This is a genomic window from Dokdonia ponticola, from assembly GCF_042653865.1.
In the GTDB taxonomy this organism is placed as follows: Bacteria; Bacteroidota; Bacteroidia; order Flavobacteriales; family Flavobacteriaceae; genus Dokdonia; species Dokdonia ponticola.
This window is the reverse complement of record NZ_JBHSFV010000012.1, coordinates 115,344-173,014: the sequence shown is the minus strand read 5'-3', so window position 1 is coordinate 173,014 and position 57,671 is coordinate 115,344. Positions and strand designations below refer to the sequence as shown.

The 57,671-nt window shown below is 36.6% G+C and carries 50 protein-coding genes (2 of these 50 cut by a window edge); 31 read left to right on the top strand and 19 right to left on the bottom strand.

What is annotated here, in order from left to right; all coding sequences use genetic code 11:
* The 6 genes from ACFO3O_RS18090 to ACFO3O_RS18065 form a co-directional block, all read left to right on the top strand.
* Window positions 1–404, top strand: the 3' end of a protein-coding gene (locus tag ACFO3O_RS18090) for a helix-turn-helix domain-containing protein (protein ID WP_379981430.1). The gene continues 1,279 nt to the left of window position 1, outside the view; the window shows 404 of its 1,683 coding nt (coding positions 1,280–1,683); its start codon lies beyond the left edge, outside the window; its stop codon occupies window positions 402–404.
* A 106-nt stretch (window positions 405–510) separates the two neighbouring features.
* Window positions 511–714 (top strand): class I lanthipeptide, encoded by a 204-nt coding sequence (locus ACFO3O_RS18085; protein WP_379981428.1) that lies wholly within the window; start codon window positions 511–513, stop codon window positions 712–714.
* Window positions 715–913: 199 nt separating this feature from the next.
* A complete protein-coding gene (locus ACFO3O_RS18080) occupies window positions 914–3,085 on the top strand; it encodes an endonuclease MutS2 (protein WP_379981426.1) in 2,172 nt (723 codons plus the stop codon).
* A gap of 245 nt (window positions 3,086–3,330) precedes the next feature.
* Window positions 3,331–3,741 carry a thiol-disulfide oxidoreductase DCC family protein gene (locus ACFO3O_RS18075; protein WP_379981424.1) on the top strand — a complete coding sequence of 137 codons (411 nt, stop codon included), beginning with the start codon at window positions 3,331–3,333 and terminating at the stop codon, window positions 3,739–3,741.
* Between the two features lie 137 nt (window positions 3,742–3,878).
* On the top strand, window positions 3,879–5,888 hold the full coding sequence (locus tag ACFO3O_RS18070) for a mucoidy inhibitor MuiA family protein (RefSeq protein WP_379981422.1): 2,010 nt from the start codon (window positions 3,879–3,881) through the stop codon (window positions 5,886–5,888).
* Between the two features lie 122 nt (window positions 5,889–6,010).
* On the top strand, window positions 6,011–6,565 hold the full coding sequence (locus tag ACFO3O_RS18065; RefSeq protein ID WP_379981420.1) for a hypothetical protein: 555 nt from the start codon (window positions 6,011–6,013) through the stop codon (window positions 6,563–6,565).
* 44 nt (window positions 6,566–6,609) lie between these two features.
* Here ACFO3O_RS18065 and ACFO3O_RS18060 read toward each other — a convergent pair whose 3' ends face one another.
* From ACFO3O_RS18060 to ACFO3O_RS18040, 5 genes are all read right to left on the bottom strand, one after another.
* The gene (locus ACFO3O_RS18060; protein WP_379981418.1) at window positions 6,610–8,100 is read right to left on the bottom strand and encodes a lipopolysaccharide biosynthesis protein; all 1,491 of its coding nucleotides are present in this window, start codon (window positions 8,098–8,100) and stop codon (window positions 6,610–6,612) included.
* Between the two features lie 3 nt (window positions 8,101–8,103).
* Window positions 8,104–9,429 carry a glycosyltransferase family 4 protein gene (locus ACFO3O_RS18055; RefSeq protein WP_379981416.1) on the bottom strand — a complete coding sequence of 442 codons (1,326 nt, stop codon included), beginning with the start codon at window positions 9,427–9,429 and terminating at the stop codon, window positions 8,104–8,106.
* A gap of 6 nt (window positions 9,430–9,435) precedes the next feature.
* A complete protein-coding gene (locus ACFO3O_RS18050; RefSeq protein ID WP_379981414.1) occupies window positions 9,436–11,868 on the bottom strand; it encodes a YfhO family protein in 2,433 nt (810 codons plus the stop codon).
* 71 nt (window positions 11,869–11,939) lie between these two features.
* A complete protein-coding gene (locus ACFO3O_RS18045; protein WP_379981412.1) occupies window positions 11,940–12,071 on the bottom strand; it encodes a hypothetical protein in 132 nt (43 codons plus the stop codon).
* Window positions 12,055–12,315 (bottom strand): DUF4834 domain-containing protein, encoded by a 261-nt coding sequence (locus tag ACFO3O_RS18040; protein WP_379981410.1) that lies wholly within the window; start codon window positions 12,313–12,315, stop codon window positions 12,055–12,057. The genes ACFO3O_RS18045 and ACFO3O_RS18040 overlap by 17 nt, the downstream gene beginning before the upstream one ends.
* Before the next feature lie 204 nt (window positions 12,316–12,519).
* On the opposite strand from ACFO3O_RS18040, the gene ACFO3O_RS18035 reads away from it, so the two are divergent.
* The 4 genes from ACFO3O_RS18035 to trhA all read left to right on the top strand — a co-directional run bounded on the left by ACFO3O_RS18035 (window position 12,520) and on the right by trhA (window position 16,159).
* Window positions 12,520–13,545 (top strand): transporter, encoded by a 1,026-nt coding sequence (locus tag ACFO3O_RS18035; protein WP_379981408.1) that lies wholly within the window; start codon window positions 12,520–12,522, stop codon window positions 13,543–13,545.
* Between the two features lie 18 nt (window positions 13,546–13,563).
* Window positions 13,564–14,688, top strand: coding sequence for a GTP cyclohydrolase (locus ACFO3O_RS18030; RefSeq protein WP_379981406.1), 1,125 nt, complete (start codon window positions 13,564–13,566; stop codon window positions 14,686–14,688).
* A gap of 74 nt (window positions 14,689–14,762) precedes the next feature.
* A complete protein-coding gene (locus ACFO3O_RS18025; RefSeq protein WP_379981404.1) occupies window positions 14,763–15,500 on the top strand; it encodes a TlpA family protein disulfide reductase in 738 nt (245 codons plus the stop codon).
* Complete coding sequence (gene trhA / locus ACFO3O_RS18020; protein WP_379981402.1) at window positions 15,497–16,159, top strand: PAQR family membrane homeostasis protein TrhA; 663 nt, start codon at window positions 15,497–15,499, stop codon at window positions 16,157–16,159. The genes ACFO3O_RS18025 and trhA overlap by 4 nt, the downstream gene beginning before the upstream one ends.
* Window positions 16,160–16,221: 62 nt before the next feature.
* Here trhA and ACFO3O_RS18015 read toward each other — a convergent pair whose 3' ends face one another.
* On the bottom strand, window positions 16,222–18,198 hold the full coding sequence (locus tag ACFO3O_RS18015) for a T9SS type A sorting domain-containing protein (protein WP_379981400.1): 1,977 nt from the start codon (window positions 18,196–18,198) through the stop codon (window positions 16,222–16,224).
* Between the two features lie 118 nt (window positions 18,199–18,316).
* Between ACFO3O_RS18015 and ACFO3O_RS18010 the strand changes: the two genes are divergently transcribed.
* Entirely contained in the window at window positions 18,317–19,627 is a 1,311-nt protein-coding gene (locus ACFO3O_RS18010; protein ID WP_379981398.1) for a DEAD/DEAH box helicase, read from the top strand.
* Between the two features lie 350 nt (window positions 19,628–19,977).
* Here the strand turns inward: ACFO3O_RS18010 and ACFO3O_RS18005 are convergent, their stop codons facing one another.
* Complete coding sequence (locus ACFO3O_RS18005) at window positions 19,978–20,232, bottom strand: DUF1456 family protein (RefSeq protein WP_379981495.1); 255 nt, start codon at window positions 20,230–20,232, stop codon at window positions 19,978–19,980.
* Between the two features lie 135 nt (window positions 20,233–20,367).
* Here ACFO3O_RS18005 and rluF point away from each other — a divergent pair, with 135 nt between their 5' ends.
* Together rluF and ACFO3O_RS17995 are read left to right on the top strand one after the other, a co-directional pair.
* A complete protein-coding gene (gene rluF, locus ACFO3O_RS18000; protein ID WP_379981396.1) occupies window positions 20,368–21,102 on the top strand; it encodes a 23S rRNA pseudouridine(2604) synthase RluF in 735 nt (244 codons plus the stop codon).
* Between the two features lie 108 nt (window positions 21,103–21,210).
* Window positions 21,211–21,816, top strand: a complete 606-nt coding sequence (locus ACFO3O_RS17995) for a hypothetical protein (RefSeq protein ID WP_379981394.1) — start codon at window positions 21,211–21,213, stop codon at window positions 21,814–21,816.
* Between the two features lie 282 nt (window positions 21,817–22,098).
* Here ACFO3O_RS17995 and ACFO3O_RS17990 read toward each other — a convergent pair whose 3' ends face one another.
* Together ACFO3O_RS17990 and ACFO3O_RS17985 are read right to left on the bottom strand one after the other, a co-directional pair.
* On the bottom strand, window positions 22,099–22,782 hold the full coding sequence (locus ACFO3O_RS17990) for an SIMPL domain-containing protein (RefSeq protein ID WP_379981392.1): 684 nt from the start codon (window positions 22,780–22,782) through the stop codon (window positions 22,099–22,101).
* Window positions 22,783–22,796: 14 nt separating this feature from the next.
* Window positions 22,797–23,444 carry a rhomboid family intramembrane serine protease gene (locus tag ACFO3O_RS17985; RefSeq protein ID WP_379981390.1) on the bottom strand — a complete coding sequence of 216 codons (648 nt, stop codon included), beginning with the start codon at window positions 23,442–23,444 and terminating at the stop codon, window positions 22,797–22,799.
* 65 nt (window positions 23,445–23,509) lie between these two features.
* Between ACFO3O_RS17985 and ACFO3O_RS17980 the strand changes: the two genes are divergently transcribed.
* Window positions 23,510–24,415, top strand: a complete 906-nt coding sequence (locus ACFO3O_RS17980; RefSeq protein WP_379981388.1) for a lysophospholipid acyltransferase family protein — start codon at window positions 23,510–23,512, stop codon at window positions 24,413–24,415.
* Here the strand turns inward: ACFO3O_RS17980 and ACFO3O_RS17975 are convergent.
* Both ACFO3O_RS17975 and glmM read right to left on the bottom strand, forming a co-directional pair.
* Window positions 24,412–24,777, bottom strand: coding sequence for a GldM family protein (locus ACFO3O_RS17975; RefSeq protein WP_379981386.1), 366 nt, complete (start codon window positions 24,775–24,777; stop codon window positions 24,412–24,414). The genes ACFO3O_RS17980 and ACFO3O_RS17975 overlap by 4 nt on opposite strands.
* A 129-nt stretch (window positions 24,778–24,906) precedes the next feature.
* Entirely contained in the window at window positions 24,907–26,295 is a 1,389-nt protein-coding gene (glmM, locus tag ACFO3O_RS17970) for a phosphoglucosamine mutase (protein WP_379981384.1), read from the bottom strand.
* A 317-nt stretch (window positions 26,296–26,612) separates the two neighbouring features.
* On the opposite strand from glmM, the gene ACFO3O_RS17965 reads away from it, so the two are divergent.
* The 7 genes from ACFO3O_RS17965 to ACFO3O_RS17935 all read left to right on the top strand — a co-directional run bounded on the left by ACFO3O_RS17965 (window position 26,613) and on the right by ACFO3O_RS17935 (window position 34,356).
* Window positions 26,613–27,197: an acyl carrier protein phosphodiesterase gene (locus ACFO3O_RS17965; protein ID WP_379981382.1), complete on the top strand. Its 585-nt coding sequence runs from the start codon at window positions 26,613–26,615 to the stop codon at window positions 27,195–27,197.
* 1 nt (window position 27,198) lies between these two features.
* A complete protein-coding gene (locus ACFO3O_RS17960; RefSeq protein ID WP_379981380.1) occupies window positions 27,199–27,735 on the top strand; it encodes a metal-dependent hydrolase in 537 nt (178 codons plus the stop codon).
* A 215-nt stretch (window positions 27,736–27,950) separates the two neighbouring features.
* The gene (locus ACFO3O_RS17955; protein ID WP_379981378.1) at window positions 27,951–29,417 is read left to right on the top strand and encodes a vWA domain-containing protein; all 1,467 of its coding nucleotides are present in this window, start codon (window positions 27,951–27,953) and stop codon (window positions 29,415–29,417) included.
* Window positions 29,418–29,729: 312 nt separating this feature from the next.
* On the top strand, window positions 29,730–29,933 hold the full coding sequence (locus ACFO3O_RS17950) for a hypothetical protein (RefSeq protein WP_379981376.1): 204 nt from the start codon (window positions 29,730–29,732) through the stop codon (window positions 29,931–29,933).
* A gap of 265 nt (window positions 29,934–30,198) precedes the next feature.
* On the top strand, window positions 30,199–31,905 hold the full coding sequence (gene ggt / locus ACFO3O_RS17945) for a gamma-glutamyltransferase (protein ID WP_379981493.1): 1,707 nt from the start codon (window positions 30,199–30,201) through the stop codon (window positions 31,903–31,905).
* Between the two features lie 674 nt (window positions 31,906–32,579).
* Window positions 32,580–33,446, top strand: a complete 867-nt coding sequence (locus ACFO3O_RS17940) for a hypothetical protein (protein WP_379981374.1) — start codon at window positions 32,580–32,582, stop codon at window positions 33,444–33,446.
* 217 nt (window positions 33,447–33,663) lie between these two features.
* Window positions 33,664–34,356, top strand: a complete 693-nt coding sequence (locus ACFO3O_RS17935) for a hypothetical protein (protein ID WP_379981372.1) — start codon at window positions 33,664–33,666, stop codon at window positions 34,354–34,356.
* A 102-nt stretch (window positions 34,357–34,458) separates the two neighbouring features.
* Here the strand turns inward: ACFO3O_RS17935 and ACFO3O_RS17930 are convergent, their stop codons facing one another.
* The gene (locus ACFO3O_RS17930) at window positions 34,459–36,021 is read right to left on the bottom strand and encodes an IS1182 family transposase (protein WP_379981370.1); all 1,563 of its coding nucleotides are present in this window, start codon (window positions 36,019–36,021) and stop codon (window positions 34,459–34,461) included.
* A gap of 289 nt (window positions 36,022–36,310) precedes the next feature.
* Here ACFO3O_RS17930 and ACFO3O_RS17925 point away from each other — a divergent pair, with 289 nt between their 5' ends.
* From ACFO3O_RS17925 to ACFO3O_RS17910, 4 genes are all read left to right on the top strand, one after another.
* Window positions 36,311–36,727, top strand: a complete 417-nt coding sequence (locus ACFO3O_RS17925; protein WP_379981368.1) for a hypothetical protein — start codon at window positions 36,311–36,313, stop codon at window positions 36,725–36,727.
* A 705-nt stretch (window positions 36,728–37,432) separates the two neighbouring features.
* On the top strand, window positions 37,433–37,900 hold the full coding sequence (locus ACFO3O_RS17920) for a hypothetical protein (protein WP_379981366.1): 468 nt from the start codon (window positions 37,433–37,435) through the stop codon (window positions 37,898–37,900).
* A 455-nt stretch (window positions 37,901–38,355) separates the two neighbouring features.
* Window positions 38,356–40,263 carry a CocE/NonD family hydrolase gene (locus tag ACFO3O_RS17915; protein WP_379981364.1) on the top strand — a complete coding sequence of 636 codons (1,908 nt, stop codon included), beginning with the start codon at window positions 38,356–38,358 and terminating at the stop codon, window positions 40,261–40,263.
* Window positions 40,264–40,773: 510 nt separating this feature from the next.
* Complete coding sequence (locus tag ACFO3O_RS17910) at window positions 40,774–41,466, top strand: hypothetical protein (protein ID WP_379981362.1); 693 nt, start codon at window positions 40,774–40,776, stop codon at window positions 41,464–41,466.
* A 105-nt stretch (window positions 41,467–41,571) separates the two neighbouring features.
* Here ACFO3O_RS17910 and ACFO3O_RS17905 read toward each other — a convergent pair whose 3' ends face one another.
* The gene (locus ACFO3O_RS17905; RefSeq protein ID WP_379981492.1) at window positions 41,572–42,243 is read right to left on the bottom strand and encodes a transposase; all 672 of its coding nucleotides are present in this window, start codon (window positions 42,241–42,243) and stop codon (window positions 41,572–41,574) included.
* A gap of 378 nt (window positions 42,244–42,621) precedes the next feature.
* Here ACFO3O_RS17905 and ACFO3O_RS17900 point away from each other — a divergent pair, with 378 nt between their 5' ends.
* The 6 genes from ACFO3O_RS17900 to ACFO3O_RS17875 all read left to right on the top strand — a co-directional run bounded on the left by ACFO3O_RS17900 (window position 42,622) and on the right by ACFO3O_RS17875 (window position 50,599).
* Window positions 42,622–43,206, top strand: a complete 585-nt coding sequence (locus ACFO3O_RS17900) for a hypothetical protein (protein ID WP_379981360.1) — start codon at window positions 42,622–42,624, stop codon at window positions 43,204–43,206.
* A 436-nt stretch (window positions 43,207–43,642) separates the two neighbouring features.
* On the top strand, window positions 43,643–46,840 hold the full coding sequence (locus tag ACFO3O_RS17895) for an AsmA family protein (protein WP_379981358.1): 3,198 nt from the start codon (window positions 43,643–43,645) through the stop codon (window positions 46,838–46,840).
* Window positions 46,841–46,904: 64 nt separating this feature from the next.
* Window positions 46,905–47,789, top strand: a complete 885-nt coding sequence (locus ACFO3O_RS17890; protein WP_379981356.1) for a dienelactone hydrolase family protein — start codon at window positions 46,905–46,907, stop codon at window positions 47,787–47,789.
* Window positions 47,790–47,959: 170 nt separating this feature from the next.
* Window positions 47,960–48,553: a Crp/Fnr family transcriptional regulator gene (locus ACFO3O_RS17885; RefSeq protein WP_379981354.1), complete on the top strand. Its 594-nt coding sequence runs from the start codon at window positions 47,960–47,962 to the stop codon at window positions 48,551–48,553.
* Between the two features lie 84 nt (window positions 48,554–48,637).
* Window positions 48,638–49,147 carry a YceI family protein gene (locus ACFO3O_RS17880; RefSeq protein WP_379981352.1) on the top strand — a complete coding sequence of 170 codons (510 nt, stop codon included), beginning with the start codon at window positions 48,638–48,640 and terminating at the stop codon, window positions 49,145–49,147.
* A 474-nt stretch (window positions 49,148–49,621) separates the two neighbouring features.
* Window positions 49,622–50,599 carry a hypothetical protein gene (locus ACFO3O_RS17875; RefSeq protein ID WP_379981350.1) on the top strand — a complete coding sequence of 326 codons (978 nt, stop codon included), beginning with the start codon at window positions 49,622–49,624 and terminating at the stop codon, window positions 50,597–50,599.
* On the opposite strand, the gene ACFO3O_RS17870 is transcribed toward ACFO3O_RS17875, so the two are convergent.
* From ACFO3O_RS17870 to ACFO3O_RS17845, 6 genes are all read right to left on the bottom strand, one after another.
* Window positions 50,600–51,169, bottom strand: a complete 570-nt coding sequence (locus tag ACFO3O_RS17870) for a TlpA family protein disulfide reductase (protein WP_379981348.1) — start codon at window positions 51,167–51,169, stop codon at window positions 50,600–50,602. It abuts the gene before it with no gap.
* A 139-nt stretch (window positions 51,170–51,308) separates the two neighbouring features.
* Window positions 51,309–53,579 (bottom strand): aconitate hydratase, encoded by a 2,271-nt coding sequence (locus ACFO3O_RS17865; RefSeq protein ID WP_379981346.1) that lies wholly within the window; start codon window positions 53,577–53,579, stop codon window positions 51,309–51,311.
* A 297-nt stretch (window positions 53,580–53,876) separates the two neighbouring features.
* A complete protein-coding gene (locus ACFO3O_RS17860) occupies window positions 53,877–54,830 on the bottom strand; it encodes an AAA family ATPase (RefSeq protein WP_379981344.1) in 954 nt (317 codons plus the stop codon).
* Window positions 54,831–54,835: 5 nt separating this feature from the next.
* Complete coding sequence (locus tag ACFO3O_RS17855; protein WP_379981342.1) at window positions 54,836–56,203, bottom strand: peptidylprolyl isomerase; 1,368 nt, start codon at window positions 56,201–56,203, stop codon at window positions 54,836–54,838.
* Window positions 56,187–57,047 carry a peptidyl-prolyl cis-trans isomerase gene (locus ACFO3O_RS17850; protein WP_379981340.1) on the bottom strand — a complete coding sequence of 287 codons (861 nt, stop codon included), beginning with the start codon at window positions 57,045–57,047 and terminating at the stop codon, window positions 56,187–56,189. Before ACFO3O_RS17850 ends, ACFO3O_RS17855 begins: the two co-directional genes overlap by 17 nt.
* Window positions 57,048–57,671: the end of a peptidylprolyl isomerase gene (locus ACFO3O_RS17845; protein WP_379981338.1), read on the bottom strand. The gene runs 1,332 nt beyond the window's last position; the window shows 624 of its 1,956 coding nt (coding positions 1,333–1,956); the start codon falls outside the window, past its right edge; its stop codon occupies window positions 57,048–57,050.

Below are 57,671 nucleotides of genomic sequence, written 5' to 3'. Positions count from 1 at the left end.
AACGTGTAAAACCAACTATTTCTGAAACTTCACCACCAGATATTCCTAAAGAAATCATAGATGAACTATTGATGAAATTGTCAAAATTTGAAGAAACACATTCTTTTATTGATTCCAAAATTACATTGAATAGTCTTGCTGTGAAAATGAATACGAACAGTAACTATTTATCGAAGGTAATTAATCATTTTAAACAAAAAAGCTTTGCCACATATATCAAAGAATTACGGGTTGAATATGCCTTTATGAAATTAAAATCTGAAGATAAACTTCGTCGATTTACTATAAAAGCCATCGCGGAAGAATGTGGCTTTAAAAGTGCGGAATCATTTTCAAAAACGTTTTATAAGGTATACGGTATCTATCCTTCGTATTTTATCAAAAAATTGGACGATTTAGCTTAAAACAGATGTCTTTATTTATGAATGAAGATGATCATAAGCCTTTAAAGTATATAAGAATGAGTTATTTATCTTAACTTTAAGTATCGTTAAACCAAAAACTAAAACCATGAAAAAAATCAACCACAATTCAAAATTACAATTTCAGAAAGTGAACATTGCACGGTTAAGTAGTAATGATTTAGGAAGAATAAGAGGCGGAGAATCAGAACCTACTGAGGATACTACAGATACTACAACTACAGATTCTGTTTCGTTTACTGTCATAAGATCATCCTTTAAATGTCTCTTTTCAGTAACTACGTCAGGATAATGAACACTAAAAATAAAATATTAGGAAAGGTCTTAAGAAGTTTTAAAAAACGCTTAAGACCTTTGTTCTTTTATAAATTATAGTATTCAGGGTATTTATTCTGTACTTTTGTGTCGCTATACAAGCTATGAACCATAATTTAAAAAGAAAAAACACTGTCTTACGCATAGAAATACATGCATAAGACCGCATCCAAACGATGATAAACATACATCAAAAAACACTTAAAGACCTTGAATTTTATACCGTTTGTGAGCAGGTTGCAGAGCGCTGTGTTACCGAACATGGCAAAGAGAAAGCCCTCGCGATTGTTCCCTATACTTCCTCAAAAAACGTACTATTTGGATTGCATCAAACCAACGAATATGTGTCTTCAAAATTTCACGAAACGGTCATCCCCAACCATGGATATGATCCCATAGATCGCGAGATTAAATTTCTGGACATAGAAGACAGCGTTTTAGAAAGAGGAAGTTTTAAAAAACTCTCTAGTATTTCTGAAACAGTCAATATTCACATTAAGTTTTTTGCAAAATACCAAGAACGGTATCCTACACTCCATAACACCGTCGTAAATACAGAATATACCACGGTAATTATAGATGCCGTGAATGCAATTTTTGATAAATACGGAGAATTACGAGATGATGCATCCCCTCTATTACAAAATACCCGAAGAAGCATCAATCAAGTCAAAGGAAGAATAAACTCTAGTTTTGCCTCTGCATTAGGACGCTATAACGGGTACGGCTATCTAGATGATATTAGGGAATCTGTGGTAGAAAATGTACGCGTGCTCGCTGTGACTGCAATGCACCGTCGTAAAGTGAAAGGCTCGATTATGGGAAGCTCCAAAACGGGAAGTATTGTGTATATCCAACCCGAAGCAACCCTACAAGCCCAACGAGAACTTAACAATTTACTCTTTGAAGAAGACGAAGAAATCAAGCGTATTTTAAAAGCACTCACCAACACGATTCGTCCTTTTATTACACTCCTTGAGGAGTACCAAGAACTTTTAAGCACGATAGATGTCATTGCTGCCAAAGCTAAATATGCAGAGAAGCTTAATGCAATTTTACCAACAATCACAAAAGAGAGAGAACTTACCCTTAAAGATGCGTACCATCCTTTACTATATCTTAGTAATAAAGAAAAAGGGGATAAAACCTACCCTCAGGATATTCACCTAGATGCAGAGAGTCGTATAATTGTGATTTCTGGCCCCAATGCCGGAGGAAAAAGTATCACCCTAAAAACAGTAGGGTTGTTACAGCTTATGCTTCAAAGTGGGATGCTTGTCCCAGTACATGAGTACTCAAGAATGTGTCTTTTTAATAGAGTGCTCACCGACATAGGAGACAATCAAAGTATCGAAAATCATTTAAGTACCTACAGCTATCGTCTTAAGAACATGAATTATTTTCTTAAGAAGTGTGATAAATACACCCTTTTTCTCATTGATGAATTTGGAACAGGCTCAGATCCAGAATTAGGAGGTGCATTGGCTGAAACGTTCTTAGAGGTTTTTCACGAACGTGAAAGCTATGGGATTATCACTACCCACTACGCCAATCTTAAAATGATGGCCAATGAGACCAAAGAGATTGTCAATGCCAATATGCTTTTTGATGGCAAAACGCTAGAACCGCTATTTAAATTACATCTAGGAGAAGCAGGAAGTTCGTTTACCTTTGAAGTCGCTCAAAAAAATGGCATTCCTTATTCTCTGATTAACCGCTCCAAAAAGAAGGTAGAACGTGGTAAAATACGATTTGACAAAAGTATAGCAGACCTCCAAAAAGAACGAAGTAAACTTGCCAAAACTACTTCTGTTCTTAAAGAAAAAGAGCAGAAAGCGCTACAGCAAGATCAGAAATTGCAAGAAATTAATGCGAAGGTACAAGCAAAACTAGAGAACTATCAAGAACTCTACGACAGTAATCAACGACTTATCTATCTAGGGCAAAAATTAGACACTGCGAGTGAGAAGTTTTACCACGATAAGAAAAAACGCGAACTCGTAGCCGAGCTCATGAAAATTGTTCAGATCGAGAATTCGAAACGAAAAAAACAATCCGTTAAGCAAGCGAAAATCCAAAAACAAAAAGAAGTCCAAGTTCAAAAGGAAGTCGAAAAGAAAGTGGCAGTGATCCGTAAAAAGAAACAAGAAGCCAAAAAGGAAGCTCCAAAAGTAGAAAAACCAAAACCTATTTTAAAAGTGGGTGATCGTGTGCGGATGTATGATGGAAGAGCCGTAGGCGTGATTGATCTTATTGAAAAAGGAAAAGCAACCGTTGACTATGGCATGTTTACCACCAATGTCTCTGTAGACCAACTGGAATTGGTGCAGGCTAAAAAGAAGAAGTAATTCATTAACAGATGTCACACTGAGCCTGTCGAAGTGCTAGGTATGTAATACGATCCCTTATAAATATGCTTTCGCGAAAGCATAGCCAGAAGCTTAACAAGATTTTAAAACAAGTCTATACTACGAGTAGTATCTTTGTATCACTAGTATAAAATATGTGAATAACTAGATGAGATTCCCAACAAAGTTTATACTGAGTGTCACACTGAGCTTGTCGAAGTGCGTAGCCGAAATATAGGAATGACGTGGAAGAACCAAAAGACAAAAAAATCATCTTATTTGACGGAGTATGCAACCTTTGCAATACGTCCATTACTTTTGTGATTAAACATGACCCGAAAGATCTTTTTAGGTATGCTCCCCTGCAAAGTGACATCGGTCAATCATTACTAGAAAAACACCAAATAGATCCTAAAACAACAGATTCTATTATTCTTGTAGACCGAGATAAAGCCTACATAAAATCTTCTGCAGCGCTTCGTATTGCTCGCTCATTGTCTGGCGCCTATCCATTACTTGCTATATTTCTCATTATTCCTGCATTTCTTCGGAATTTGGTATATGACTATATCGCCCGCAATCGCTATAAGTGGTATGGCAAAAAAGAGTCTTGCATGATTCCTACCCCAGAATTAAAAGCTAAGTTTTTAGAATAATATGGAATTCTCCTGAAGACGGGAATCTGATCCCTATCCCAACAGTCTATTTTACTAATCAAAAACACCACTTCGCTCATTATAGGTTTCTTCATCTGTTATTTGACCCTAATTTTGGTCCTATATATCAAGAAACCATGAAAAAAATACTCTTACTCCTAGCCTTCATGATGGCTAATTACGCTTTCGCGAAACCTGTGCTGAGCGTAGTCGAAGTAGCGGACTCAACCCAAAAAAAAGCAATCTGCACAGCATCTATTGAAGACGTCGCGTCCTCTGAAAAGAAAGCAACTTCAGACATCTCGCAAGTGACTGTCTACCTAAACGGCGCGCAAATAGAACGAAGCAGCAACGTACTCGTAAAAAACGGAACGACCACCCTCATTTTTGAAAACCTGTCCAATACCATAGACGAAAACAGTATTCAAGTATCTGGGCTTGGAGAAGCCTCTATTTTGTCTATCAATTACGGCATAGATTATCTGACAAAACAGAAAAATACCGAAGCCGTTGAAGCTCTACAACAAGAAAAAAAGGAGTTGGAATTCAGCATCAAAAAAATTAATAATCGCATCGTTGGCTTACAAAAAGAGGAAGAAGTCATCAACCTTAACCAAAAACTAGGAAGTACAACCCAAGAAGTAAGCTTGGAAAAAGTAAAAGCACTGGCCACTTACTATAGACAACGCATCACAGAAATCAAAAACGAGGTCTTAGATGCAGAACGCAGCAGATACGAACTCCAAATAAAGAACCAAGATCTAACAAGACAACTCAGTGAACTCAACATCACAGAAGAAAAAAGCACTGGAAAGATCACGTTAAAAATAAACAGTGAACGCCAAGCAACGCTTCCGCTAATTTTAAAATATAATGTAGCCAATGCAGGATGGTATCCTATCTATGATCTAAAAGCAAAGGCTATTGATACTCCCTTAGACCTCGCCTACAAAGCACACGTATATCAAACTACGGGTGCCGCTTGGACTGATGTCTCTCTAATCATCTCTACAGGAGACCCAAACACCAATAATATCAAACCAGAAGTCAATACCAAATACCTACAGTTTGTAAATAACTATTACAGAAATTCAAGTAGAAGCACCAGCTCGTACAGCTATAAATACAATCCTACGGTAAAACGAGTTACAGGAATTGTTCAGGATTCAAATGGTCCTATTCCATATGCAAATGTGATTATTAAAGGTACTTCAACAGGTGTTGTCACTGATTTTGATGGACGTTATACCATTGATATTCCTCAAGGAAATACACTAATGTATTCTTTCTTAGGGTATGATAATGAAGAACTACCTATCTATTCTAATACAATGAATGTAAATCTAAAGGAATCTCCCGCTGCACTGGATCAAATTGTTATCACTGCTCAAGGATTGAGTAGAGAAAAGAAAGCATTAGGCTATGCGGTAAGTGAAGTATCATCAGAAGATATCGGAAGAATGCTATCTGGAAATGCTCCAAGAGTTTCTACGAGCACACCCGTAAACTACACCGCCACTGGCGATATAAAATTAGATGGTCTCACTACCACACGTTTTGAGATTAAAAAGAAGTATTCCATTCCCTCAGATGGGGATGTAACGGTCATTGAAGTAGATACGTTTAAAATTCCTGCGACCTATGAGTATTTTGCAGCGCCTATTCTTAATGAGAATGTATTCTTGACAGCAAGTATCAAAGACTGGGCGCAATACAGTTTATTACCCGGAGAAGCCAATATCTACTTTGAAGGAAGCTACGCTGGAAAAACCTTTATCGATCCGCTCGCAACTACTGAAGCCTTGACAGTTTCTCTTGGTGTTGATCCAAATGTGATCATAGAACGTGAGCAACTAGATAATTTTAAGGCTACTACCTTTATGGGGTCACAACGTATTGTAGACAACAAATACGAAATTAAGATCAAAAACAATAAAGCCATGAGCATTAACCTTCAACTGGTCGATAGAATTCCGAAGTCGCAAAACAAGGAAATCAAAGTTGACGATATAGAAACAGGAGATGCCAACTATGATAAAGAAACGGGGCTACTTAAATGGACCGTATCTATAGATTCCAACAGTAACGCTGAGAAACGGTTTTCCTATGAAGTACGCTATCCAAAATCACAACGAATTAATTTGTAAGCACAAAAACCCATTAACTACTGTTTTTCAGGTATTTGAAATTATGGCACGCTCCTTGGTTTGTACAAAGTAACAAGCGTACGCCGAGCGTCGGTAGCGTAATAACCCTAATATTTTTAAGTATGAGAAAATTAGTCGTATTAGTAGTTTTATTCCTTGGAGGAATGACTACTCAAGCAAATGAAGTGACACATCTCGATCACAACAACACAACAGGGATACGTTACAATGAACCACAGTCTATCCATTTTGTACAACGTGGTGTAGCATTTACCATCTTTCCAAATGGAGCATTTGATTTTAATTTTATAAATCCACAATTGCATGGAAGACGCGGACACAATGCCCCAGGTGCCATTTACACAAATCGTAGAAATAACAGATATGTATCCTATGACTATTATGGAAATGTGACCAAAGTAGGACGAAACTTCATCTATTACAACCGTAATGGTAAAGTGAATCAGATAGGAAATATCAACTTACGATATAGAAACGGAAGATTAGTGCGTGTCGGCAATATGAGATTATTTTATAACCGTCGTGGTCATATTAGATATACAGAAGGACGCGTGATACGTCATCATAGAGATGGAATGTATTATGACAACAACACTCCTTACAGAGAAAGAAACCGCAACAACGGCTCTAATGCTAATGGCGGTAGAAGATTATAGATTTTTGGTTGGTTAGTTTTGGAAATCCTCATAAAGCAATTCTTTTATGGGGATTTTCTTTTGAATACCCCATGAATCACCTTGGTAATATCGCTTGATACATTAAGATAATACACTGCAGCAACGTATAACCCACTCAATATCGTTGATTTTAAAACAATATTTATAAACGGATGAAAAGAAAAATCCCAATAATAAAAAATAACAAAAAATAACAATAAAAGTAAAAATGTTTTAAGCGACCCTTGCGTAAAAGGTTGCATTCCAAACTTTTTGTAGACAATCCCTATTTTAAATAAGGTGTACAGTACAGAAGCCACAAAGGTAGCAATAGCTGCGCCGTTGATGCCAAACATTGGAATGAAGATCGTATTGAGAATAACAGCTACAATCACCAGTAAAACACCCAATACTAAGATAATTCTGTAATAATTACTATTGTAAAGGATCGCATTATTAATACCCAAACAATTATCTAATAACTTAGCTGCACCAATACACAACACCACATAAAACCCAGCACTATAACTCTCGGTTACCATATCATATAAACTGGACAGATTGCATATAATCAGTAAAAACAACAGAGAGGCAATAATAAACAAGGTTAGTGAACTCTTGTGGTAGAGTTTTCGCATCTCATCATACTCTTTATCGTTAAGCATTTTAGCCACCATAGGATACGTAATCTGATGCATAGCGCGTGCAGGGACTGCGATGACCGTGGCAATATAAATAGCCACAGCGTAAAAAGCTACGTTCTCAATGTTCTCATAGAGCCCTAGCATAAATTTATCTAGATCTAATAGTAAACTAGCGACAGAACCCGCAATAATAATCAGGGTTGTATATTTAATTATAGCAGAAAAATTTTGAGGACGTTTTGAAGGTGTGCTGATGCTTCTAATCGTATAACGTATAAACGTAGGGCGTTTAAGATTGTATGCATATACACTCATCACTAGCATACGAGCCACATACACAAAAACAAGTGCGATTAAAAAAGCATCAATACTTAGCAAATTAACCGCAAGTAAAACTAGAAGAATGGTAATGCCTAGTCTATGAAATACTTCCTTCATAAAGTTTCCAAAGATGGTTTTAAATTGCACTTTCGACCACGCAAAAAAGACCTCAAAGTACGAGGATGATACTGCGATGATTAAGATATACCATACATAATCATATACAATATCATTCTTTTTGGATAAAAAAGAGGCGATCTGATCATAAAAAAAGAAACAACATAAAGCGCCAGGAATAGCCACTAACAGTGGTAATATGAGCATCCAGTTTAAAAAAACACTTTGTTCTTTATGTTTGTAAGCAGAATAAAACTTCACAAGCGTATTTTGAACTCCAAAGGCCATAAAAGGCATCAAGATCATGGCTGTAGACACAATAAAGCTCACCAAGCCATAGTATTGCTCAGACATGAAATTAGTGTATAAAAACAACGTATTAAGCGCTCCAATCCCAAACCCTAAATAGGTCGTGATTAGATTATTAAATGATTGCTTAATAACAATGCCCATAGCTTATAAGGAGTGAATACAAGTAGCTAATACTTGAGTTAATTGCTTGCGATGGTATTTTGAAATATAAGCTTCCCTTCCTTCCGTCCATTTTTTGGAGGTATGATTATGAAATAGATACAAAATCGCTTCTTTTAAAGCTTCCTCTTCAGTGTATTCAAAATAATAGCCACTTTGCGTAGTGGTAATAATCTCCCGTACATCTGCATCTTTTGGTCCAAGTCCCAAAATAGGGCGTTTTGCCGCCAAATATTCAAATACTTTTCCTGGGATAATCCCTTTGGTGATTTCCAAATCAATTTCTATAAGTAGTAAAACGGAAGCTTCACATTGTAAAGCAATCGCTTCTTGATGTGACACATACCCAACGAGCGTAAGGTATTTTTCGAGACCAAAGCTTTTAATAACATCTACAACCTCTTTACTTACTTTTCCTACAAGTTTAAGTTCAAACTGCTCTCTAAATGGAGCATATTCCCTGACCAAAATATCTAGCACTTTCCATAATATGAGAGGATTTCGCTCGGATAACAACGAACCAATATGCGATATCGTAAACCTATTTGACGATGGTACTTCCTGATGACTCTCCGTATCAAATCCGTTGGTAATGACCGTAATTGGTTTTTTAGTAATGGTACTAAATTCTTCTTTGGTCGTTGGACTTGTTACAATCACCTGATCGGCGGTAGTTAAAACACGATGCTCAAGTTCCTTATGCTTCCGTTGCGTACGCTCGGTCATTTTTAATTTATCATGGTAGCCAATGGTCGTCCACGGATCTCTAAAATCAGCAATCCAATGTAACTTTTTAGTTATATCTATGGTGATTTTCGCTTTAAGCTTCATCCCTATAAGATGCATGCTATGGGGTGGTCCTGTGGTAATAACCGTGTCAATCTCGTTTGTTTTTATATAGTTCTCAAGAAATCTCACAGATGGCTTCACCCAACCCACACGCGCATCAGGTATAAAAAAATTACCCCGAATGAACAATAATAAACGCTGTAAGAGCGTCTGTTTGGTGGCCTTGGGGACGATTCCTGAAGATAACTGTTTGACGGTTTCACGTCTACTGAACGGAAGACGAGAAAGCAAACTCGCAAAACGATACGGTTCTTTGATAGGTTGTTTAAGAACAGTTACGGAGTCTGAGACTTCGGCGATCATCGATGCATCTACGATGGGATACTTAGGATTTTCTGGTGTATAAACAATAGGTTCAATATCAAAATCGGGTAAGTACTTTACAAATTTCAACCATCGTTGTACTCCGGGACCTCCCGCAGGTGGCCAGTAATAACAAACGATAAGTACTTTTTTTGACATGTGTGATTAGGCTTCTACTTCGGTCTCATCTTGATTTTTCTTTTTATAACTCAGATACACGCCTCCTACGATCAATAGTAAGAGCAGTATCGAACTAATCAAGGTAATCATACTTCCCTTTTTGATGACAGGAGGATCAAATGTAAATTGGATATCATGCGTTCCCTTAGGAACTTTTAATCCCCGTAACATATAATTAGTTTCAATGATAGGCGCTTCTTGACCATCGATCGTAGCGACCCATCCATTTTTGTAATACGCTTCAGAAAAAACAGCAAATCCATCTTGGGAGTTGGTTGCTGTGTATGTTAAATGATTAGGAAGTGCTTTCACCAACTCGATACGCGAAAGGCTATCTTTTTTTGGCACAAATCCTTTCAGTTCATCTTGATAGGCATCTCTGATAAGGGCAGTTTTCTTGGTATCAATACTATCTAAGGCCGCATACACCTCATTATAATCAGAAAGCAACTCAATGTCATCGACAAACCAAGCGGGACCATTTACAAACGGATTACGCTGTGCAAACACATTACCTTCGTTGTCTTGTAGAATATACTTCACATTAAGCATATTAAGTACGCCTATTTTACCTTGAAGCACTTTATCGTACATATCTTCCATACGCTGTGGACGCACGGCAGAATAGCCATTGATAGCATTGAAAAAATACGAAGTATGCGAGTTATTAAATCCTCTGTATTGATCTAAAACCCTAAAATACCCATCATCATTAAGAATAGTTTCGTCAGAGGGTGTTACTTCAAAATAAGCGCGGTACTCTCGCTCTGAAATAAAGTTTTCTTCGTTTACGCTTCGTCTATCGACACCTACAAGGTCAATAATGACCAATACGCCCACAAGCACAAGAGCTATGTTTTCTGAAATCTTCTTTTTAAACGTAAGCCATAAAACCCCAAGAATTCCTATGATAAAAAGCAACGATCGTAAACTATCACTTTTTAGAACCGTGAGACGGTCTTCTTTAATAGCATCTAGTATTTCTGGTTGCGTAATCGCCATTTCTTGCTCAGCAGAAGAACGTAAGTCAAACAGGCTTCCACCAAAAAGATAGAATAACAAACACAAACCTCCTAGAATACCAGAAGCGACAAATAATTTCTTCAATCGTTCTTTCTGTTCTTCTTTGTCATTTAGAAAGCGATACAATCCAAAAACTGCCGCAATCGGCACCAATAATTCTAAAATCGCCTGAATACTGGATACCGCTCTAAACTTATTATAGAAAGGCACAACATCTATAAAAAAGCGGGTGAGAACTTCAAAGTTTTTACCCCAACTTAGCAGTAGCGATAATACAATACCTCCTACCAACCACCATCGCAAACGACCTTTGACCAATAGCAAACCAAGTAACGCCATAAATACAACGGTAATTCCCAAATAAGGAGGTGCTTCTACAAAAGGCTGTTCTCCCCAATAAAGTGGTCTATTTACATAATAGGAAGCCTCAGACGGAGGAACGCCTAGCGCTATTAATTTTTGGTAAAAAGCAGATTCTTTTCCTAAGTCTGAAATTCGTCCAGCACCAAACAATTTAGGTACCAATAGATTCAACGATTCCATTTTACCGTAACTATACTCCGTAATATAGTCATAGGACAATCCGTCACTTTTCTCTGTATTTAAGGTGTTTTTAGGCTGTAATAATTTTTTTCCTCGGATACTCGTTTCGGCATACTCAGCAGTAGAAAGCAAGGTCGTTGCATTGGTAGCTAATCCTAAAAGAACCGCTACAATAAGGATTCCCACAGATTTGAAGAAATGAGGCATTTGTTTTTTCTTATACGCATCGACCAGATAGGCAATTCCTAAAACAATGACGGCAAGCCCCAAATAATAAGTCATCTGATAATGATTTGCCTGTATTTCAAGTCCCATGGCTACGGCAGTCAGTAAAAACCCCCAGACATACCGTTTCTGAAAGGTGAGAATAATTCCTGAGAGCACTAATGGAAAATAGGCAATCGCATGCGCTTTGGAGTTATGCCCCACCCCTATAATAATAATGAGATACGTAGAAAGTCCGAAAGCAAGGGCTCCAATCACCGCATACTTCCAAGGGACACGCATCACGAGCATGAGTACATAAAAACTGAGTAAATATAAAAACAGATAATCGGCAGGACGTGGTAAAAAACGGATCAGCTTATCCAGCTTGTCCATATAATCATGTGGGAACTTTGCCCCCATTTGATAGGTAGGCATTCCACCATAAGCCCCATTGGTCCAATAGGTTTCCTCACCAGTTTCTGCTCTATGATCATTATGCTGTTTCGCCATGCTTTCATAGAGTTTGATGTCATTTTGGTAGATCATTTTACCCGATAACACAGGATTGAAATACAACAATGAAATCACTATAAATCCAAAAACAACAAATAGATGTGGTAAAAAACGTTTGAATTGAAAACTCATAAAGGTGGCTTAAAGTATAAAAACAAAAATAACGGAAAAAGATGAAGATACACTACGGTTTAGAATACATCTTAGTGATCGCAATATTTATTAGGAGTTTGTAGTGTGACTAAGTCCGCTTTCGCGAAAGCGTAGCGATCAAGAAGTCTATGCTGAGCCTGACGAAGTACGAAAGCGTATACAGCATCAATCAATTTCTTCAAAATCAATGTATTCTCCGACAACTTTTTTCGTTTTCTTTTCAACCGGTTGAGGTTCCTGTCGGTTGGGGTTTTGGGATTCTTGAAACCCTTTGAAAGCATTTTCCATTTTTTGACCTGCTTTCTTAGCAACGTATCGCATGAGGTAAGGTAATGCTAATCGGATTAAAAAACGTAGGGCAACATATACCAATACGATGATTAAAATCGTTTTTAAAAAACCATCTAGTGCTGAAAGTAAAAGCATTATTTGAAATTTTAGTTAAAACTGCTCAATCAAAATCTATAAAGACAGCAGTTAAGAAACTGATTTTTTAATAGTAAGACAAACCACAGGGGCATTAAATCTCGATTATCGAGTAAAATTAGGCATTATGATTAATAACAACTGTCTAATAAAACCTAAAAAAATGATAAATTCTCATATATTTGAATGCTAACTCCAATCAACATGCAGAAACCTATTCAAAAACTCTCTATATTTTTATGCTTTTTCCTGAGCATATCGATGTTTGGACAATATACGGAGACGATTAATTCCAACCGTCCAGGAGAATCACAAGGAGCTTTTGCGGTGGGAACTCAAGTGATCCAAGTAGAAACGGGACTTGATTTTGGAAATGACACCCATAGTTTACTCAATACCGATATTGACATCACCGCATTTAATCTAGACCTGAGATATGGTTTCTGGAAAGAAGCATTAGAGGTAAATGCGTTTGTACGATATCAATCTAATAATATCGCATTTACAACAGGAAGTGCGAGCACGCGTAGAATTAGCGCTCTTGAAAATCTTCAGCTTGGCGCGAAATACCTTCTCTACGATCCGTACAAAAAAGAAGATGAGCCTAACTTATATTCCTATCACGCTAATTTTAAGTTTAAGTGGAAGACCTTAATTCCTGCGATATCAGTATACGCAGGAGGTGTTTTTGATATATCTAATGAGCTAGACCCAAGACGCGAAAAAGGGATCAGTCCCAATATCGCTATTATTACACAAAATAACTGGGGTCGCTGGGTATGGGTAAACAATATCATTGCAGACCGCATTACCGCTGAATTCCCTGGCTACTCATGGATTACAACGATGACACATTCGGCGACAGAAAAAATTGCATTTTTTGCAGAATATCAGTTAATTACTGGAGATTTGTATGCAGATAACCTCATACGTGGCGGCGGTGCGTATCTTATTTCGAAAAATCTACAAGTGGACGTAAGTGGACTACTGAATTTCAAAGACACCCCCTCCCGATGGAATCTTGCTGCAGGAGTATCCTGGCGATTAGATCTTCATAAAAAGGATGAAACCTTAGAAGATACCAATGGAGATGAAGGAGACGACAAGAAAAAGAAAAAAACAGCGTCACAAAGACAGGCTGAAAAAATAAATAAGAAAAACAAAAGAAAACGAAGAGACAGTGTTGATCCAGATGGTGGAGATGGTGGTGACGATGGAGCTAATTTATAAATAGACGTATTTGACTAGATGATTACCCTTAAAGAAATGAAAACATCTGCGGAGCTTAAACAATTTGTTAAGTATCCGTTTTTGTTATACAAGAACGAACCTAATTGGGTCCCTCCTATTATTGCTGATGAACTTGATAGCATGGATCCCACAAAGAATCCCGTGTTTCAAAATGCAGAAGCTCGCTACTTTATTGCCTACAAAAATGGAAATCCAGCAGGGCGTATCTGTGCGATCATTAATCATATAGAAGTGAAGGAACAAGGGAAGCCAAAAATGCGTTTTGGCTGGTTTGACGCCATAGATGACATAGAAGTCACCAAAACACTCCTAGACAAAGTCAGCGAAATAGGAAAAGCGCACAACCTTGAATTTATGGAAGGGCCTGTTGGATTTTCTAATATGGAAAAAGCAGGACTCCTCGTAGAAGGATTTGACTACTTAAATACCATGATTACTTGGTATAACTTCTCCTACTACAAAGATCATTTTGAACAATTAGGCTTTGAGAAAGCAGCAGAGTGGGTCGAATTCAAAATAAAAATAGATCCACCAGACAAGCAAAATCCAAAGGTCAAAAAATTTGCCAATATCATTGCAAAACGATATGATTTGACCCCTCTAGAATTCAAGACCTCTAATGATATCAAACCGTATGTAGATGAGATGTTTGGTCTGTTAAACAAGACGTATGATAAGCTCTCGACCTTTGTGCCTATTCAACAATATCAAATTGACCATTACAAAGAAAAGTACATCAAATACATCCACCCTGATTTTATCAAGTGTGTGCAAGATAAAAATGGCAACTTGGTCGCTTTTGCGATTACCATGCCTTCTTTTTCTAAAGCCCTAAAGAAAGCAAATGGAAAGCTATTCCCGTTTGGTTTTTATCACTTATTAAAAGCGAAGAATAAAACCAGTACGGCTGCTTTTTATCTGATAGGCATTGATCCAGAATATCAAAATAAGGGAGTGACTGCCGTGATTTTTCAAATGATGCAGGATCTTTTCAATAATCGTGGCATCACGGATGTAGAGACCAATCCTGAGCTAGAAGAAAACAAAGCGATCCAACAACTCTGGAAAAATTACGAACACGAGTTGCACAAGCGTAGAAGAACGTACAGAAAGAATTTGTAAATTTTAGGATTCACAAAGTCAAATTTCACTATTGATATCATCGCTTTTTTGAGAAGTAACATAACGCAATTATTGTGAAATATCACCTATTTTTCCTCTTAGCAATCCTATCTAGCCTGTCTTTTGGGCAAGAAACCTATTACAATTTTCAAGACGAAATTTTTGACGAAGTCCGCTTTCGCGAAAAGCTAAAAAACATTGAAGACAACTACGGAGCGACATCTGATTACACGTATACCGTCGCTAGCCACAAAGTGCTTACCACTCAAGTGCGTCAGGATTCCATCATTCACCACGTAGAGGTAATCCTCTCCCAATCCAATACAGCGCCAATAGACATCAATGCTGGAGTACAACGCTTTTTGAATACACCCCTCCCCGCTTTTGAGTTGCAAAATCTTGAAAATCAACTTAAAACCAATACCGATTACAAGGGTAAAGTCACGCTTATCAATTTATGGTTTACTGCCTGTGCGCCCTGTATTACAGAGATTCCGTATCTCAATTACCTGAAAGATCTATATCAAGATCAAGTGAACTTTGTCGCCATTACCTTTGATTCAAAAGATAAAGTAGATCGGTTTTTAAGCCGAAAATCGTTTCCGTTTGAACATTTGATTGATGCTACTACGTATCTTCATAAAGAATTAACAAATAATGCCTTCCCAAAACTGATGCTCATCGATACAAAAGGACACGTACGTTTTGTAGAAAATGGCGTGATTTTAAGCGGAAACACAGCGTCACATCCTGAAGTAGCCGTTTCGGGACTGAAAGAACAATTAGATTTCTTATTAAAAGAACACGAATGACACAAAAACAAGCCGCTCAATATCCTCCGTTGGAAGAAAAATGGAACATCTACACACATGGGTTTGGCTTTGTTTTAAGCCTCGTGGGTTTAGGATTTTTATGCTTTCGCGAACCTGCCTTGTCGGCAGGCAGGAGCATATCCTCCACCTATACCATCAGTGCGATAGTCTTTGGAGTGAGTCTTTGTATTCTCTATTTTGCTTCGACCACCTACCATAGGGCCACTTCTCCTGTACGAAGATTGCGACTACAGATTGTTGATCATGCTGCTATTTATGTGTTAATTGCAGGGACTTACACGCCTTTTACATTGGTTACTTTACAAGGAGAAACAGGAACCATTCTTTTTTGTGTTGCATGGGGAATTGCGCTATTTGGTGTGATTTTAAAGATTTTTTTTACAGGAAGGTTCGATGTTTTATCTACGATTCTCTATGTAGCGATGGGATGGCTCATTGTTTTTGCTTACAACCCGCTCATTGAAAATTTGCATCCTACAGGTGTGCAATGGCTTTTTGGAGGTGGTATTGCCTATACCGTTGGAGCCATATTGTATAGTATCAAAAAAATCCCCTTTAACCACGCTATTTTTCACGTCTTCGTACTCATTGGAAGTTTTTGCCACTTTGTGTGTATCTATCTGTATGTTGGAGTATAATACACATAGACCCCCCCCCTTCAGAAACTAAAGGGGCTTATTCTACAAAAATAACATCTCTTTTATTTTTTTATAAATTGTTTGGTCACTTGTCTATTGCCTGATTCTATTTGGGCAAAATAAACACCATTTGCTAGTGTCGAAACATTAATACTCATCGTTTGATCAGACATCTCTGATGTGTAGGTTGCGATAAGCTTCCCTTGAATTGTATAAATCGTTACAGTTGCTTCTTGTACCAGAGACGAAGTACGTATCTGTAAAATATCTGAAGTAGGATTCGGATAGAGTTTTAGGTTTGCAAATACTTCTTCTGAGACAGCTAATGCAACGTCTGGATCTAGAAAATCTGGAATATCATTGTCATTTAGATCATCGTCCAGTGGTGAACCATTACCGTTGTAATCTTCATTGATGGTTGGGATACCATCTCCATCATCGTCGTTATCTAAATAGTTTTCTATTAAATCATTATCAGTATCTATAAAATCTTGAGCTGTAAAACCTGCTCCAATGCCTTCTATTTCTATACTCGTATTGACAGAGTCTCCGTCATCATCTTCATCTAGGTAGTTAGGAATCATATCATTGTCAGTATCATCATCTTCTAAATCACCATTCCCATTGAGATCTTCATCTATATTGGGAATCCCGTCACCATCGCTATCTGTAAAAGCACTAGAAAGGATAAGAAGGAAATCTCCGGTTACAAAACAACCATTTCCGACACCTTCTAATCGCACATAAATAGGTTGCGGGTTCTGTGTATTAGTGTATGCAGACGGAGTGACAATAGGATTGGTATTGCTTAATGCATCGTTTTGTGTCGTGTGATAGGTAAGTGTCAAATCTGCTGGGTTTTGTGTTCCTATAATCTGAGCTTCATTAACTGTTAGATTAAAAACTTCAACGCCATCATTACCTATATCATCGAGTGATAGATCAGGAATCTCACCAATATTAGTTGGCCCATCAAGGATGACTAGGTTTAAAGGTACAACTGCAAAACATCCTGTTTCACTATTTTCTCCTCTTGCATAAATGGTTTGAGAAAAAGGGGTAACGTTTGTATATAAATCAACTAATGGATTCACATTCGCAAAAGCATCAGGCTCAGTTTCAAAATACGATACATTTATATTTTCTACTCCATCTATAATTTCTGTATCCTTAAAAGAAAGCATAAACTCTGCAAAGCCATCACCGTCATCATCACAAATACTATAATCGGATGGAGTCGCAATAGGTGGGATCGAATTAAAAATTGCAGTTAAATCTTCCTCTACTATCGTATCATCTTCTAGCGTATAAGAAACACGATACATACCTTCTTGTATTACATTTAGAAAAGGGGTGGTTTCATCGGGAATACTTACATACACATTCCCATCAAATACAAACCATTGGTAATTTAAAGCGGTAGTCACTGAGGCAAATAGCTCTAAAGAGTCGCCTTGACAGGCTTCAAAAGTAGTGTCTATATCTGTAGTACATGCAGTTACTCCATCCCCTTCAAATTGTTCTACTCTAATAAACCCTTGTTGTTGATTAAAATTTGTAATCAATAATACATAACGTTCGCCTACCATAGCATTAGGTATTGTTGCTACTTCTACTGCTGCTGCAGAAAAACTACAATCGACCGTATTCGCACTTTGCAAATTATCATAATCACATAACTCATTATTTTCTCCAAAAGGCCCCCAGATAATAAAATCAACATCAAGAAGCGTTCCTGTAGGAGATCCACTTTCATCAAAACTTGTGTTTTGACTGATTTGAAAAACCAAATCACCTGATTCAGTTATTTCTATAAATTGCCACGTTGGAAAAGGTTGAGAGCCCAAACAACCATAATCAGGACCTACTTCTGCAGAAGGCTCACAATTATTTGCTCCATTAAAACAATTAGGAAAAATGTTGATTTCAGTGGTCAAGCATAACTGATCTATGTCTGCACATACTCCATTTTGTGCAAACAGAGTAGACGATGTAAAAAGCAGGATAAAAATAGAAAGGAAGATGTAATTATTTTTCATAGACATTGTTTATAGTATTACAATATATTAGTAAAGACTTGATTACTCATGAAAGGTTGCGTTAATATTATGTTTTTTAACATATCTATATCTAAGTGAATCATAGTACCTTTGCAGTATGATAAGTGACCAAAAAAATCAGCAGCAGATATTAGAAAAACTAGGGATAGAGACCCTTAATGAGATGCAAGAAGCGGCGCAATTAGCCATACATGCCTCCAAGGAAGTCGTACTCCTCTCTCCTACAGGGACAGGAAAAACACTCGCGTTTTTATTACCTGTCATTGCAGAGTTGGATCCTAGTATTCAAGAGGTACAGCTACTTATTGTGGTGCCTTCTCGCGAACTTGCCACACAGATAGAACAAGTGGCGCGTACCATGGGAACAGGGTATAAAATACATGCTGCCTATGGAGGACAATCTTTTAATACCGACAGACAAGCTATTAAACACAGACCTGCCATTCTTATTGGAACCCCAGGACGTCTCGCCGATCATTTGCGAAGAGAGACCTTCGCTACCGAATATATTAAAACACTCGTCTTAGATGAGTTTGACAAATCCCTAGAAGTTGGTTTTGAAGGAGAAATGACAGAGATCATCAGCTACTTACCGCAACTTTCAAAAAAGGTGCTAACCTCAGCGACACAAGGGATCGACATTCCTTCTTTTGTAGGGGTAGCCAAGCCTGTAGTTGTCGATTATTTACATCAGGGAAGTTCAAGGCTTGAGATTAAAGCCATTATTTCTCCAGAAAAAGACAAGCTCGCTACCTTAGAAAAGGCATTGCGACACCTTGGAAATCAGCCAGGGATTATCTTTTGCAATTTTAAAGATACCATTGCGCGAATCAGTGAATACCTTTCGGATTGTGGAATCGCACATGGTTCTTTTTATGGCGGCATGGAGCAACGCGATCGGGAGTTGTCATTATTGAAATTCAGAAATGGCACCCATCAATTATTACTCGCTACCGACCTAGCTGCTAGAGGTATTGATATTCCAGACATCAAATTTATTATCCATTACCATTTACCCTTGCGAGAAGAAGAATTTACACACCGTAACGGACGTACTGCAAGAATGCACTCTGATGGGGTTGCCTATGTCTTACATTGGCGTAACGAACGTTTACCTGATTTTATGCCTACTATGGAAGAAGAGTATCTACTCGATCAAGACACACCTATAGCTTCGATTTGGGAAACGCTTCAAATCTCTGGAGGACGAAAAGACAAAATCTCAAAAGGAGATATCGCTGGACTTTTCTTTAAACAAGGAGGAATTGCTAAGGAACAACTTGGTGTAATTGAACTCAAACAAGATACTGCTTATGTGGCTGTACATAAGACAGAAGTGCATTATTTACTTAAGAAACTAGACAATGCACGGGTGAAGAAAACGAAGATTCGTATTAAGAGAGCATAGATTACTGAAATAACAAATCTCAAAAAAAAATTAAATCTCAAATCCTAAATTCAAAAGAGGAAAAAATTAAATGCGATTACTGTAAACTGATTACTGCTACTGAATACTGAGACTAAAACTGAGCTAAGCCGAAAAAGGAAAGTCTGTAATGTAGAAAGTTTCTACTAATTGTCACACTGAGCTTGTCGAAGTGCATAGCTAAAATATGAGAATATACAAACAACCATTCTCAAAAAAAGCAAATCTCAAATCACAAAATCTTCTTTTTTGGTTTCAGTTTCGATTTCGATTTCGATTTCAAAAATAAGCTTCAACTATTTACTATCAATTAAAAACTGCTACTGAAAACTCTAAGAATCCTTTGGCTTATCTTTCTTAGCAGGCATTGGTCCACGTAAATGAATGACCAAGCCGTTTAAGAAATTACGTAAAAACTGATCGCCACACTCCACATACTTAGGATGATCTTCTTTACGGAAAATAGCACCTAACTCACTTTTGGTTACTTTAAAATCAACTAACGCACAAATTTTTACGATATCATCATCACGTAGTTTGTGTGCTACTCGTAATTTTTTAAAGATATCATTGTTGGTAAGTGCCATCATCTAGAATTTGAAAAGCAAAGTACGGAAATATAATGCAAACTCATCGGTAGAAATCTTTTGTTATTTAGCAAGTCTGTATATTTTTTCGCGAAAGCGAACAGCAAACCATTAAATCTCTTAATTTTGTCATCTATGGAAGAACAAAAAACCACACGCATTAATAAATACTTAAGTGAAGTGGGCTACTGCTCCAGAAGAGCCGCAGATAAGCTGATTGATCAGGGTCGTGTGACCATCAACGGGAAAGTTCCTGAGATGGGTACAAAGGTGGTTGAAGGTGATAAAGTAGCGGTTGATGGGGTGGTCGTTTCTCCAGATCAAGAAGATTTTGTGTACTTGGCGTTTCATAAACCTGTCGGTATTGTCTGTACCACAGACACCCGTGTAGAGAAAGATAATATCATCGATTTTATCAACTATCCAAAACGTATTTTTCCGATTGGACGACTCGATAAACCGAGTGAAGGTCTTATTTTCATGACCAATGACGGTGATATTGTCAATAAGATTTTAAGAGCTCGTAATAATCACGAAAAAGAGTATGAAGTGACGGTTAGCCAACCCATTACTCCGTCTTTTATTCAGCAAATGAGTAATGGTGTGCCTATTTTGGATACCGTTACGCGCAAGTGTCAAGTAGAGCGATTGAGCCGATTTACCTTTAAAATTATTTTGACACAAGGATTAAATCGTCAGATTAGACGGATGTGTGAATATTTGGGCTATGATGTGGTGCGCTTAAAGCGAAATAGGATTATGAATGTTTCCCTAGACCTGCCTGTAGGTCAATGGCGCGACCTTACCAAAGCAGAACTAAACGAAATCAATAGACTCGTAGAAAAATCGGCGAAGACGCATGAATCGTAAATTTTAATACAGATAAAGGGTTCGTTTTAAGTAAGAAAATAGAGGATAACAAATAAAATATAATTCTCTTATATTTACCTCTATCATAACCATCACCACCATCACACTATGATTATTTACGGCACCAAACCCGTCCACTTAAAAACTGTTGAAAACAGAACTGTAAAATGCAACAATTGCGAAAAACAAGGGAACATAGCCTTTAGTTATTTTAGCAGTCATTTTCACGTGTTTTGGATTCCTGTATTTCCGTATTCTCGAAAAGGATTCTCAAGTTGTACAAACTGTGGAGATGAGTTAAAACCGAAGCACATGCCAGAATCTATGCGTAGAGCGTATAAGGAGACAAAAAGGGATACCAAACTTCCTTTCTGGCAATTTTCTGGAGTGATCATTGTGGTACTTTTAGTTGCCTACTTTACCTATGAGTCTAAGGTTGAAAGTGCTACTTATAACGAGTATATAACAAGCCCTAGAAGTGGTGATGTCTACAGGTATAAGTTAGGGTATGATGAATATACAACCCTCAAAATAGCAGAGATCACAGAAGATTCTATTTATCTCATTCCTAACGAATATGTGACCAACTTAAAAAGCGGCGTCACAGAAATAGATGTGGATACTAATTACGGAGACTTTATGTATGGCTACTCTCGTGATGAGATTGAGCGTATGTTTAAGGATGAAGAAATTTATCAGGTGGATAGAGAGTAGTGTTTTTAACTACAAATTATTTCTTTTTGAAAGCAGCTATAGTAAGAATAGTGATAGACAGTTCTATCATCGGAGCTATACTAACTTTTATTTTTCTTTCGGATAAATTAGCAAATACTTACAGAAGTAAAGCAATTACGCATTGAATACATTTCTTTTTTTCATTGTCAAAAAAAGAAATCGAAGGTTCACGAAATCTTCAAATAAATAACAATTGGGTCTTACGTCTTATGTCTAACAGCGAAGCGGTCTTATGTCATAGTCGGGTACGACTATTATTGATTACTTCAACTCAAAACTAGCAGAGATCATCACCGTAATTGACAGCTCTCCAGGTGCCATTGTCTCGCCACCCGCATCAGAAGATTCCATCGCAAAATTAGCGCTTCTCAATTGTGGTGAAGGTACATTGGCACTTGCTTCACTTATTACTACTGCTTTTCCGATAGATTGGCCTAAAGCTTCTGCATAGGTTTCAGCGCGTTTTTTGGCATCAAGAATCGCCTTTACACGCGCCTCTTGCTGTAAGGTTGCAGCTTGTGAAGACATAAACTGAACACCGTCTATGCGGTTAATCCCAGAGTTGAGTAACCCAGAGATAATTCCTTCATATTGGGTGATATCCTTTAGTAAGATAGTAAGTGATTGATTCGCCTTATATGAATACGTTTTACTGTTATAATCGTAATTCTTATTAAGATTGATGTATTCTGTTCGCACATCCTCAGAGGCTAATCCTTGAGATCGTAAAAATTTGATCACAGCATTGATAGAGGCATCATTTTCATTTTTTACGGCAACTACATCTTTTCCTTCACTCTCAACTCGTACCTTAATAACAACCTGATCGGGAGTGACTTTGACAACGCCTTTTCCTGTGACGTGAACAAGCGGTTCTGTGGGGTGTGTTTGTGCGGTAAGACTCATAGCGGTAAATAGGAATATAAATAATGGTAGTGATTTCATGGTAAATAGGAATATTATATTTTACCTAATTTAATCATTATAAACAATATAATAATAGGAATGGCTAATAAAATAACCATAAGTGTATGCGCTTGTAATAAAGATGGCATCAAAAATAAGGTAATAAGGTACCCTCCTACCGCACCTCCAAAATGTGCATCATGTCCAATGTTATCATTTTGAGCACGCATCCCATAAATAGAATACAAGAGATACCCTATTCCAAACACATACGCAGGCATGGGGATGATAAAAAAGAGCCCTAACATCATGTTCGGATTTAATAAAATAGCCGCATATAAAACACCAGAAACAGCTCCACTGGCACCAAGCGCTGAGTAATGATACTCATCCTTGTGAAAGTAATAAGACAATAAATTACCGATTACTAAACTCCCAACATACACCATCACAAATGGAAAAATACCTAATTGATATATGACAGGATTAGCAAAAAAGTATAGCGTAAGCATATTCACAAAAAGATGCTGAGGATTGGCATGTAAAAAAGCAGAGCTTACCATACGCACCTGCTCTCCTCTCCGGATAGCACCTACATTAAATAAGTATTTACTTTTAAAACTATAATCATTAAATCCCTTCATAGAGAAGAGCACATTTATCGCAATAATAGCTATTGTCACTGGATGTAAGTCCCCCATAATTTTTTCTTATTTCGCTGTAAAGATACCTATATTTGTGATATCATATTCTAACAATTTTGTAAATGCAAGCGATCGCTTATTGGCTTATTTACCCCTTACTTTGGATCCTATCAAAATTACCATTCAGGGTGTTATATGTCCTTTCAGATATGGTATATATTCTTGTATATCGCATGATAGGCTATCGCAAAAAAACCGTACGATTTAATCTAAGAACGGCTTTTCCAGAAAAATCTTCTCAGGAACTAAAAAAAATAGAGAAAAAATTCTACCATCACCTTTGTGACTTGTTTATAGAGATGATTAAAACATTAAGTATCTCAAAAGAACAACTTCAGGCAAGAATGACCTATACCAATATGGAGGTGATTCAGGATCTAGAAAAAAGAGGTAAAAGCGGAATTGTTTTATTAGGTCACTATGCGAGTTACGAATGGTCTTTTGCCATACAATTACACGTAAAGAATACAGGCCACGGGATTTATAAGAAAATTAAAAATCCGTATTTTGATGCTTTAGCACGCCGTATCCGAGGACGATGGAACACTAAACTGATCGCCAATAAATTTGCTGCCAAACATATGACACAACAAAAAAAAGAAGGTGTTGTGAGTATGTATGGTTTTGTAGCAGATCAGTCGCCAAGATTAGCAAAGTCTCATTATTGGACACAATTCTTAGGACACGAATTACCTTTTTTCACAGGCGTAGAGCGAATTTCTAAAGAACTAGATATGCCTATTGTATATCTTAAAGTGAGAAAGATAAAACGAGGGCACTATGAAGGCACATTCCTTGAGCTAGCTCAAAACCCTACAGAGTTCCCAGATTATGAAATTACAGACGCTTTCGCGAAAGCGTTAGACGCACAAATACGAGAAGCTCCAGAATATTACTTATGGACGCATAAACGATTTAAACTCCTTGGTAGAAAACAAGAATCTGCGGCCAACGCTAGTTCGACTTAAGGTGTTGACGTTACCTTAAACAAAAGAGGCGGATTCTTTTTTGCTCCTTCTTTTTTTGAAGAGGCATCTTTAATATCAAAGACTTGAATACGTGTCCCCGCTTCTGTGGATTCTAGACGTTCTAGTGCTTCATTATTAAGTCTATTTCCTTTTACAGAAATGGTAGGATATCCCGGAAATTTTATTTTAAAAGAGGTGGTGTTAGTATCCCCATTTTCATTCATATTAAATTGAGCCAATTTTTCTTTAGAGACTTTCATCGTGGGGTCTACTGCTTTTTTCTTTGAATTTTGTGCAAAAGAACTTGAAACCGCAAAACATACGAATAGAAGGACGAGTGCTATTTTTTTTGGATGCATCATAAGATGGTTTTTTAGCATTATTATTCTTAATAACTTATTTATCAGCAAAATATTGTATGTATCTTTTATGTATTTACATAAAAAAACCTCTTATCACTAAGAGGTTTTTTTATTATTTAATGGCTGTTTTTACAAACCAGCCACTTCTTTTATATCTTGAATCATGGCATCAGCTACACGTGTAGCTTCTTCCTGTGATCCTGCTTCTGTATATATACGGATAATAGGCTCTGTATTTGATTTACGAAGGTGTACCCAATGATGTTCAAAGTCTATTTTAACACCATCGATCGTGCTGATATCCTCATGAGCATACTTTTTTGCCATGGCAGCCAATAATGCATCCACATCAAGATCAGGTGTTAATTGTATCTTTTGTTTACTCATATAATATTGAGGGTAACTCGCTTTGAGTTCGCTTACGGTCATATTCCCTTTGGCAAGATGCGTTAAGAACAACGCAGTTCCTACCAGACTATCACGTCCATAGTGAGACGCTGGATAGATAATACCTCCATTTCCTTCACCACCAATCACAGCATTTGTATCTTTCATTAATTGCACCACATTGACTTCTCCCACAGCACTTGCTTGATATGTACCGCCGTGTTTGCGAGTGATATCTCTCAGTGCACGAGAGGATGATAAGTTGGAAACTGTATTCCCTTTGGTTTCACTCAATACATAATCGGCGCAAGCAACCAATGTATATTCTTCTCCAAACATTTCGCCTGTTTCATCTATAAATGCCAGACGATCTACATCGGGATCGACAACAATACCGAAATCGGCTTTTTCTTTGACCACCAATTTACAGATATCGCCTAAGTGTTCTTTGAGAGGTTCTGGATTGTGAGGAAAATGTCCGTTGGGTTCACAGTATAATTCCACAGGAATGACTCCTAACCTATCCAATAATCGAGGGATGGCAATTCCTCCCGTGGAGTTCACCCCATCAACGACCACTTTAAATTTTGCTGCTTTAATTGCATCTACATCCACTAAATCTAACTCAAGAACTTCATCAATGTGCAAATCGATGTACGCATCATTCACGGTAATTTTCCCGAGATCATCTACTTCTGCAAATAAGAAATCTTCATTTTCAGCATACGCAAGGATCTTCTCCCCTTCTACCCCATTTAAAAATTCGCCTTTACTATTTAAAAGTTTCAGGGCATTCCATTGCTTTGGGTTATGCGAAGCTGTTAAGATAATACCACCATCGGCATGTTCCATAGGAACTGCAATTTCTACAGTAGGTGTGGTAGAAAGTCCAAGATCTATCACGTGAATTCCCATACCGATGAGCGTATTCATCACCAGTTCTTGAATCATGGCTCCAGAAATGCGAGCATCGCGACCCACTACCACACGATAGGTTTCTTTATTGCGATCGTTTTTAAGCCATGCGCCATAAGCAGCTGCAAATTTGACTGCATCGATGGGTGTTAAGTTATCGCCTGTTGCACCGCCTATCGTTCCGCGGATTCCTGAAATAGATTTGATTAATGTCATAGTCTTTGGTATGCTTTCGCGAAAGCGAAAAGATTGTATTAGTCTTTAATAATTGAATTCGTACATAAGGGAGTGCAAAAATAAGAAAAGAGAACTACTTTACATGCTAGTTTGTAAATAGTAACGATTTGATGATGGGAAGATAGGGGTAACGCTCCTACCTGACGGCAGACAAGTTCGCGAAATGATACACTGAGCATTTCGACAAGCTCAATGTGACATCAGTCTAGGTAATACACAAAACGAAAAACATATCTCTCAAAAAATATTAGTTATTTTCAAGTATTATTCCACATCAAATAGTACCTTGTTACGATATGAATTTTCTAGCCCACATATACCTTTCGCAAGCCAATGATAGGGTCACTATTGGCAATTTTATGGCAGATGGGATCAAAGGGAAAAAGTATCTAAACTATCCCGAGGAAATTCAAAAAGGTATTCTGATTCATCGTTGGATTGATAGCTATACCGATAGTCATCCAATCACCAAGCAAAGCACCAAGCGGCTTCATCCGAAATACGGACATTATAGCGGTGTGATTGTAGATATTCTCTACGATCATTTTTTAGCTAAAAACTGGGAAAAATATCACGAGCAACCGCTAGAGGAATATGTAGCCGATTTTTATGCCCTCCTCAATGACCATTATGATCTTCTTACACCTCGCATTCAAAAAATGATGGTTCCTATGATAAAGCAAAACTGGTTGCTTAGTTATGCTACGTTAAAAGGGATCGAAACCGTTCTCTACAATATGAATATCCGTATTAAAAATAGAGTTCCTATGGACGAGGCGATTCAAGACCTCAAAGAACATTACGATGCTTTTGAAGCGGAGTTTACCGCCTTTTTTGAAGAATTACGTGCTTTTGTAGCCATTAAAATAAAAGAATTGTAATATGGCTTCCGCATTTGGTCATGCATTTGCCGCAATTGCTTTGGGAACTAGTCTGCCTAAAGAATATAGAACTGTAAAATTCTGGATTCTTTCCATGGCGTGCGCTATACTTCCTGATGCAGATGTCATTGGTTTTTCGATAGGCATTCCGTATGACTCATTTTGGGGACACCGCGGCTTTAGTCATTCGTTACTAGGTGCCTTTGTTTTGGGAATTACTATCACTATTCTTTTTTATAGGAGCATTGTACTGTCCAAAAAAGGAATTATTCTCGTTCTTTTTTTTACAATCGCTACGGCTTCGCACGCAGTACTAGATGCCATGACCACTGGCGGATTGGGCGTTGCCTTTTTCGCACCCTGGGACAACACACGACATTTTTTTGATTGGAGACCCATACAAGTATCTCCCATAGGCATTAAAAACTTTTTTAGTGAATGGGGACTACGTGTTATTATGAGCGAACTCCTATATATCTTTGTTCCTGGAGCGTTTTATATGGGAAGTATGTATATCATACGTAAGATTAGAAAATGAGGTTTTTTTTACGCTTCTGCCCCGGAAATACAAGTTTGCCAAAGCAAGTATAATGTCCTTGAGAAAGTAGGACTATTTTAGGATCCCATATTATAGGAAAAGGATAAAACACTTCACTATTCTAATTTCCTACTTCTAACCGAAAAGAATAAATTAACATTTCCAGACACAACCATTTATTGATTTTATACTCTAATAGATATAAAACACATACCATGAAACACTATCTATCTATTTTATTCTTATTTGTTTGTTGTATCATAAGTTGTACAGAAGCAGACGACACATCCATACAAGTATCTACTTTAGAGGATTTTGGTGGTGCTGAATTCTTAGGAGACAATTATGATGAAATCATAGAAAACCCTTTTATCAATACCGCAGACGAGGCGGTTTCTACCTTTTCAGTCGATGCAGATGGTGCTGCGTACGCTAACATGAGACGCTTTATTCAAGAAAGTCAGCAATTACCTCCTGTAAATTCTATACGAACAGAGGAATTAATTAATTATTTCAATCTTGACTATGAGTATACAGATACGACCCATCCCATAAACTTAAACGGAGAGATAAGTACCTGTCCGTGGAATGCAAGTAACCAACTCGTTCGGATTGGTATTAAAGGAAAACCTATTCCTGAAGCAGAGTTACCTGCATCTAATTTTGTTTTCTTAATTGATGTTTCTGGATCGATGTCTAGTGAAGACAAACTAGAACTTCTTAAAAATGGCTTTAAGCTCTTTGTCGATGAACTCACCGATCAAGATCGTGTTGCGATTGTCACCTACGCAGGAAATGCGGGACTTGTCCTTCCTTCTACCCCTGGAAGTCAAAAACAAACGATTAAAGATGCGATTAATAGCCTTGGCTCTGGAGGAAGTACTGCAGGAGCAGAAGGGATTATTACTGCTTATGAAATTGCGCAACAACATCTTATAGAGGGCGGAAATAATAGAATCATTATTGGTAGCGATGGAGATTTTAACGTAGGGCCTTCCAGCACAGAAGACCTTGTGACTCTTATTGAAGAAAAAAGAGATTTAGGCATTTTCTTAACCGTTTTAGGAGTAGGACGCGGGAACTTAAATGATGCTGCCTTAGAACAAATTGCAAATAATGGAAATGGTACTTATGAATACATAGACACCATTGAACAATTACGTAAAGTGTTTATCTATGATTTTAGTAAATTTTTTACGGTAGCCAAAGATGTAAAAGTCCAGGTCCAGTTCAATCCAGAAAATGTTCTTGCCTACCGATTAATAGGATATGAAAATAGAATATTGGATAATGAAGACTTTGAAGACGACGAGGAAGATGCGGGAGAAATAGGTGCTAATCAAAATATTACTGCGATTTATGAAATTATACCACAAACTAATCAAAACCTGAACATAAAAGCACTCACCATCGATTTTAGATATAAAAATCCTGATGAAGATTTGAGTATTCCCCTATCATTAGATGTTTTTGACGAAGGAAATACCTTTACACAATCTTCAGATTATATGCAGTTTACAGCAAGTATCGCTTCCTTTGCGATGCTTTTAAGAGACTCGGAGTATAAAGGAACAAGTACGTATGGTGATATCATCAATTGGTTAGACAATACATCGCTTGCAGATTCCTATAATTTTAAAGCACAATTTAGAGATTTAGTACAACAAGCTTCAAGCTTTTAGATAATTACAAATACCTCTGTAATAAGAGACTGTAAAACAGTCTGAATAGCGTGGTGCCTGTTCAGACTGTTTTTTTATAATGTATAATGAAAAAAATATGAAAATCATAAATACTGATTATCAAACTGTTAAAAATATTTAAAATTGTAAGCAACCCAATAGTAAGCATGGTTTTTTTAAAATGAAAAATCTATCTTTATATATGTAATATTTTATAAAACAATGAATTACACTACACAATCTTGCAAGGATAGACACAAACCTGAGTGTCTTAAATGATCAGGACATACTCATCTTATAATCTATATAATTATGCTTAAGAACATTTTAAATATAAATGGAGTAAAAAAACTAGACAACAAAGCACAAAAATCAATTACGGGAGGGAGACGATGTAATAACCCTTGGTTATATAACGAACTAACTATAGAATCCTGTGGACTTTGTGGTGGAAATTGGATTACCGAAAATGGATGTGAATATTGTGAACTACCATTTAACAGTAATTGTTATTAACAACAAACAATTAAAAATAGTAAAAACAGTCTGAATGGTGTGATACCTGTTCAGGCTGTTTTTTTTTATAATGTATATAGTATCCTCCACCCTATTTTTTAGTAATATACGAATTAGGAATATCTCATACCCCCCTCTGAATACAGTATTTGTATCCAGAGGATTTTTCTATCTACACTTAATCACCTATCAAATAGTCTGCATATATTATTTTTTCATTTTGTTTAGAATCCCTACATTTAAAAAAAGATATTTTCTAACCATGATGAAATACACTACCCTATCCTTTCTTGCTCTTTTATTCCTGATCACAAGTTGTAAAACTGAAGCTCCACAAGAAAAACGAACCATTGAACGTGGCTTACTATCTCAAAAAGCCATGGTGGTTTCGGCCCGTGAAGAAGCTTCAAAAATTGGTGCAATGATCATGGAACAAGGAGGGAATGCCTTTGATGCGATGGTCGCTACAGAAATGGCACTTGCAGTGACCTATCCCTTTGCTGGAAATTTAGGTGGTGGTGGTTTTATGGTGTATCGCACGGCCAATGGGGATGTGGGCGGACTTGACTATCGGGAGAAAGCCCCCGGTGCTGCCGATAAAGATATGTATTTAGATGAACAGGGAAATGTCATTCCTAACCTGAGTACCGAAGGTGCCATGGCGGTGGGCGTCCCAGGAACCATCTCTGGTATCTTTGCTGCCCATGAGAAATTTGGCTCCATGCCTATTCAAAAACTTTTGCAACCTGTGGTTGATTTGGCTCGTAATGGCTATGTGGTGACTGAAAATCAGGCGAAACGTTTTGAGAAATACAGTGAAGTCTTTAACCGCGTGAATGGTGACAGTACGATGCTGTATAGCACCGCTTTCGCGAAAGCGGAAACCGTCAAAAACCCTGCTCTTGCCGAAACCCTAGAACGTATCATCGCCAATGGGAAAGCCGAATTTTACGGCGGTGAAACAGGTCAGAAAATGGTCGAATATATCCAATCCAAAGGAGGTATCATGACCGTAGATGACCTCAAAGCCTATGAAGCACAATGGCGTACGCCTGTGACTTTTGAATATGACAACCTGAAAATTATTTCTATGAGTCCGCCGTCAAGTGGAGGTGTCTGTCTTGCGCAAATTATGCAAATGATAGAGCCCTATGACGTTTCACAATACGGACACAACTCCGAAAAAGCCATTCAAGTCATCACCGAAGCAGAACGTCGTGCGTATGCCGATCGAAGCTTTTACTTAGGAGATCCTGACTTTGTAGATATTCCGATCGAAACCCTAATTTCTGATGCGTACAGCACCAACAGAATGGACTCCTTCTCTTGGGATAAAGCGACCCCTTCTAGTGATGTAAGTCATGGCGAAGTACCTGGCTATGAAAGCATGGAAACCACCCACTACTCTATTGTAGATCAATTTGGAAATGCCATTGCAGTTACTACAACCTTAAATGGCGCGTATGGTTCTAAATTGTATGTAAACGAACTCGGTTTCTTTTTAAATAACGAAATGGATGATTTCTCTTCAAAACCAGGTGTCCCCAATATGTTTGGGCTTATTGGCGCTAAAGCCAATGAAATCGCTCCTGGCAAACGCATGCTTTCGAGTATGACACCAACACTTGTTGAAAAAGACGGAAAATTCTGGATGACAGTGGGAACCCCCGGAGGATCGACGATCATTACTTCAGTATTGCAAACCATCTTAAACGTTCACGAATTTGACATGGGAATGCAAGAAGCAGTGAATGCACCGCGTTTTCACCATCAGTGGTTACCCGATATTGTGATGTTTGAACCAAATAGTTTTGACAAAACATTACTGGAAAGCTTAAAATCCAAAGGCTATGTGCCTAATGAAGAAGTTTCGCCCGTTATTGGGAAAGTCGATGGGATCTTAGTCCTCCCAGATGGTACCCTAGAAGGAGGTGCCGATCGTCGTGGGGATGATACGGCTGTTGGGTTTTAAAAATTAGTTATTGTCAGTCTGAACGAACCTTTCGACAAGCTCAAGACAGGCTCTGTCGAAGACATATTTAGTAAGTAAAACAATCAAAGCACTTCGACAAGCTCAGTGTGACATTTGATGTGTGATGTTAAAGATAAAACAAGGCGACTGAGTGATTCGTTGAAAACGAATTGTATCAAAGCCTTGTTTCTACTCTACTTTTCAAATTTTTATGAATGTACCGCTATGGTTAAACTTAAAAAGGTAGTGTAACGGTATATTTTGAAGCTTATTTAAGTTGTAATAGATTTTCTAATGCATAATTCGGGTTTAAAGAAGTTACCTCGTTATATAAAAACACGTACAACGCCATAACACCATAACGTCGCCACGTATAAATTTCTTTTTTTATTCCGCTTTCGCGAAAATGATCCCATCTGCATTCTCACTAGATTACGGAAACCCGTATCAATATTTGATTTTAAATGGGTAGGTTTAGTACCGATTACAAACGTTTATAAGTGCTTGTAGTCGTTTGCACATGTTAAAATCAAAAAGGAACTTGTTGAAAAATAGCTCAAAAACAACATATTAGCCTATTTTATTCTTAAAATATATAGTAAGTTTGTAGGTACGCATATACATATGTTACCCAACATTAGAGTAAATAAAGTAAAAATGAAACCGAATCACTTATGAGTTGGGAGGAAGACAAAGACAAAATAACACAAAGATATTTTCAAGCAATAAACAAAAATAACATTGAGTTATTTGGAATAATTAAAGATAATCTAACGGAAATAAAACCGGTTTTACCTTTAATTGAATTCGTTCTTTCGCGATTGGAATCCGTGACTACTTTGGTATTAGATAATCGGATTTGGGATGCTGAAATTGTACTAAGATCTGCACTTGAAACTTTTACGAAGTTTTTATTTATCACAACTGCCGATAAAGAAGAACAGAACATTCGAATAAACGAATATTGGAATTCTTTAGCAGAAATAAGTTCTATAAAACAATCTGCTCAGGCAAAAAGAAATTTAGAACATTTTGGAGATAGTGAAGTTCATAGACTTGCATATTTACCGATGGTTTTACCTGCCGATTTAGAAACTGAATTACGTGAAAAGTGGACAAAATCTGAAAGACAAAAAGTAGAGCAAAAGTGGTCATTTACAGAAATGATCTTTTCGATTTCAAAAAACTATCGAGGCAAACCATTTGAAATGGTTGTTGCGCTTACTCATAGTTATAGAATGAGTAGCCACGTTATGCACGGAGACGAAACAGGAATTTCAATTATTAGAGAGCGAGAAAGTCGACCTCAAGCTGATTATGAAATTGCAATGAATGCTCATTATTTAAGATTATTAAGCGACAGTTTTATCTATTGCGCTTTTATAGCAATCGAGACTATGGAATTTCTGAATTTGAAAGAAAATAAAAAATTCTTTTTTGAGAATCAGAAAAGTTTAGATGATATTCAAGAATTGGTACAAAAATATCACGGAAAAGTTTTTGAAGACATTGATTATGATAAATATAAAACGAAGGAATAAAACGTTGGGTAACAACACCTATGCGATAATGCGGGGTTTTGGTTTAATTCAAAGGTTTTTGCCTATTTGGTTTGTCGCCAAAGATTTAAATTTAGTATTTTAGAAAAGATAAAAACAAAACATAAACTTTGGCTAAGTGCTGACCTGAAAACCTCTGATTTTCTAATTCCGCACTACGCATAGCTAAACGTTGTGCGCAATTTAAGAAATACCTAAAATGAAAAGAGTTTTAAGCATTATAACAATATTATTTTTGACATTAAATGCAACTGCTCAATCTGAAAAGGACGAAATAATTATTGTTCAAAAATTTTACAAAGACACTCTACAAACTGATTATCGCAAAGTTAAATTTGAAATAAACAAGAAAGCCGACAAAGTAAATCGATTGGATTACTCTTCCGCTCATATGTCGGACACTATAATTGTACGAAGAACAACCGAATATAAGTTTGAAAATGGTCATTATATTACTTTAGAGCGCAATAATTTTAGAAGAATAAGTAATGTAGAAACATATAAAATTGGAGACACTATTTTTGAAAAAAAAGCTGATTATCTGACAAAAAAAGCATACTCAAAGAACAAAATCACTTATGCCGCTAGGTTATATCCTGAGCGACAATTAGTTCCTTACAACGAACTGAAGTATATATATAATAAAAGCGGTAATTTGATTAAAATTAAAGAAAAATACAATTCCGATGTGAACGAAGAATACGAAACTGTATTTGAATATAAAGATGGTATTGTTTGCAGAATGACTGAATTTAAAAAATTTGGCGGAAAATGGATTAAGGAAAAAGTCTGGGGATATGAATTAATAACATCAAATAAACTAAGAAAAAAGATAAGAAAACGAATCAATAATTTACTGCTGACAAATCAATTTATTGAAACTCCGTGGTAAAAACTGCGCACAACACCGGTAACCGTTGCACAACCCTATAATTTTCTAAAAAGCAAGTACCTATAAGACGTTTTAAGGGGACTTTATTTTCTATCCTACATCCTAAAAGTGAATTTTTAAGGAGCGTACAACACCTCCTTTTGATCCAAAAAAAAGCGTTTTTGCAAAAACAGTAAACTTTGAGATTCCTACCCCACTTTTTACCCGTTTTTGAGTGAATTTGAGGTATTTCTTCAGATTATACGCTATGGCAGATAAGTGCATCACCTTGTTTGCCTGTTGAAGTCCTATCGTATGGATCTTCCTGAGTCCCATAAATTGAGTTAATGTTCCAAAGACAGGCTCTACTGTACTCTGTCGTTTGCCTTTCATATAACGCCCTTGGGGGCTTTTCATTCTAGCGATGTTGCGTTCATATTCCTCTCGGTAATACGTGACTGTAAATTTCTTCTCCTGTGCACTCTTGCCTAAACATGCACTTCGTATCGGACAGTCGATGCATAATCGCTTTGATCCTCGGTATTCCTTCTTCTTCGTCTGGTTCTTCTTCTCTATAAATACTTTTTTAAATGGAATGATCTTACCCTGTGGACACACATAATGATCGTTTGCCTCATCATACACAAAACCATCAGGACCGCCTTTATATGTGCCGTGAGGGGGTATAAAACTCGTTAAGCACATTCCTTCTAAAAAAGCATAGTTCTCGCCACTGCTATATCCCGTGTCGGCTACGCAATTTTGCCATACAAAGCCTTCTTTCCATAAACGACGTTGTAAACGTTTGGTTATATCCTCTAGCTGTTGACTATCCTTCCCGTCGGCATGATAGGCTTGAATATCAGTAATTACATGATGTGCCGTATCTACACTCAACTGACTACAATAATTAAGCTTACGTGCCTTGCCAGGTTTCACACTAATACGAGCATCAGGATCTGTGGGACTATAATGGGTCTTATTACTGGTATAACGACTCCCCTTGTTTCCTGAACCAGGGCGTTGGTCTTGGTCTTTTGACCATTTCTTTTGTCGAGATGTTATACCGTCTAACTGCTTTTGGTTGGCAGTAATGGTTTGTTGTTCTTCTGTGGCTTTATTATGCTTCGCTTTGCGAAAAACTTCTTTATCCCTAGCACTTATATGACGAATCGCAGCTAAATGAGCATCCAAGTCTTGAGAAGGTACTTTCAGCTCCAAACTATCCATACTCGCATTGGCCTTCACAGGGGCTGAATCTATACATTGCGTATGACCACTGACCATGCCTTTGGAAATACACATTTGAAAAACATGCATAAAGACAGATTCAAATACGGCTTCTGGAAATAACTGCCGCGTACGACTGATGGTACTATGCCAAGGCAAGGCCTCATCAATATCATACCCTAAAAAATATAATATATCCAAGCGCATACTATAATGATCAATCAGCTTTCGATCACTAATGATATTCTCTAAATAACCCACTAAACAAAACTTAAAAAATACAACAGGGTCAATACTCTTTTGACCACTACTACCGTAATACTGCTCGGTAGCAGCGTACAGAAAGTCTAGGTGAAGCACCTCTTTTAAACGCCTGTAAAAATTAGTTTCTGGAACGCGATCACTTAATTGAAAACTATTAAATAATTTCTCCTGATAAATCTTAAATCCTTGCATACAACAAGTTACTAATTTTATGTATTTTTAGTAAGACTTGTGCAACAGGCACACCGTATAAAAAAAATTGCTGGTAAAAGCCAATTTACGAAAGTCCTCGCGGACTTTCTATCTGTGATTTATTTGCTATCTTTAGTGCTTAAACCACGCAACTTTTCTTATACAACAACGTTGTAAAACATTTGAAAAATCAGTGATCATAAAACGAGTTTTTTGGTTAATTACGATCAGTTTGGTTGTCTTCCTAAGCTACAAAGGCATATCCAATTATCAGAGATCGCAGCAAATTTTGGAAGAACAAAAGCAGGTTTGGTATAGCAATAACATACTTGAATTTTATAAATACACACCTAATGAAGAAGAGTACTCTTATAATGTTAAGTTGCTGGATTCCCTTTCAAAAATTCCAAATCAAATAAGAAAGCGCTTTTTGGCTATCAGTAAGGATAGTATTATGTTCCTACCTCTTGATATCGACTCGATAAAAATTAAGCGACTAAACTCCAAACAATTCATTTATGAGTCTTCATTGACCTTAGGACAGGCTGATAAATTGTTCAATGAAATGTTATTCAATGAATTTAAGGATTATCTTTTTAGAAACGAGATTGATACCGCAAGGGTGATAACAATGACGTCCAGAGTTTACAAGAATAAACAGGTTCCGTTACCCCCAGGGATCTTAACCAATTTTGAATATGAATAAACGTTTTACAATCGAGTAGACGGCTGACGATCAATTGATCGCCAGTGCGCCTCTCACACCACCGTACGTACGGGTCTCGTATACGGCGGTTAGCAATCCATCTTTTCAATCGCTCTTTACACCAATCGAAACTATTTCCTAATTTATCAAATGGCTACACATTTTCTAGGGAATCGATCACCCAATAACGAAAACAAATGCTCCATTCGGCATTTCAGAAAGGATTACTTTCAGTCCTTCCTCATTTGTGAGACCTATGCAGATCTACTGCAACTCGTTTCTCGTGAGTACTATGACCTCTGCTGACTTCTCCACAAACCAACTCGTGATTATGGAGATCTCCCCAGGTAAGAGCATCTTCTTTCACTCGATTCCTGCTGTATCTACTATTTTGGTTATCACTTTAAAAAAAAGTGTTTAGGACTTCGCAGTGATGTGCCTACTTATCCAACCTCATAGCCTCGTATACAGTTCCTGTTCGTCAGTACCGAGTTTTGTAGTCCTGCTTCCTTCAGTCCTAGTTTCACAACTAGCAACCTTGCAGCTTACTAATGGTTCAAGGCGTTACCCCTGCCCATAAGGGACTTGCACCCTCTAAATGAATTATTTATCTTTCGATAAATAAAAGATGCCCATGCTGGGCACACACAACGCATAAACCCCAAGCTCACCGTAGCAGGGTTTGAGGAAAGAAATTAATTAAAAATGGTAACGGCTGAACGTATAAGCCAGTCAACTCGTTCGCACGGGGTTTATACGGGGACGTTGGCAATAATATCAGCGGAACGTAAAAAACGAAGAATTTTATTAATGAAATATAGCATTCCAGATAAAAGAGAATTGACAAAATCTGAAATTGAATTTCTGACTTATCTGTTTGGAAAAGAAAAATCGGAATGGACGAATTTAATCGGAAATCTGAAAGTTATTGCGAGATGTGGTTGCGGAAAATGTCCGACTGTAATGTTTGGAAAAACATTTGACTCGGAAATTCAAAAAGGAAATTTAATAATTGATTACGCAGGAAAAGGGCAAAACGGAGAATTAATTGGAATTTCTCTGTTCGGAACTGACCAAATGCCGACTGAATTGGAATTTTACTCAATAGACGGAGAATCGGACATCACGGAATTACCAAAAATTGAAACGCTAAAACGTGCTGAATATAATTAAAATACTATTGCCAACACCGGTAACCGTTGCACAACCCTATAATTTTCTAAAAAGCAAGTGCCTATAAGACGTTTTAAGGGGACTTTATTTTCTATCCTACATCCTAAAAGTGAATTTTTAAGGAGCGTACAACACCTCCTTTTGATCCAAAAAAAAGCGTTTTTGCAAAAACAGTAAACGTTGAGATTCCTACCCCACTTTTCACCTTTTTATGAATGTACCGCTATGAATTTGAATGCCACTGTTATTGCTTTCGCATAAGCGGACTTAGATAAAAAATATCTACATCATACATGTAAGCCTCCATTCCCTATTCCGTTTTTATTTACTAAATTACGTACGTAACCATCCAACGCATACTATAAAAATAGTCATCTTCATAATGAGCTAGCACAAAGGGAGGTTGCACTTTTAGAAGGATTACAAAAGTCAACTTACTGAAAACCAAAATACTCATGACCAAACATTTAAAAACATTGAAAATTTATACACCCATCGTTTCGTTTGTACTCATTTATTTCCTAGTCGCTATTTATACTCTCCAGGCACAAGACAATGTGCTTCAAGAACTTGAGGAAATTGCGATTGTTGATCAAAAAGTAATGATGCCGATGCGAGATGGTATTCGCTTAGCAACGGATATTTACCGTCCGAAAACGGATAAAAAAGTGCCGATTATCTTTTCGCGTACGCCCTATAATTTTAATTCTTGGGGAGATGGAGAAGAAAAAACCAGAACAGCAGAAAGAGCCTTAGAAGCTGTTAAAAGAGGATATGCCTATGTTGTTCAAAATGAACGAGGGCGCTATTTTTCTGAAGGGGAATGGGATATTCTAGGGGTTCCGTTAACCGATGGGTATGATGCCTTTACGTGGATGAAAAATCAATCTTGGTCCAATGGAAAAATAGGAACTCTAGGATGTTCTTCTACCGCCGAATGGCAAATGGCAGTAGCCGCTTTAGATCATCCTTCACATGCCGCTATGGTACCTCAAGGGTATGGCGCGGGTGTCGGTAGAATCGGTTCCATTAACGAGCAAGGGAATTGGTATCGCGGCGGCGCTGAACAAATGCTATTCTTCTCTTGGTTATACGGTGTAGAACATGATAAGTTTAAACCACGTATTCCAGCTGGAGCTACACAAGAAGATTTGATTCGGATTTCTAGATTTTACGATCTAGCGCCTGAAAATCCACCCGTAGATATGTCGGAGGCACTACAGCATTTGCCCATTCAGGATATTCTAAAAAACATACACGGTAAAAATGAGATTTTTGATAAAATGATCCGTCGTAAACCAAATGATCCAGCATGGTTTGAGGGAGGAATTTATCACGATGATATGGAAATCGGAGTACCTAGTTTTTGGTTTGCTTCTTGGTATGATGTCTCCATAACGCCAAACCTAGCTTTGTTTAATCATGTTCGTAATAATGCGAAGGATAAAACCATTAGAGATAATCAATATTTAGTCATTGCTCCAACCTTGCATTGTGGCTATACACGAGCCACACAAAACACCATTGTGGGTGAACGCAGTGTGGGTGATGCTAGACTCAATTACGATGAGCAAATTTATAGCTGGTTTGATTGGTGGCTGAAAGGAGAACAAACTGATTTTAAAAAGAACACACCTAGGGTACAATATTACACCATGGGAAGTAATACATGGCAAGCCTCAGAAACTTGGCCTCCAGAAAATGCAACATTAACTACCTATTATCTTAATAGTAATGGAAATGCGAATAGCCTTTTTGGAGATGGAAAATTAACCACATCCAAAACAACGACTGATGCAATAGATAGCTTTACCTACGATCCTATGCGACCCGTGCCATCCTACGGAGGAAATGTGTGTTGTACAGGAAATGCAATTCAAGGAGGTGCGTATGATCAACAGCAGATGGAAACGAGAAATGATATTTTGGTGTATACTTCAGATGTCTTGGACGAAGGTGTTGAAGTTTCTGGTTTTATTGAGTCAGTCTTATATGTGTCGTCAGATGTAAAAGACACCGACTTCACTATCAAACTCATCGATGTGTATCCTGATGGGACGGCTTATAACCTAGATGAAACCATACAACGCGTACGATACCGTGAGGGCTATGACAAAGAAGTGTTCATGGAAAAAGGAGAAGTTTACAAAGTAGCATTAACCCCCATGTCGACGAGTAACTACTTTAAAAAAGGACATCGTATCCGTATTGAAATCTCTAGTAGTAATTTCCCGCGTTTTGCACGTAATTTGAATACAGGAGGCAATAACTATGATGAAAAAGAAGGGGTTGTCGCTCAGAATAACGTTCATCACTCTTCTATGTATCCATCATACATACGATTGCCTATGATTACGGATTAGTCATGGAATAATAGTATAAAAACTTACTAACAATAAGGTGAAAATTAGTTCGTTTTTTACCTCAATTAAGATTTTTGATACAAACTTGTTATTACTTGCTATGAAGAATATGCTTTATATGTTGAATATTTTTTGTCCGCTTTCGCGAAAATGATCCCAACAAATTAAAATGAGCTTTTACGGAAACCCGTGTCAACGTTTGATTTTAAATTAGCAGATTTAGTTCCAATTACAAAAATGGTTGTAAATATGTGTAGTCATTTATAATTGGATAAAATTATAGAATACTATCAAAAAGAAGCTTATACACAATAGGTTACCCTGTTTTATTATATTTTAGAGTAAATTTATAGGTAAAAATATACTTAGAATATAATAGCAATTACTATTATAGTATTGTTATGCGATATACAATCAAAAATGTGGATAATAAATAAAAATAGTAACAATACAATAAAAATTGGACTTACGGAAATTGGTTCTTATCTAGAAGTTGACAAACCCATAACTATGGACTGGAACGATTGCAGAGGTTCTATGGGAAGGTATTGCACAATGTTAGGAATGAAAGATGACAAATTTATAAGCTTAACAAATGATTTGAATGCTCATGTTTATAAAGACTATTCAGAGAATAAACAAAATCTGTTTGCCGATTTTAAACCTCTTTTTAATCTTTTAGAAAATGGTTTATACTTTCTTAATTATTCAAAAAATATAGCAAGAAATATACATAATGAACATTTAGTATTCCCTAAAACTGCTATTACTGAGAAAACTTTCACAAATGAAAATGAAAATGACATCTTACTTTTCACTTCTCAATGGTATTTTGAAGATGTAAGCAATTTTTTCATTATAGCTACACAACTAGAAAGTTCTATAAATAAAGAACGAATTGAATTTTATAAGAATGAGATAATTCAAGGAAAGCGTCCATTTATTATTACAATTTACAAATCGTATATCGAAGACAAACTAACTCCTAATAAAATCAATGAGTATGTAGAATGGGATTCTGCACTCTTTTTACTTGACGGACATCATAAATTTATCGCTTACAAAGAGCTTGGAATTTTTCCACCAAGTTTTACTATTTGTCAAGGATTTTCAAATTCTAACGAAATCTATTTTGATTTTGAATCATTACAAAACAGTCTGAATAAATATCAAATAAAGCATTTAACCAGAAATATCATTTGAAAAGTACATCGCATAACAGTGGTAACCGTTGCACAACCCTATAATTTTCTAAAAAGCAAGTGCCTATAAGACGTTTTAAGGGGACTTTATTTTCTATCCTACATCCTAAAAGTGAATTTTTAAGGAGCGTATAACACCTCCTTTTGATCCAAAAAAAAGCGTTTTTGCAAAAACAGTAAACTTTGAGATTCCTACCCCACTTTTCACCTTTTTATGAGTGAATTTGAGGTATTTCTTCAGATTATACGCTATGGCAGATAAGTGCATCACCTTGTTTGCCTGTTGAAGTCCTATCGTATGGATCTTCCTGAGTCCCATAAATTGAGTTAATGTTCCAAAGACAGGCTCTACTGTACTCTGTCGTTTGCCTTTCATATAACGCCCTTGGGGGCTTTTCATTCTAGCGATGTTGCGTTCATATTCCTCTCGGTAATACGTGACTGTAAATTTCTTTTCCTGTGCACTCTTGCCTAAACATGCACTTCGGATCGGACAGTCGATGCATAATCGCTTTGATCCTCGGTATTCCTTCTTCTTCGTCTGGTTCTTCTTCTCTACAAACACCTTCTTAAACGGAATAACCTTACCTTGAGGACACACATAATGGTCTTGCTCTTCATCATACACAAAACCATCAGGACCGCCTTTATATGTGCCGTGAGGGGGTATAAAACTCGTTAAGCCCATTCCTTCTAAAAAAGCATAGTTCTCCCCACTGCTATATCCCGTGTCGGCTACGCAATTTTGCCATACAAAGCCTTCTTTCCATAAACGTATTGAGGTCTAATTTTAAAACGCTCATATCAAAGTAAAATCATTTATCAAAAGTGATTTTATAAAAATATAACCAAAGGCTCTATTGCCAGGTTACTTTGCAGCTTTTAGACAGTGAATTTAAATGCTTTCGCGAAAACGTTCTTAACAATAAGCTAGCGAACCAGTATGAAAACTCGTACTGGAGTATCATTTTTCATTAGCTATATTTAGTAAAGATTATAATATAAAACCCCACTTAATGTATGTTGTTGAAAAGTAACGTATAAACAAAATATTACCCATTCTTATTTTAATACATATAGACTAGTTTTGTAGTTAAATATAATTAACGAAAATATCATGAATGTGAGATATATACTAGTTAGCTAGAAGTAAAAAATGGAAATTGGAATAAACACATACAAAGATTTAATAGAATTAATTGCATTGATAGTAACTAGTCTTTCTCTAATTGGCTTATGGATTAGTTATGCATTTTCAAAGAAACAAATGCACTTTAGCACAATGGACAAGTGTACAAAATCATACAAAGATTTTCTGACTCTAAATAGTGAAATAGAAGATGAAATCGCATTGGAATATATAGAGCTTGTAAATGAAGAGTTTTTCTACTTTGAAAATAATTACTTACCAATAGAAGTTATGATCGAATGGATTGATGGTATGATTGGTTTTCTTCCTTTTTACAATAAGAATGGTGAGTTTGTAAAAAGCCGCGTACTTGGTTATTTGAAAGTTGAGGAAAATGCAAATAATCTACTTTATAATTATCCAAGAGTTAGAAATGCTATTCAATTAACCGATAAAATAGATTTTGACAAAGTATATCTTCCAGTAATGGATAAGAAAAAACGAAAAAAACGGAAAAAAGAAAGAGATAAACTGATATATAATATTATTACTAATTTAAAAATTGGAATTTGGAGTAGAATCTTACTTAAAAGAAAAATTGCTAATAGCTAACACGAGTAACTCTTACAAACCTCCACAATCCTGATAAAAACTTTTATATCATAGCAAAAAAACTATCAAAAGTAGTCTTACAACATCTAGGTAAATAATCCTCAGGGCAAGTCTACTAGGCATCCAATGGATTGCTCGTTTTTAAACTGTTTATATTTTTATATAAATTTGATTATCATAGCATTAACCTTTCCTGAATAAAACCCTTTCTTTCCACTTCTTTTTATATTTACGAGTGAATTTAAGTGCTGTTTTAACTGCTTTCGCGAAACCTGTGCTGAGCGTAGTCAAAGTAGCAGACTCATTTTTCAGAAACATTCCATTTATACATAAAAGTAGCTTCCAAAAACCAATTCATACTTTAAACTAAGATTTTTCCAAACGAATTCGTTACTTTTAAAGTCAAACATCATTTCTAACATAAAAGACAGCTAGTTTGAAGATTAAAAAATTCTGGAAACGAATTTTATTCCTACTCATCATAGTTCCCTTGATACTCATAGGAGCCCTTGTGCTCTATATTCAGAGCAACCAATCTGAGATTATCAAAGAAGAGGTCGCAAAACTAAACAAAGAACACAAAGGCCGTATAAGTGTTGGTGAAAGTGATGTCTCCCTTTTTGGCAACTTTCCATACATCTCTATAAAAGTAGATGATGTGCAAATTTTTGAGACAAAAGAAGACAATGCGCCCATCATCATAGATGTAAAAGATCTATACATAGGTTTTAACCTGTGGGATATTATAAATAAAAACTATGATATTCAATCGCTAGTCGTTGAAGAAGGCGTTTTTAATATTATTATACATGAGAATAATACGACCAATATTCAAAACTCCTTAGCGAGCACTTCTGAAACAGAAACACCTGCCACCAATATTCATCTTAAAAAAATAAAATTCAAAAATCTAGATGTTCACACCTTAGATGAAGCAACCAATACAGATGTCGAAAAATTCATTATTGCGGGTACAGGTGGATTTAGTAGAAAAGATAGCCTCATTGCAGGGCACATAGATACTTATTTTGAGTTAAACGTAATAAAAGATAACGATACCACTTTTATCCGTAAAAAACATTTTGAAGTTCATACAGACCTCGTATTTAATGAATACACGGGAATTCTTGAGATCCAACCGTCTGGTATCAGCATGGAAAATGGCGATTTTGAGTTAGAAGGCTCTATAGACACAAAGAATGATGTAGATCTTGACCTTGCCATAAAAGGAAGGAAGAACAATTTTGATATGTTTATCGCCTTTGCGCCAGCAGATATTATACCTCTATTGGATAAATACAAAAATGCAGGAGAAATCTATTTTAATGCGAGTATCAAAGGAGCTTCTAACAAAGGGAATCGCCCTTTTTTCTATGCTGATTTTGGAGCTAACGAGGCCTTTTTAGAAAATACAAAAAGAGATAAAAAAATAGATCAGCTAGGTTTCAAAGGCCATTTTACCAATGGAGAAAACAGGGACGCAAGCACCATGGAATTCTCACTCACCGATATGACAGCGTCTTTGGAAAGAGGAGAATTTGAAGGTTCGATTTTTGTCAAGAATTTTGATGCCCCAGAAGTGGATATGCAACTTAACTCAAATTTCAACCTTGATTTTATTACTGATTTTTTTGAACTAGAGCAAGTACAAAATGCCTCTGGACAAGTTTCGTTGAAAATGAATTTTCACGATATTATTGATCTTGACAAGCCTGAAAAGGCATTAGAAAAGCTCAACCAAGCCTACTTTACAGAGTTAATCGTAAAAGATTTGCGTTTAGACGCTAAAGAATTTCCTGCTCCCATACACGATTTGAATGTCAACCTAGTCATGAATGGCAAAGAAGCCACCCTGAACCAGTTTGAGCTATTAATGGGGAATTCAGATCTATCCATCAGTGGTTTTCTATCGGACTTACCCGCTATGGTACATCATACCAACATCCCTGTAGAAGCCCATTTAGACATTACCTCCAAGTATTTAGATATTGCCGAAATCACCCATTTTTCAACACAGGACTCCACCCAAACCGGGTTTGATGAACAAATCAAAGACCTACGTATGGGGCTTTCTTTTAAAGCTTCCGCGAAAGATTTTACAGAATCAACATATCTGCCGAAAGGCGAATTTTTTATCGATAGCCTCTATGCCGACTTGAAGCATTATCCGCATCAACTCCATGATTTTCGAGCAGATGTATTTATAGATGACGAAAACTTAGAAGTCATAGATTTTACGGGGTATATAGATGATAGTGACTTTCATTTGGACGGGCTCATATATCAATATGCTTTTTGGATGCAACCCGAACTTAATGGCGATGTAAATGTAGATATGAATCTTACTTCTAAAAAGTTAAAGCTAGAAGATATCTTTTCGTATCAAGGAGAAAATTATGTCCCTGAAGAGTACCGACATGAAGCTTTTGATGATTTGACATTGCATTTCACTTCAAGTATGCATTACAAAGATTCTACCCTGCATTCCATTGATCTGGCATTAGACAAGCTAGATACAAAAATGAAAATGCATCCGCTTCGCTTTGATAATTTTAGAGGAAATATACATTATGAAGAAGAACACGTGGTCATAAAAGACTTTCATGGAGAAATAGGAACTACCAATTTTAATGTTGATCTCAACTATTATCTAGGCAAAGATCCGCTAATAAAGAAAAGAGATAACTACCTTGAGTTAAGAGCAAACTATATCGACTTTGATGCCCTTTTTAATTTCGATATACATCCACCAAAAACAACAGATATTGTGAGCTCTACAACGGCAGATGTACAAGAACATGCAGAGGCCTTCAATCTCTATGAGTTGCCGTTTACAGACATGCAATTTAAGGTAGACATTGATCACTTTATGTACCATAGACTAGATCTTCAAAATATCAAAGCCGCTATACGAACAACCCCCAACCACTATATTTATATTGATACGTTAGCGATGGATGCGGCAGGAGGAGCTATTCAGTTAAGTGGCTATTTTAATGGAAGCGATCCAAAACATATCTATATGCAGCCAGATTTAGTGATGACTAATGTTGATTTGGATAAATTGCTATTCAAATTCGAGAATTTTGGGCAAGATCATCTCGTTTCAGAAAATTTACAAGGGAAGCTCACCTCTAGAATTAAAGGGAAGATTAGAGTATATCCAGACATGGTGCCAGATTTGGACCAATCTACGATAGAAATGGACGTAAAAGTACTAAATGGACGATTAAAAAATTACGACCCAATGCTGGCGCTTTCAGATTATATGGGAGATAAGAACTTGAAAAACATTCTGTTTGACACCTTACAAAATAGCTTAGTGATACAAAAAGGGAAGATTAATATACCAGCTATGAGGATAGAATCTACGTTGGGACATATGGAATTATCTGGCACACATGATCAAAATCAAAATATCGATTATTACTTACGTATTCCTTGGAAAACGGCTAGAAAAGCAGCTTGGCAAAAATTATTTGGATCCAAAAAAGATACGCTTATTAGCAAAGAACAAGAAGAGGAGATTGTAGAAGTTGATCCTACTAAAAAAATAAAGTATCTCAATCTAAAGGTCAAAGGCACCATAGATGAATATGAGGTCTCTTTGGGTAAGAAAAAAGAAAAGGAATAGCTGATTTTAAATACGTAACTTTCTATTCACTAATTCACTAATTTACTAAAGCCATTGATTTGTTATGGAAGAACTAAAAAAAGAAGACATCCATCAGGAAGTATTTGACTTATATGATGATTATGCACACAACAAACTTAATAGAAGACAATTTGCAGAAAAACTGGGTATATATGCTGTAGGAGGTATCACCGTATCATCCTTACTCAGTTTTATGTCACCCAACTATATCGATTCGTTATTGGTAAAACCTGATGATCCCACCTTAGATTCAGAGTACATTCATTATGAATCTCCCAAAGGCGGAGGCACCATAAAAGGGTTGTTGTCAAAACCTAAAGAGGCGAAAAAACTTCCTGGAGTTATTGTCGTTCATGAAAACAGAGGATTGAACCCATATATCGAAGATGTCGGAAGACGCACTGCAAAAGCAGGTTTTATTAGTCTGGCTCCAGATGCTTTGTCCCCATTGGGTGGGTATCCAGGAAATGACGATGATGGTAGAACAATGCAAAAAAAACGCGACCGAAATGAAATGCTTGAAGATTTTATAGCTGCGTACCATTTTCTAAAGTCTCATGAGAATTGTACTGGAAAAGTAGGTGTCGTCGGTTTCTGTTTTGGTGGCTGGATTTCCAACATGATGGCCGTACGCCTACCCGATTTAGGAGCTGCAGTACCGTATTATGGCAGACAACCAGAAGCGGAAGATGCTAAAAAAATAAAAGCGCCTTTATTACTTCAATATGGAGAGCTAGATACGCGTGTAAATGCAGGTCTGCCCGCATTTGAAGAAGTCCTAAAAGAAAATAATATTGAGTATACAGCCTATATCTATCCTAAGGTAAATCACGGTTTTCATAATAATACAACACCCCGTTATGATAAAGAAGCTGCAAAGCTATCATGGGAACGCACCCTTGCATTTTTCAATACTCATTTAAAATAAAATACTAAAAAAGGACAGGAATTATTGGTCTTGCTTGCTTTGTTGGAAGTTATCTAAATAAGAGTTCTAAAGAACAGAGAACTCTATAAAAATCATTAACGAGACGTTAAAGAAATAAAATCACACTTAAACACTCCAATGGCAATCACTAAAAATCATCAAAACTGCAAATGAACTATTTGAATTTTAATACATTTTTAACTTCAACCTTAGAAATTGATGAAAATGAAATTTCATCTATGATTGAGAGTTGTATGGTGAAGACAGTTAAAAAAGAGGAGTTCTTACTAAGAAAAGACGAAAACTGTAAGCACTCCTTTTTTGTTGAAAAAGGACTTTTACGACAATACTCAATTGATGAAAAAGGAAAAGAACATATCTTATCTTTTGCCCCAGAAGGTTGGATCGTTACAGACAGAGAAAGTGTGTATTTTAATCAACCGTCAGCATATGTTATTCAAGCTATGGAAAATAGCCAAGTCATTCTATTGGACGAACACTTTTTTCAGATACTTTCAAAAAAATTTCCAAAATTTACTGACTTCAATAATAGATTACTTCACAACCATATTCGCCATCTAAAAAAAAGAATTAAGCTATTATTAAGTGCAGTTGCAAAAGATAGATATTTAGAATTCATAAAAATGTATCCTGATATTGTAAATAGAGTTCCACAAACTATGATTGCCTCCTACTTAGGAATTACTCCTGAAAGCCTTAGTCGAGTTCGTAAGGAATTGATTCGTGAAAATTTTAAGCACTGATTTCTTATCATACATCAATGCACAACTTTTATTTTCTAAGTTACTTTGTACTAAATAAATTATTAATCCATAAAAAATAGTACAATGAATTGGAAAATAGATAACACTCATTCTGAAATTTCTTTCAAAGTTAAACACATGATGATCTCTACAGTAACAGGTCACTTTGAAAATTTTGATGCAACTATTACTACAAATGATGAAAGCTTTAATAATGCTTCTGTAACCTTTAATGCAAAAATAGATTCTATTAATACAAAAAATAAAGATAGAGATACACATCTCAAATCTGATGATTTTTTCAATTCAGAGAAATTTCCAGAAATGAAATTTGTGTCGAAATCTTTTGATGGAAAAAAATTAATCGGGGATTTAACCATAAAAGATGTTACTAAACATGTAGAATTAGATGTTAATTTAAATGGGATAGCTGTAGACCCCTATGGGCAAACTAAAGCAGGTTTTGAAATAAACGGAGAAATCAGCAGAAAAGATTTTAATTTAACTTGGAATGCAGTCACAGAAACTGGAAGTATCGTTGTTTCGGACAAAGTAAAATTAGTAATTGATGCACAATTCATAAAACAAGCCTAAAGTTTAAGTTATACGCTCCACTCATTGGATGATGTTGTAATAAAATAAAAAAATCTATAAAAATATTTAGTTGTAGTAACGGTTTGGGTTTAGACCCAAACCGTTTTTGTATTTAATTAAATATCGTTTTTTCGAAATTAAACCCTGATTTCCTCAAAAAAACCGATTATTAAATCGTTTAAAATTCATAAAAAATAATAGTCACACCCTACTTAGAAGCTATTGTAAAATAGACCAAATAACACCATCATTTTTTTATTGGAAGGAAGAAACAAGAAAGCGATCAAGAATAGCTTATAATCCCTAAAAGTTAATACTTATATTTCATGAATATACTGCTCGTTCTTTACTTGCAATAAAAACTTTCCTCACCCTTCCCAGGAAAATTTTCTCCCATATTCCATAAATAATACCTAGTTTTGATGTAGATTCTTAACCTACCGGCAATAAGTGTTGTTATGTAAATTTGTCCCCATGAAAAAAGTGATCTCTATCTTGCCTCTTCTTTTACTCTTAGCATTTGCTTCGTGTAAAAAAGACACCTCTATTACAGATGAAAAAGAAAGCCGCCAAATCGCTGTTTTAGACAGTATAGATCTAGACCATGCAAAAAGCATACGTACCGCTGGAGATTTGATTACAAAGGCATATATCCAAGATAGCATGCTATATCTGAATGCTAATATGCGTAAAGACCATAGAATTTTTGGCTATGCGCAACCTGATACGCTATCAGAACGCTTATTTCTACTATCTGTTTTCACCAATGATATCGAAAAAAACCCTTTTAAACTACCTTTAGGCGCTTATTATGAATTAGATAGCTACCACCCAATTCGCATTAAATATCATGCACATGATGAAGATTTTATAGAAGCTACCGCTACCGATAGCCTAGGTAAAAAAGTTACCCTCTATTTTGAACGAAAATGGGTACAGCTAGAAGATGAGTTCTATACAGACGAAGATATCCTCCAAGAATACGGTCTTATAGAAAACATAGAAGATGAGGCCTATCCCTTCTATAACGTCACGGTAAATTTTATAGGAAGTAGAGCCAAAATAAACCTAGGCCTAAACATTGAGGAAATACCGCTAGATGTAGAAGCACTCAACAAACTCCAAGGAAAATATGCTACCATCTATTATACATCAGAGTTGCAAAATAACCTGCAAGACCTTCAGATGAATGATGTATCTGTTTTTGGTGAATATGCCCCTGACTATAGTTCTGATTGGGATCAAATCACAGGAACATTGAAAGGTGCAGGCTCGGTCACTGCTGGAGACTTACCTAGTTACATTTCTATTGCTGGAAACGACGGTAAAAACCTAGATTTTGAAGTGTTTATTGATGATGAAATGGTCAAAGCAAACGGAAAAACGGTCACAGTGTTTTATACGATAGATGTTACCAATACAATTACAGATATTGTCCCATCGGAAGAGTAATTAATGTGCCGTTTCACTAAGAAGACCATCCAACGTCTCTCGTACTTCAGCGCTATTCCAATCGGCAGGACCTTTTTCTTTGATTATGATTTTTCCTGATGCATCAATGATATAATTTGTAGGAATAGTGGACTCATACAGCAATTCAGGTGTTTCCATCTGTGGGAAAACAGCCGGAATACTTAGTTCTTTCCGTTCTAAAAATCGTTTTACTTTATCAGGTTCTTCTTGCGTGATGAGAACAAAATCTATTTTATCTCCGTAATCTTTATAGAGTTTTTCAATACTCGGTAATTCGGCAATGCATGGAGGACACCATGTTGCCCAATAACTGATAAAGGTGACCTTCCCCTGCCCTATTTCGGCAGTATGAGCAAACCCGTCTATGGTACGAAGCTGATAGGTAAAAGGTGGGAGTTGGGTTTGGTCTGCTTTCGCGAAAGCGGAAGGAGAAAAAAGATATACTTTCAACTTATTAATTGCTACTTGAATTGGCGTCCTTGTCTGCGGAATAATAAAGAGCGCAATCAGTATGATGTATATGATATTTTTAAGCTTGATCTTTTTCATGATTATAAGTATAATAACAAGATAGGAATTCCACTTAATACACAGAAAACCAATAAATATAGTCGGCTTCACCACCGACTTCTTACAAAAAAAGAGCCATCCTTTCGGATAGCTCTTTTGTAATTATTATATCTGAAGCCTATGCTGCGTTTTCCTTTTTGATAAGGTTAAGCGCACTTCCTTCATTATACCAATCTATTTGAGGTTGGTTATAGGTATGATTTACTTTGATCACATCTTTACTTCCATCAGCATGAACGATTTCGATTGTTAATTGCTTATCTGGAGCAAACTCATTTAAGTCTAAGAAGTTAAAAGTATCATCTTCTTGAATAAGATCATAATCAGCTTCATTTGCAAACGTTAATCCGAGCATTCCTTGTTTTTTAAGATTGGTCTCATGGATACGGGCAAAGCTTTTTACAATCACAGCGGCTACACCTAAGTGGCGTGGTTGCATCGCTGCATGCTCACGAGAGGATCCTTCACCATAGTTATGATCTCCCACAACTACTGTTTTAATCCCTGCAGCTTTGTATTCACGTTGCGTTGCTGGTACACCACCGTACTCCCCTGTTAGTTGATTTTTAACAAAGTTGGTCTTTTTATTAAAAGCATTTACTGCTCCTATTAAGGTGTTGTTTGCAATATTATCTAGATGTCCTCTAAAACGTAACCAAGGCCCCGCCATCGAAATATGATCGGTAGTACATTTACCAAATGCTTTTATCAGCAATTTAGCTCCTGTAATTGTTCTTCCTAATGGGGTAAATGGAGTTAATAATTGTAAACGTTCTGAGTCTTCATTAACAACTACTTTAATGTGACTTCCATCTTCTTCTGGCGCCAGGTATCCATTATCTTTTACTTCAAATCCTTTTGGAGGTAATTCCCATCCTGTAGGCTCATCAAACATTACTTCCTGCCCATCTTCATTAATTAATGAATCTGTAAGCGGATTGAAGTCTAAACGACCGGCAATTGCGATCGCTGCCGTGATTTCTGGTGATGCTACAAAGGCATGTGTATTTGGATTTCCATCGGCACGTTTTGCAAAGTTTCTATTAAAAGAATGTACAATACTGTTTTTAGGTGCATTTTTAGGATCACTATAACGTGCCCATTGTCCGATACAAGGTCCACAAGCATTGGTAAAAATCTTAGCATCTAAGTTTTCAAAAATACCAAGAATGCCGTCACGCTCTGCGGTGTAACGGACTTGCTCAGAACCTGGGTTGATTCCTAACTCAGACTTCATCTTTAAGCCTTTATCTAATGCTTGTTGTGCAATAGAAGAGGCGCGGGATAAATCTTCGTAAGAGGAGTTGGTACAAGATCCAATTAATCCCCATTCTACTTGTAAAGGCCAATCATTAGCAGTCGCCTTTTCTGTCATTTCTGTACCTACGGTAGTCGATAAATCTGGTGTGAAAGGTCCATTTAATAACGGGCCTAGCTCAGAAAGATTAATTTCTATCACCTGATCAAAATACTGCTCAGGATTTGCATATACTTCGGCATCGGCTGTAAGATATTCTTTTACTTTATTAGCAGCATCGGCTACATCTTCTCTATCGGTCGCTCTTAAGTAACGCTCCATCGATTCGTCATAGCCAAACGTAGAGGTAGTCGCTCCTATTTCTGCTCCCATGTTACAGATCGTTCCTTTTCCTGTACACGACATTGCCGTAGCACCAGGACCAAAATATTCAACTATAGCCCCTGTTCCTCCTTTTACGGTAAGAATCTCTGCTACTTTAAGGATCACATCTTTTGGCGCTGTCCATCCACTTAATTTTCCCGTCAATTTAACACCAATAAGTTTTGGGAATTTAAGTTCCCAAGCCATCCCTGCCATGACATCTACAGCATCGGCACCACCAACACCAATCGCAACCATCCCTAAACCACCTGCATTTACAGTATGTGAATCGGTTCCGATCATCATTCCGCCTGGAAATGCATAGTTTTCTAACACTACTTGGTGGATAATACCTGCGCCTGGTTTCCAAAATCCGATACCATATTTATTAGATACAGACTCTAAGAAATTAAATACCTCACTACTTACATCATTAGCGTGTTTTAAATCTTTTGCAGCCCCTTCTTTTGCTTGGATCAAGTGATCACAATGTACCGTCGTTGGGACAGCTACTTTATCTTTACCTGCCTGCATAAACTGTAATAAAGCCATTTGTGCAGTAGCATCTTGACAAGCGATTCTATCTGGAGCAAAGTCTACATAATGTTTCCCTCTCTCAAAGGCTTTTGTAGGGGTTCCTTCCCATAAATGAGAATATAAAATCTTTTCAGAAAGTGTTAATGGTTTTCCTACAAGATCACGAGCAGTATCAACACGCTCTGCCATCTTTGCGTAAACTCCTTTGATCATTTCTATATCAAATGCCATGTGCTTTTTGGTTTATTAAGATTGTTTTATTTGGTAGTACAGGCTACCAGTACTTTTTTTTCAATCTAGCGAAATTACAAAAACGTAGTGACAAAGACAATAGCCACGGCAACGATTAACGACTTAAAATACTCGAAATTGATATGTAAATAAATTTGCTGAAATTATAGGGAAATCATAAAAAAAAGGCCTTGAAATTATAGATTCTACAATTTCAAGGCATATTAGGGTGGTGTGGTAGTATACGCTTTCGCGAAAGCGTACTCATATACACTAAAACTTAAGAAAAAAACCTACTTAAAAGAGGCTTTTGATAATATCTTCGATGCTGAGTCCTTCTGCTTCTGCTTTGTAATTTTTGATCAGTCTATGACGTAAAATTCCAGTGGCCACCGCTTGTACATCCTCCATATCTGGAGAAAACTTTCCGTTGACAGCAGCATGGGTTTTGGCGGCTAATATTAGGTTTTGAGAAGCTCTTGGACCAGCACCCCAATCTACATAATCATTAATGATTTGAGTAGCAGCCTTCGTTTTAGGTCTTGTTTTACTCACCAATTGTACGGCATACTCTATCACATTATCTGCGACAGGAATACGACGAATTAACTGCTGAAAATCAATGATCTCCTGATCTGAAAAAAGCGAATTCACCGTAGGCTTGTTATCTGATGTAGTGGCTTTTACCACATCTACCTCTTCTTGGAAAGAAGGATAATCTAGATTAATTGCAAACATAAAACGATCCAATTGTGCCTCTGGCAAAGGATACGTTCCTTCTTGCTCAATTGGGTTTTGCGTTGCTAATACAAAGTAAGGCAAGCTAAGCGGATATCTTTTTCCTGCCACCGTCACAATACGTTCTTGCATTGCCTCTAGTAACGCTGCTTGCGTTTTAGGAGGTGTACGGTTAATCTCGTCGGCTAGGATGATATTCGAAAATACAGGTCCTTTTATAAACTTAAACTGACGGGATTCATCAAGAATCTCTGATCCTAGAATATCACTCGGCATTAAATCTGGCGTAAACTGAATGCGTTTAAAATCCAATCCTAATGCAGTAGAAATGGTGTTGACCATTAATGTTTTTGCAAGACCTGGAACACCTATTAACAGAGCATGACCTCCAGAAAAAATAGATAAAAGAATTTCATCTATAACTCTTTCTTGTCCTACAATTACTTTGGCAATTTCGGCTTTGAGTTGTTTATGTTTTTCTACTAATTGATGTATAGCAGCTACGTCTGACATATTTTTTAATTTTTCAACCAGTTACTTGCATATTCACAGTTACGGTTATCACCGTTCACTTTTATGTAGGTCTCTGCTATTTTTTCTTTTTGCCACTCTGAGATCGTTTTGATTTGCTTCTCTCTAAGTGCTAAATCTTTGATCTTTATATAATCTTTAGAATAGTCTGCTTTGTGCTCTTCTAGTCTATTTTTTACGGTTAAGATTTTAAAACGCGTCTTTCCCGTACGGCTAGGATCATTAAACACCAATGAAACTTCTCCATCTTTTAAGTCATTTACTTTGGTATATAAGGTAGGATCTAGCTTATTTAATTCAAAACGCTTATCAAGGGTTACAGGGTTTACAAGTACCCCTCCGTCGTATTTGGTTTCTTTTTCGTCAGAAAATTCGCGCGCTGCTTCATCAAAAGTAAGTTCTCCATCTTCAATACGCTTTTTGATACGTTCTATCTTATCTTTTGCTTCTTCTTCTTGTGCTTTATCTACATCAGGGATTAAAAGGATATGTCTGATTTCTAGTTTATCTCCTTTAATTTTTTCAAGTGTTGCAATATGAAAACCATATTCTGTTTCAAAAGGCTCACTGACTTCGCCTACTTGTAAACCAAAAACAACGTCTCTAAATTCTTTTACCAATGGTGATTTTCTATCGATCATCATATAACCTCCATCTGGACGAGAAGCACCATCATCTGTATAAAGTACTGCTTTGGTTGCAAAGCTACTTCCGTTTTCTAAGATATCAGCTCTAAACCCATTAAGGCGATCTATCACTCTTTGACGTTCTTCTTCCGTGGCTTTAGGCTCTATCACAATTTGTGCAATTTCAAGCTCTACCCCAAACGTAGGTAACTCGTCTTTTGGAATACTTTCAAAGAATGATTTTACCTCATCTGGAGTCACATCTACCTCAGCAATGATCTTTTCATTCATACTTTCTGAAAGACGAATATCACGACGAATTGAAAATAACTCAGCTCTTAATTCTGCCATGTTATCTTTCTTATAGTATTCAATTACTTTTTGTTCAGAACCTAATTGTTGCGAAAATCGAGCGATGATTTGATCGACTTCAGAATTTACTTGTGCGTCATTCACAACAATACTATCTTGGATAGCATGGTGTGCTAATAATTTATCTTCTAATAATTTTCCCATAACTTGACAAGGACTTACATCTACAGAGGATTGTCCTTGACTTTTAATGTCAAATAAAAATTTATCAATGTCACTTTCTAAAATTAAGTAATCACCAACAACGCCTGCAACGCCGTCTACTTTGAACTTAGTAAATGATTTTGTAATACTATCCTGTCCAAACATGGGTTGGCAGAGAAATACTACGATAAGGGTTCTAATTATATATTTCAAATTTTTTGTTTTTAATGGCATCATCTTTAATCTCCTTTTCAAGTTGCTTTGTGAGGGTTAACTTTCGTTTGTTTCTTATAATTTGGTTGATCGTTGGCCGCACATATGTTAGGGGAGCGATATCGTTGCGAGATAGCGTTTCCTTGACAGCGATCAAATATAATCCTAATGAATCTCGTAGTTGTAAGAAATTGGTTTTTTTTAACAATTTATCGGCATTTGTAGCATCAATCGGTTGGATACTGTTCTGAACAGCACTTCGTTTTACCCAGGTAGAATCATTTAAAAAATAACTTTTAAACTGGAGTCCTAAAGAGTCCAATACTACTTTGTCTTTTTCTGTGAAGTTGATAAAGAGTTTTGCTAGATTGTTACTATCATTATAATCTGGTGCTAAATGGATGTAGCGTAATTTGACTAATTCTTCATTTAGCCTAAAGTTTTCTTTGTTCAAATCATAAAACGCCTGTGCCTCTTCATCTGACACTATCGTATCGAGTCGTTGTTGTATAAGCCGATCTTTATATAATTTGATATAGAGGTCTGTGCGATATTCTTGAACCAATTGCTCAAATTTTTCTTGTTCTTCCTTAGAAAGGTTCAATAAGGCACCATCTAATAACAACTTATTGGTTGCCCAATCATTAATATAGCTCGTAACCACCGTCGTACTATCTAAAGAAAATGTAGCTGCATCAAAAATAGATTCAATATCTGATGTGTATAAATACGTATCATTCACTCTAGCAACAGCATCTTGATCTGATGTGGTCTTATTAAAAAAGTCACAAGAGATAAGAGAAAGACAACTTACTAAGAGCACTATGTACGTTTGTAATTTCATTTATTCTACAGTACTAATAAAGCGATCTAAAACAGCTTCATTTACAGTAATGGTTGCTGCATCCTTAAGACTTTGCAACCAACTATTTTCAATGTGTTTTTGATAATCATTAATCACAGCACCTTTCGTTTCTTCTAGTGTTGGTATTTTAGAAGGAAGAATAGCTTCTACTTGATACACTACATAATCTGTATTCAATCTGTAGACATCACTTATGCCTTTTTTAGGGGTAAATCCTGTTGCCACATAAGCCGAGTCATTAGTAGCTACTTCTCGATTTGTAAACAAAACGTTGATCTGATCATTTATATTGAATCGTTTTTCTATTTCTTCTTGTGATGTCCCTTTTCGCAACAGCTTTTTAATGGTAGAAAGTGTTTTCTTGTCTGCGCTTGTGATCATTGTCATTTTCAAGGTCTCTGGAACGCTATACGCTTCCTTATTTTTTTCAAAATACGCTTGAAGACCGAGTGTATCTTCTTTTGCTACTTTCCATACCTTTTTTTCTAATAGATCAAAAAGCAATAATCCTTCACGGTATTCTCTGATTAATGCATTAAATTCAGGATCGACTTCTTCCAAGTGGTTTTCGTGATACTTCCTCATCATTTTGTTAGTCCATAC

Bases quoted from the DNA above. Each gene is read 5' to 3' on its own strand.
- ACFO3O_RS17885 (WP_379981354.1), top strand. From the start codon at position 47,960: ATGAACTATTTGAATTTTAATACATTTTTAACTTCAACCTTAGAAATT.
- ACFO3O_RS18070 (WP_379981422.1), top strand. From the start codon at position 3,879: ATGAAAAAAATACTCTTACTCCTAGCCTTCATGATGGCTAATTACGCT.
- ACFO3O_RS17975 (WP_379981386.1), bottom strand. From the start codon at position 24,777: ATGATGCATCCAAAAAAAATAGCACTCGTCCTTCTATTCGTATGTTTT.
- glmM (WP_379981384.1), bottom strand. From the start codon at position 26,295: ATGACATTAATCAAATCTATTTCAGGAATCCGCGGAACGATAGGCGGT.
- ACFO3O_RS18010 (WP_379981398.1), top strand. From the start codon at position 18,317: ATGATAAGTGACCAAAAAAATCAGCAGCAGATATTAGAAAAACTAGGG.
- ACFO3O_RS18050 (WP_379981414.1), bottom strand. From the start codon at position 11,868: ATGAGTTTTCAATTCAAACGTTTTTTACCACATCTATTTGTTGTTTTT.
- ggt (WP_379981493.1), top strand. From the start codon at position 30,199: ATGAAATACACTACCCTATCCTTTCTTGCTCTTTTATTCCTGATCACA.
- rluF (WP_379981396.1), top strand. From the start codon at position 20,368: ATGGAAGAACAAAAAACCACACGCATTAATAAATACTTAAGTGAAGTG.
- ACFO3O_RS17880 (WP_379981352.1), top strand. From the start codon at position 48,638: ATGAATTGGAAAATAGATAACACTCATTCTGAAATTTCTTTCAAAGTT.
- ACFO3O_RS17935 (WP_379981372.1), top strand. From the start codon at position 33,664: ATGAAAAGAGTTTTAAGCATTATAACAATATTATTTTTGACATTAAAT.
- ACFO3O_RS18055 (WP_379981416.1), bottom strand. From the start codon at position 9,429: ATGTCAAAAAAAGTACTTATCGTTTGTTATTACTGGCCACCTGCGGGA.
- ACFO3O_RS18085 (WP_379981428.1), top strand. From the start codon at position 511: ATGAAAAAAATCAACCACAATTCAAAATTACAATTTCAGAAAGTGAAC.
- ACFO3O_RS17860 (WP_379981344.1), bottom strand. From the start codon at position 54,830: ATGTCAGACGTAGCTGCTATACATCAATTAGTAGAAAAACATAAACAA.
- ACFO3O_RS17875 (WP_379981350.1), top strand. From the start codon at position 49,622: ATGAAAAAAGTGATCTCTATCTTGCCTCTTCTTTTACTCTTAGCATTT.
- ACFO3O_RS17865 (WP_379981346.1), bottom strand. From the start codon at position 53,579: ATGGCATTTGATATAGAAATGATCAAAGGAGTTTACGCAAAGATGGCA.
- ACFO3O_RS17850 (WP_379981340.1), bottom strand. From the start codon at position 57,047: ATGAAATTACAAACGTACATAGTGCTCTTAGTAAGTTGTCTTTCTCTT.
- ACFO3O_RS18015 (WP_379981400.1), bottom strand. From the start codon at position 18,198: ATGAAAAATAATTACATCTTCCTTTCTATTTTTATCCTGCTTTTTACA.
- ACFO3O_RS18040 (WP_379981410.1), bottom strand. From the start codon at position 12,315: ATGCTTTTACTTTCAGCACTAGATGGTTTTTTAAAAACGATTTTAATC.
- ACFO3O_RS17890 (WP_379981356.1), top strand. From the start codon at position 46,905: ATGGAAGAACTAAAAAAAGAAGACATCCATCAGGAAGTATTTGACTTA.
- ACFO3O_RS18035 (WP_379981408.1), top strand. From the start codon at position 12,520: ATGCAGAAACCTATTCAAAAACTCTCTATATTTTTATGCTTTTTCCTG.
- ACFO3O_RS17980 (WP_379981388.1), top strand. From the start codon at position 23,510: ATGCAAGCGATCGCTTATTGGCTTATTTACCCCTTACTTTGGATCCTA.
- ACFO3O_RS17915 (WP_379981364.1), top strand. From the start codon at position 38,356: ATGACCAAACATTTAAAAACATTGAAAATTTATACACCCATCGTTTCG.
- ACFO3O_RS17990 (WP_379981392.1), bottom strand. From the start codon at position 22,782: ATGAAATCACTACCATTATTTATATTCCTATTTACCGCTATGAGTCTT.
- ACFO3O_RS17950 (WP_379981376.1), top strand. From the start codon at position 29,730: ATGCTTAAGAACATTTTAAATATAAATGGAGTAAAAAAACTAGACAAC.
- ACFO3O_RS17940 (WP_379981374.1), top strand. From the start codon at position 32,580: ATGAGTTGGGAGGAAGACAAAGACAAAATAACACAAAGATATTTTCAA.
- ACFO3O_RS17920 (WP_379981366.1), top strand. From the start codon at position 37,433: ATGGTAACGGCTGAACGTATAAGCCAGTCAACTCGTTCGCACGGGGTT.
- ACFO3O_RS17930 (WP_379981370.1), bottom strand. From the start codon at position 36,021: ATGCAAGGATTTAAGATTTATCAGGAGAAATTATTTAATAGTTTTCAA.
- ACFO3O_RS18005 (WP_379981495.1), bottom strand. From the start codon at position 20,232: ATGGCACTTACCAACAATGATATCTTTAAAAAATTACGAGTAGCACAC.
- ACFO3O_RS18065 (WP_379981420.1), top strand. From the start codon at position 6,011: ATGAGAAAATTAGTCGTATTAGTAGTTTTATTCCTTGGAGGAATGACT.
- ACFO3O_RS17960 (WP_379981380.1), top strand. From the start codon at position 27,199: ATGGCTTCCGCATTTGGTCATGCATTTGCCGCAATTGCTTTGGGAACT.
- ACFO3O_RS17910 (WP_379981362.1), top strand. From the start codon at position 40,774: ATGGACTGGAACGATTGCAGAGGTTCTATGGGAAGGTATTGCACAATG.
- ACFO3O_RS17955 (WP_379981378.1), top strand. From the start codon at position 27,951: ATGAAACACTATCTATCTATTTTATTCTTATTTGTTTGTTGTATCATA.
- ACFO3O_RS18060 (WP_379981418.1), bottom strand. From the start codon at position 8,100: ATGGGCATTGTTATTAAGCAATCATTTAATAATCTAATCACGACCTAT.
- ACFO3O_RS18030 (WP_379981406.1), top strand. From the start codon at position 13,564: ATGATTACCCTTAAAGAAATGAAAACATCTGCGGAGCTTAAACAATTT.
- ACFO3O_RS17965 (WP_379981382.1), top strand. From the start codon at position 26,613: ATGAATTTTCTAGCCCACATATACCTTTCGCAAGCCAATGATAGGGTC.
- ACFO3O_RS17985 (WP_379981390.1), bottom strand. From the start codon at position 23,444: ATGGGGGACTTACATCCAGTGACAATAGCTATTATTGCGATAAATGTG.
- trhA (WP_379981402.1), top strand. From the start codon at position 15,497: ATGACACAAAAACAAGCCGCTCAATATCCTCCGTTGGAAGAAAAATGG.
- ACFO3O_RS17900 (WP_379981360.1), top strand. From the start codon at position 42,622: ATGGAAATTGGAATAAACACATACAAAGATTTAATAGAATTAATTGCA.
- ACFO3O_RS17870 (WP_379981348.1), bottom strand. From the start codon at position 51,169: ATGAAAAAGATCAAGCTTAAAAATATCATATACATCATACTGATTGCG.
- ACFO3O_RS17995 (WP_379981394.1), top strand. From the start codon at position 21,211: ATGATTATTTACGGCACCAAACCCGTCCACTTAAAAACTGTTGAAAAC.
- ACFO3O_RS18080 (WP_379981426.1), top strand. From the start codon at position 914: ATGATAAACATACATCAAAAAACACTTAAAGACCTTGAATTTTATACC.